The organism is Streptomyces boetiae (genome assembly GCF_031845405.1).
In the GTDB taxonomy this organism is placed as follows: domain Bacteria; phylum Actinomycetota; class Actinomycetes; order Streptomycetales; family Streptomycetaceae; genus Streptomyces; species Streptomyces boetiae.
Genome location: NZ_JAVREN010000016.1, coordinates 55311 through 112981 on the forward strand (window position 1 = coordinate 55311; position 57671 = coordinate 112981).

45 protein-coding genes and 2 pseudogenes (2 of these 47 cut by a window edge) are annotated in these 57671 nt (G+C 73.4%); 17 read left to right on the top strand and 30 right to left on the bottom strand.

Annotation, left to right across the window (positions count from 1 at the left end):
* Positions 1 to 1004, bottom strand: the 5' portion of a protein-coding gene (locus RM780_RS13260) for a carboxylesterase/lipase family protein (protein WP_311630878.1). 502 nt of this gene lie to the left of the window's left edge; 1004 of the gene's 1506 nt are visible here — the first part of the coding sequence; it begins with the start codon at positions 1002 to 1004; its stop codon lies beyond the left edge, outside the window.
* Positions 1005 to 1142: 138 nt separating this feature from the next.
* On the opposite strand from RM780_RS13260, the gene RM780_RS13265 reads away from it, so the two are divergent.
* A complete protein-coding gene (locus RM780_RS13265; RefSeq protein ID WP_311630879.1) occupies positions 1143 to 2222 on the top strand; it encodes a hypothetical protein in 1080 nt (359 codons plus the stop codon).
* Positions 2223 to 2273: 51 nt separating this feature from the next.
* Here the strand turns inward: RM780_RS13265 and RM780_RS13270 are convergent, their stop codons facing one another.
* Positions 2274 to 3488 carry a PucR family transcriptional regulator gene (locus tag RM780_RS13270; protein ID WP_311630880.1) on the bottom strand — a complete coding sequence of 405 codons (1215 nt, stop codon included), beginning with the start codon at positions 3486 to 3488 and terminating at the stop codon, positions 2274 to 2276.
* A 246-nt stretch (positions 3489 to 3734) separates the two neighbouring features.
* Between RM780_RS13270 and RM780_RS13275 the strand changes: the two genes are divergently transcribed.
* The 3 genes from RM780_RS13275 to pssA all read left to right on the top strand — a co-directional run bounded on the left by RM780_RS13275 (position 3735) and on the right by pssA (position 6987).
* Entirely contained in the window at positions 3735 to 5330 is a 1596-nt protein-coding gene (locus RM780_RS13275) for a long-chain-fatty-acid--CoA ligase (protein WP_311630881.1), read from the top strand.
* Between the two features lie 111 nt (positions 5331 to 5441).
* Positions 5442 to 6095 carry a phosphatidylserine decarboxylase gene (locus RM780_RS13280; RefSeq protein ID WP_311630882.1) on the top strand — a complete coding sequence of 218 codons (654 nt, stop codon included), beginning with the start codon at positions 5442 to 5444 and terminating at the stop codon, positions 6093 to 6095.
* Between the two features lie 121 nt (positions 6096 to 6216).
* Complete coding sequence (gene pssA, locus RM780_RS13285) at positions 6217 to 6987, top strand: CDP-diacylglycerol--serine O-phosphatidyltransferase (RefSeq protein ID WP_311630924.1); 771 nt, start codon at positions 6217 to 6219, stop codon at positions 6985 to 6987.
* A 67-nt stretch (positions 6988 to 7054) separates the two neighbouring features.
* On the opposite strand, the gene RM780_RS13290 is transcribed toward pssA, so the two are convergent.
* From RM780_RS13290 to RM780_RS13310, 5 genes and pseudogenes are all read right to left on the bottom strand, one after another.
* Complete coding sequence (locus tag RM780_RS13290) at positions 7055 to 8341, bottom strand: ABC transporter substrate-binding protein (RefSeq protein ID WP_311630883.1); 1287 nt, start codon at positions 8339 to 8341, stop codon at positions 7055 to 7057.
* A gap of 17 nt (positions 8342 to 8358) precedes the next feature.
* Entirely contained in the window at positions 8359 to 9498 is a 1140-nt protein-coding gene (locus tag RM780_RS13295; RefSeq protein ID WP_311630884.1) for a branched-chain amino acid ABC transporter permease, read from the bottom strand.
* On the bottom strand, positions 9491 to 10381 hold the full coding sequence (locus tag RM780_RS13300) for a branched-chain amino acid ABC transporter permease (RefSeq protein ID WP_311630885.1): 891 nt from the start codon (positions 10379 to 10381) through the stop codon (positions 9491 to 9493). Before RM780_RS13300 ends, RM780_RS13295 begins: the two co-directional genes overlap by 8 nt.
* Positions 10378 to 11208, bottom strand: a complete 831-nt coding sequence (locus RM780_RS13305) for an ABC transporter ATP-binding protein (protein WP_311630886.1) — start codon at positions 11206 to 11208, stop codon at positions 10378 to 10380. Before RM780_RS13305 ends, RM780_RS13300 begins: the two co-directional genes overlap by 4 nt.
* Positions 11209 to 11390: 182 nt before the next feature.
* A pseudogene (locus RM780_RS13310) lies at positions 11391 to 12173 on the bottom strand (ABC transporter ATP-binding protein); the annotation flags it as partial.
* A gap of 217 nt (positions 12174 to 12390) precedes the next feature.
* Between RM780_RS13310 and RM780_RS13315 the strand changes: the two are divergent.
* The 3 genes from RM780_RS13315 (at position 12391) to RM780_RS13325 (ending at position 14357) form a co-directional block, all read left to right on the top strand.
* Positions 12391 to 13035 (top strand): MBL fold metallo-hydrolase, encoded by a 645-nt coding sequence (locus RM780_RS13315; protein ID WP_311630888.1) that lies wholly within the window; start codon positions 12391 to 12393, stop codon positions 13033 to 13035.
* 20 nt (positions 13036 to 13055) lie between these two features.
* A complete protein-coding gene (locus tag RM780_RS13320) occupies positions 13056 to 13838 on the top strand; it encodes an exodeoxyribonuclease III (protein ID WP_311630889.1) in 783 nt (260 codons plus the stop codon).
* Positions 13839 to 13931: 93 nt separating this feature from the next.
* Positions 13932 to 14357 (top strand): DUF6278 family protein, encoded by a 426-nt coding sequence (locus RM780_RS13325; RefSeq protein ID WP_311630890.1) that lies wholly within the window; start codon positions 13932 to 13934, stop codon positions 14355 to 14357.
* A gap of 39 nt (positions 14358 to 14396) precedes the next feature.
* Here RM780_RS13325 and RM780_RS13330 read toward each other — a convergent pair whose 3' ends face one another.
* The 16 genes from RM780_RS13330 to RM780_RS13405 form a co-directional block, all read right to left on the bottom strand.
* The gene (locus tag RM780_RS13330; protein ID WP_311630891.1) at positions 14397 to 15155 is read right to left on the bottom strand and encodes a GntR family transcriptional regulator; all 759 of its coding nucleotides are present in this window, start codon (positions 15153 to 15155) and stop codon (positions 14397 to 14399) included.
* Positions 15156 to 15228: 73 nt separating this feature from the next.
* A complete protein-coding gene (locus RM780_RS13335; RefSeq protein WP_311630892.1) occupies positions 15229 to 15969 on the bottom strand; it encodes a hypothetical protein in 741 nt (246 codons plus the stop codon).
* 83 nt (positions 15970 to 16052) lie between these two features.
* The gene (locus RM780_RS13340) at positions 16053 to 16850 is read right to left on the bottom strand and encodes a hypothetical protein (protein ID WP_311630893.1); all 798 of its coding nucleotides are present in this window, start codon (positions 16848 to 16850) and stop codon (positions 16053 to 16055) included.
* Between the two features lie 37 nt (positions 16851 to 16887).
* Entirely contained in the window at positions 16888 to 17415 is a 528-nt protein-coding gene (locus RM780_RS13345) for a hypothetical protein (RefSeq protein ID WP_311630894.1), read from the bottom strand.
* A 15-nt stretch (positions 17416 to 17430) separates the two neighbouring features.
* Positions 17431 to 18126, bottom strand: a complete 696-nt coding sequence (locus RM780_RS13350) for a hypothetical protein (protein WP_311630895.1) — start codon at positions 18124 to 18126, stop codon at positions 17431 to 17433.
* A complete protein-coding gene (locus tag RM780_RS13355; RefSeq protein WP_311630896.1) occupies positions 18123 to 18818 on the bottom strand; it encodes a hypothetical protein in 696 nt (231 codons plus the stop codon). Before RM780_RS13355 ends, RM780_RS13350 begins: the two co-directional genes overlap by 4 nt.
* A gap of 69 nt (positions 18819 to 18887) precedes the next feature.
* Complete coding sequence (locus RM780_RS13360; protein WP_311630897.1) at positions 18888 to 20123, bottom strand: MlaD family protein; 1236 nt, start codon at positions 20121 to 20123, stop codon at positions 18888 to 18890.
* Positions 20123 to 21235 (bottom strand): MCE family protein, encoded by a 1113-nt coding sequence (locus tag RM780_RS13365; protein WP_311630898.1) that lies wholly within the window; start codon positions 21233 to 21235, stop codon positions 20123 to 20125. Before RM780_RS13365 ends, RM780_RS13360 begins: the two co-directional genes overlap by 1 nt.
* Positions 21232 to 22290, bottom strand: a complete 1059-nt coding sequence (locus tag RM780_RS13370; RefSeq protein WP_311630899.1) for an MCE family protein — start codon at positions 22288 to 22290, stop codon at positions 21232 to 21234. Before RM780_RS13370 ends, RM780_RS13365 begins: the two co-directional genes overlap by 4 nt.
* Positions 22290 to 23339, bottom strand: coding sequence for an MCE family protein (locus RM780_RS13375; RefSeq protein WP_311630900.1), 1050 nt, complete (start codon positions 23337 to 23339; stop codon positions 22290 to 22292). The genes RM780_RS13370 and RM780_RS13375 overlap by 1 nt, the downstream gene beginning before the upstream one ends.
* Positions 23336 to 24367, bottom strand: a complete 1032-nt coding sequence (locus tag RM780_RS13380) for an MCE family protein (protein WP_311630901.1) — start codon at positions 24365 to 24367, stop codon at positions 23336 to 23338. Before RM780_RS13380 ends, RM780_RS13375 begins: the two co-directional genes overlap by 4 nt.
* Positions 24364 to 25671: an MCE family protein gene (locus RM780_RS13385; protein ID WP_311630902.1), complete on the bottom strand. Its 1308-nt coding sequence runs from the start codon at positions 25669 to 25671 to the stop codon at positions 24364 to 24366. Before RM780_RS13385 ends, RM780_RS13380 begins: the two co-directional genes overlap by 4 nt.
* Positions 25668 to 26462, bottom strand: a complete 795-nt coding sequence (locus RM780_RS13390) for an MlaE family ABC transporter permease (protein ID WP_311630925.1) — start codon at positions 26460 to 26462, stop codon at positions 25668 to 25670. Before RM780_RS13390 ends, RM780_RS13385 begins: the two co-directional genes overlap by 4 nt.
* A 95-nt stretch (positions 26463 to 26557) precedes the next feature.
* A complete protein-coding gene (locus RM780_RS13395; protein ID WP_394812956.1) occupies positions 26558 to 27391 on the bottom strand; it encodes an MlaE family ABC transporter permease in 834 nt (277 codons plus the stop codon).
* On the bottom strand, positions 27388 to 28497 hold the full coding sequence (locus RM780_RS13400) for an ABC transporter ATP-binding protein (protein ID WP_311630903.1): 1110 nt from the start codon (positions 28495 to 28497) through the stop codon (positions 27388 to 27390). The genes RM780_RS13395 and RM780_RS13400 overlap by 4 nt, the downstream gene beginning before the upstream one ends.
* A 19-nt stretch (positions 28498 to 28516) precedes the next feature.
* A complete protein-coding gene (locus RM780_RS13405; protein WP_311630904.1) occupies positions 28517 to 29866 on the bottom strand; it encodes a DUF6801 domain-containing protein in 1350 nt (449 codons plus the stop codon).
* 570 nt (positions 29867 to 30436) lie between these two features.
* Here RM780_RS13405 and RM780_RS13410 point away from each other — a divergent pair.
* A complete protein-coding gene (locus tag RM780_RS13410) occupies positions 30437 to 31714 on the top strand; it encodes a helix-turn-helix domain-containing protein (RefSeq protein WP_311630905.1) in 1278 nt (425 codons plus the stop codon).
* Positions 31715 to 31851: 137 nt separating this feature from the next.
* The gene (locus tag RM780_RS13415) at positions 31852 to 32430 is read left to right on the top strand and encodes a hypothetical protein (RefSeq protein ID WP_311630906.1); all 579 of its coding nucleotides are present in this window, start codon (positions 31852 to 31854) and stop codon (positions 32428 to 32430) included.
* Positions 32431 to 32665: 235 nt separating this feature from the next.
* Here the strand turns inward: RM780_RS13415 and RM780_RS13420 are convergent, their stop codons facing one another.
* Positions 32666 to 34042, bottom strand: a complete 1377-nt coding sequence (locus tag RM780_RS13420; protein ID WP_311630907.1) for a DUF6801 domain-containing protein — start codon at positions 34040 to 34042, stop codon at positions 32666 to 32668.
* A 722-nt stretch (positions 34043 to 34764) separates the two neighbouring features.
* On the opposite strand from RM780_RS13420, the gene RM780_RS13425 reads away from it, so the two are divergent.
* On the top strand, positions 34765 to 35823 hold the full coding sequence (locus tag RM780_RS13425; RefSeq protein WP_311630908.1) for a DUF6801 domain-containing protein: 1059 nt from the start codon (positions 34765 to 34767) through the stop codon (positions 35821 to 35823).
* 267 nt (positions 35824 to 36090) lie between these two features.
* On the opposite strand, the gene RM780_RS13430 is transcribed toward RM780_RS13425, so the two are convergent.
* The 4 genes from RM780_RS13430 to RM780_RS13445 all read right to left on the bottom strand — a co-directional run bounded on the left by RM780_RS13430 (position 36091) and on the right by RM780_RS13445 (position 40123).
* Positions 36091 to 37398 carry an HTTM domain-containing protein gene (locus tag RM780_RS13430; RefSeq protein WP_311630909.1) on the bottom strand — a complete coding sequence of 436 codons (1308 nt, stop codon included), beginning with the start codon at positions 37396 to 37398 and terminating at the stop codon, positions 36091 to 36093.
* Entirely contained in the window at positions 37395 to 38084 is a 690-nt protein-coding gene (locus RM780_RS13435) for a DUF5819 family protein (RefSeq protein ID WP_311630910.1), read from the bottom strand. The genes RM780_RS13430 and RM780_RS13435 overlap by 4 nt, the downstream gene beginning before the upstream one ends.
* A 117-nt stretch (positions 38085 to 38201) precedes the next feature.
* A complete protein-coding gene (locus RM780_RS13440; RefSeq protein ID WP_311630911.1) occupies positions 38202 to 39401 on the bottom strand; it encodes an HTTM domain-containing protein in 1200 nt (399 codons plus the stop codon).
* Positions 39398 to 40123: a DUF5819 family protein gene (locus RM780_RS13445; protein WP_311630912.1), complete on the bottom strand. Its 726-nt coding sequence runs from the start codon at positions 40121 to 40123 to the stop codon at positions 39398 to 39400. Before RM780_RS13445 ends, RM780_RS13440 begins: the two co-directional genes overlap by 4 nt.
* A gap of 221 nt (positions 40124 to 40344) precedes the next feature.
* Here RM780_RS13445 and RM780_RS13450 point away from each other — a divergent pair, with 221 nt between their 5' ends.
* The 7 genes from RM780_RS13450 to RM780_RS13480 all read left to right on the top strand — a co-directional run bounded on the left by RM780_RS13450 (position 40345) and on the right by RM780_RS13480 (position 56987).
* Complete coding sequence (locus RM780_RS13450; RefSeq protein WP_311630913.1) at positions 40345 to 47229, top strand: SDR family NAD(P)-dependent oxidoreductase; 6885 nt, start codon at positions 40345 to 40347, stop codon at positions 47227 to 47229.
* Complete coding sequence (locus RM780_RS13455) at positions 47226 to 51950, top strand: polyketide synthase (protein WP_311630914.1); 4725 nt, start codon at positions 47226 to 47228, stop codon at positions 51948 to 51950. Before RM780_RS13450 ends, RM780_RS13455 begins: the two co-directional genes overlap by 4 nt.
* Positions 51947 to 52282 carry an acyl carrier protein gene (locus RM780_RS13460; RefSeq protein WP_311630915.1) on the top strand — a complete coding sequence of 112 codons (336 nt, stop codon included), beginning with the start codon at positions 51947 to 51949 and terminating at the stop codon, positions 52280 to 52282. The genes RM780_RS13455 and RM780_RS13460 overlap by 4 nt, the downstream gene beginning before the upstream one ends.
* Position 52283: 1 nt before the next feature.
* Positions 52284 to 53156, top strand: coding sequence for an alpha/beta fold hydrolase (locus tag RM780_RS13465; protein ID WP_311630916.1), 873 nt, complete (start codon positions 52284 to 52286; stop codon positions 53154 to 53156).
* Entirely contained in the window at positions 53153 to 54355 is a 1203-nt protein-coding gene (locus RM780_RS13470) for a glycosyltransferase (RefSeq protein WP_311630917.1), read from the top strand. Before RM780_RS13465 ends, RM780_RS13470 begins: the two co-directional genes overlap by 4 nt.
* A 157-nt stretch (positions 54356 to 54512) precedes the next feature.
* Positions 54513 to 55574: a methyltransferase domain-containing protein gene (locus tag RM780_RS13475; protein WP_311630918.1), complete on the top strand. Its 1062-nt coding sequence runs from the start codon at positions 54513 to 54515 to the stop codon at positions 55572 to 55574.
* A gap of 153 nt (positions 55575 to 55727) precedes the next feature.
* Positions 55728 to 56987 carry a lipase family protein gene (locus RM780_RS13480; RefSeq protein WP_311630919.1) on the top strand — a complete coding sequence of 420 codons (1260 nt, stop codon included), beginning with the start codon at positions 55728 to 55730 and terminating at the stop codon, positions 56985 to 56987.
* On the opposite strand, the gene RM780_RS13485 is transcribed toward RM780_RS13480, so the two are convergent.
* On the bottom strand, positions 56944 to 57471 hold the full coding sequence (locus tag RM780_RS13485; RefSeq protein WP_311630920.1) for an RNA polymerase sigma factor: 528 nt from the start codon (positions 57469 to 57471) through the stop codon (positions 56944 to 56946). The genes RM780_RS13480 and RM780_RS13485 overlap by 44 nt on opposite strands.
* Before the next feature lie 59 nt (positions 57472 to 57530).
* Positions 57531 to 57671 (bottom strand): annotated as a pseudogene (locus RM780_RS13490) (hypothetical protein) (its annotated part continues 207 nt past the right edge of the window); the annotation flags it as partial.

Here is a 57671-nt window from a genome sequence, read left to right on the forward strand (position 1 = left end):
GTGTCGGTGGCGAAGAGCGTGAACTCGTCGCGGTTGAAGCCGAAGATCACCTCCACGTCCCGGGCCGCGCCCGTGGCGAGCGCGCGCCAGGGCACCGCGTCGAGGAGGACGCCGTCCCGGACGGGCCCGTAGGGGACGAGGGTGGGGGTCTCCCAGGAGCCGGGGTCGGTGAGCATCGAGACGACCGGGGCGGACTCGGCGCGGTGGAAGCGCTCGGGCGGCACGGCGGCCAGGGCGTCGGCCGTGGGCGGGACGCCGAGTTCGGCGGTGGTCAGGGCGGCGATGCGCCGGGCCTGCTCCTCGCCCGGGTAGAACTCGGGCATGCTCTGGACCACCGCCCGCCGGAACAGGTCCCGCGCGGGCGGCGCGACGAGCAGCGTCGCCAGGCAGCCGGCGCCCGCCGACTCGGCGAAGACGGTGACGTCGCGCGGATTGCCGCCGAAGCCCGCGATGTTGTCCTGGACCCAGCGCAGCGCGGCGATCTGGTCGAGGATGCCGCGGTTGGCCGGGGCGTCGTCCACCCAGCCGAACCCCTCATAGCCGAGGCGGTAGTTGAGGGAGACCACGACGACACCCTCGCGAGCGAGGCGGGTGCCGTCGTAGAGGGGGACGCGGGAGCTGCCCCTGCGGTACGCGCCGCCGTGGATCCAGACCATGACGGGCAGGCCGGCGCGGGCCGCGACGGGCGGCTCGGGGGTCCAGACGTTGACCGACAGGTAGTCGGAGCCGTCGCCGGGCGACCAGGCGCGCGGCACGCGCCAGCCCGGGTACGTCGGCTGCGGGGCGACCGGGGAGAACGCCAGGGCGTCCCGGACCCCGTCCCAGCGCGCGGCCGGCCGGGGCGCGCGGAAGCGCAACGGCCCCTCAGGCGGCGCCGCGTAAGGGATGCCGCGGAAGACGGCGGGGCCGTTGCCCACGCGCTCGCCGCGCACGGCTCCCCGGTCGGTGTTGACGATCACCGCGGTCCCCTCTCGCCACGTGAAAGCGATGATCAGACTACTCATCCTGTTCCCTGGGTCCAGAGGGCGCTGTCCCCACCGACCGGGCCCCCGGCGATCAGACGTGAAGGACAAACGGGCAGAATGCGGAGGGAAAGCGAACGGCCGCGGCCCGATCACGGGCAACGGGAGGGAGGCGGCGCGATGACGGACGGGACCCCACCGGGACCCCGCACGCGAACGGCCGCCGCCCCCGCGGCCGTCGGCGCGTTCCTCCTCCTGCTGTGCGGCGTGCTCCTGCTCGCCGTCGTCCCGGCCCAGCTCGCGCAGGCGCGGGAGTACGCCCGCGCGCCCGCCTGCCCGGCCGCGGACGCACCCTCCGGGGACTGCGCCCGAACGACCCCCGCGACCGTGCGCGGCATGGACGAGCAGCCCCGCGGCAGGAGCGTCCGGTACTGGCTCACGCTCGCCGAGGACGGGACGGAGGCCACCCGCCGCGTGCGCCTGGACGACGAGGAGCCGGTGTACGCGCTGCTGAGCGTCGGGGACCGGGTGACGGTGACGCACTGGCGCGGCGAGATCCGCACCGTGGCCTTCGGCGGCGCCACGCAGGAGACCCACGCCTCCCCCGCCGACGACTGGCGGCTGCCGGCCTCCCTGGCCCTGCTGGTGCTCCCCCTGGCGCCCTGCGTGCTGTGGATGGCCTGGTGGATCCGCTGCCGATGGCCCACCGCCGAGCGGGTCGCCGCCCCGCTGATGACCGGGCTGCTGGTGACGGCGATCGTCGCGGGCCTCGCCGGCTTCGTCGCCGCCATGGCCGGGCCGGGCCTGGCCGTGGCGTTCCTGGCCATGGCCGCGGGCGTGCCCGTGGGGGCGCTGCTGGGCCTGTTGAGCGCGTGGCTGGTGCTCCGGCGGCTGAGGGCGGCGGCCGACACCGGCGACGTGCGCGCGGTCACCCCCACGGAACGGCGCTGCCTCCCCGCGACCGTCAGCGGGGACGTTCCCTACAGCGTGGCGGGCTGGGGCCACCTGGTGGTGGGCGAGGGACGCCCGTCGGCCACGCCCGACCCCACGGGCCACTTCTCCCGCAGGGACATCCCGGAGACCCTGACCGTCCGGCGGGTGCGGGCGTTCGGGCCCAGGGACCCGGACGGCTGGGCGAGCGCGTACCGCTACGACGGGGTGGTCATCGAGTGCGAGGACGGCGAGCGGGCCGTGCTGATCGCCGCACGGCGGCGCGACGCCCCGCTGATCCTGGGCGCCCTGGCGGCCCAGGGGGCGTGAAGGCGCGGCAGGACGGGCCGAGCGGGCGCTCGGCACGCCGGCCAGGGGCGTTCAGGGCAGCTCGCGCGGCCCCGCCAGGAAGGACGCGGGGCCCAGGAGCCGGTACGTGTCCAGGGCCAGCGTCACCGCCACCAGGTCGCGGGGGCGGGAGAGGTCCAGGCCGGTCGTGGCCTCGAAGCGGCGCAGGCGGTTGAGGACGGTGTTGCGGTGGCAGAAGAGGCGCTGCCCGGTCCGCAGCGCCGAGCCGCCCTGGTCGATCCAGCAGCGCACCGTGTCCAGCAGCAGGTCGCGGTCGGCCGGCTCCAGCGCCAGGACCGGCCGCAGCGCGCGGGTGGCCAGCTCCGCGGAGAGGTCGGGGCGCGAGACGAGCAGGCCCTGCGGCAGCCGCGCGTCCAGACGCGCGATCTCGCCGTCCGCGCGGCAGGTGCGCAGCGCCAGCTCCGCCAGGTCGCGGCCGTGGGCGAGGCCGGCCAGGCCCTGAACGACCGGGCTGATGCCGACGCGGACGCCGCGGTCCGGGGAGAGCCCGGCCACGAGCGCGTCGATGGAGCGGTCGCCGAGGACGGCGATGTAGATGTCCTGGCCGCCGCGCGCGTGGTGCAGCAGCGGGATGCCGGGGATCTGCGGGTGCCAGCCCGGGTGGCCGCTCGGGCGGCCGGTGACGGCCAGAACCACGGCGTAACGGCCCTCCGCCGGCAGGTCGAGCAGCGCGGCGCAGTCGCGGGCGAAGACCGGGGAGACGTCCGGTTCGAGGAGCGCGGCGACGATCACGCGCAGGCGTTCGGCGCTGCGGGTCGCGCCGTCCGCGGCGATCTGCCGGTAGGCGTCCACGATCATGCCGGAGTCGCGGTCCACGGACTTCCACACCCAGTCCGCGACGTGCACCAGGTCGTGGACGTCGCCGAGCCGCTCGCGTTCCACCGTGCGCACGATCCCGCGCCAGAACGCGGAGGCCGCCGCCCGGTAGGCGGCCAGCACCTCGTCCACGCTGCGGTTGCGCTCGGCGATGCGCAGGCCCAGCTCGCGGGTGAACAGCTCCACGTCCGTGATCCGCGCCGGGTCGATGTGCGTCTCCAGGCCCAGCGTGGAGCCGCGGTGCACCAGCCGGTCCAGGTCAGGCGGGGCCAGCAGCGGGTCGCCGTAGTAGGGGACCTCGGCGCGGATCGCCTGGGTCACGGAGTCGGTGAACTCGTTGCCGCGCCGCAGCAGCCGGCCGCAGGCGCGGACGAACAGGTCCGCGGACTGCGCGGGGGCCTCCGCCGCCATGGCTGCCTCCTCGGGCTCCTCGGGTCCAGGGCCGCCCATGCTAAGCCGGGAGGCGCCCGAGGGGGAGAGCGCGGACCGGACACGGCCCGTGAGCGCCGCGGCGACTGGGCGCGGGCACAACGCCGGGCCCGGCGCGATGGGAATCCGCACCGGCCGCGTTCCGCCCGGTCGCCGGGCCGGGGCCGCGCGTGATCCGGTAAGGCGAACGGTCAATCCCAGCCGACCCCAAGCCGACGGAGTGCGTCCATGGTGCTGTCCCTGGCCTGTGTGCTGGCCGAATCCGCCCGGCGTCACCCCGACGCGGTGGCCGTGGTCGAGGAGGGGGGACGGATCACCTACGGCCGGCTGTGGCGGGAGGCGCTGGCCTACGCCGGGGCCCTGCGGGAGCTGGGCGTGGCCCCGGGCGACCGGGTCGCGCTGATGGCGCCGAACACGGCCTCCTTTCCGCGCCTCTACTACGCGATCCTGGCGACCGGGGCCGTGGTGGTGCCCGTGCACCTGCTGCTGACGCCCGGCGAGATCGCGTTCGTGCTGCGCGACTGCGGGGCGAAGGCCCTGGTGGCCACGGCCGGCCTGGCCGAGACGGCGGCGGGCGCCGCGGGGCAGGCGGGGGTGCAGCTCGCCGTGGCCGCGGACACGGGCGACGACGTGCCCGCAGGGCTGGACACCCTGGCCCGCGAGAGCCGCCCGGCCGAGGGCTGGGTCCCGCGCGAGCCGCTGGACCCGGCGGTGATCATCTACACGAGCGGAACGACCGGCCGCCCCAAGGGCGCGGTGCTCAGCCAGCTGAACCTGGTGATGAACGTCACGACCACCGCCTTCGACACGCACGGCCTGGGCCCGGACGACGTGGTGGTGGGCGCGCTCCCCCTCTTCCACGCCTACGCCCAGACCTGCGCGATGAACGCGGCGTTCCGGGTGGGCGCCCGGCTGGTGCTCCAGCGGCGCTTCGACGCGGCGGAGGCGATCCGGCTGATGGTGCGCGAGGGCGCCACGGTCTTCCTGGGCGTTCCCACCATGTACGTGGCGCTGGCCAGGGCCGCGGCGGACGCGGAGGAGCTCCCGGCGCTGCGGCGCGGGATCTCCGGCGGGGCCTCGCTGCCCGAGCCGGTCCTCGAACGCTTCCAGGAGGCGTTCGGCACCACCGTCTACGAGGGCTACGGCCTCTCGGAGACCTCGCCGACGGCGACCGTGAACCAGGCGGCGTTCGGCTCGCGGCCCGGGACCGTGGGGCACCCGGTGTGGGGCGTGGAGGCGGAGATCGCGGACCCGGCCGAGCGTGGCCGCATCCGGCTGCTCCCGGCCGGGGAGCGCGGCGAGGTCGTGGTGCGCGGGCCGAACGTCTTCCTCGGCTACCTGGGGCTTCCCGAGGAGACGGCGGAGGTGCTGGTCGACGGCTGGTTCCGCACGGGGGACCTGGGCGTGAAGGACGAGGAGGGCTTCCTGCGGATCGTGGACCGGGTCAAGGACGTGATCATCCGCGGCGGGTTCAACGTCTACCCGGCCGAGGTGGAGAACGTCCTGGCCGGGCACCCGGACATCGCCGAGGCCGCCGTGATCGGGCTGCCGGACGAGGAGCGGGGCGAGGAGATCTGCGCGGTGGTCGTGCCGCGGGTGCGCGGGGCAGGCCCGGAGGAGGCGGAGCGGCTGATCGAGTGGGCCCGGGAGCGGCTGGGGCGGCACAAGTACCCGCGGCGGGTGGAATTCGTGGACGCGCTGCCGCTTGGGCCGAGCCTGAAGGTGCTGAAACGGGAACTGCGGGTGCGTTTCGCGCCCTCCCCGGCGGCGGGGGTCCCGGGCGGGGCGGCGGCTCCCGACGCTGGCGCGGCAGCCGGGAGTTGAGGGCCGAACGGGCTGCTGCCTTGCCGAGTTGCGGCCCGCTCCCTATAGCATCGAGGCAGTCGCACCGCTCTAGGACGGGGCGGCTTCCCCCGCTCACAAAGGTAAGGTCCCATGCCCGACCGCTCAACCGCGCTACCCGGAGGTCGAGGCCGCGTGCGGCTGGCCCGTGGCGCCTCCCCGTGGCTGCTGCCGACCGTGGCGGTGGCCGCCGCCGGCCTGGTGCGAGCCCGTCGCTCAGGACGCTGGGCGGCGGCTGCGGTCCCGGCCACTGCGCTGGCGGCGGGCATGCTGTGGTTCTTCCGCGACCCGGAGCGCGAGATCGGGCGGGGCCGGGTGATCTGCCCGGCGGACGGCGTCGTTCAGTCGATCATGCCGTGGGAGGACGGGCGCACGCGGGTCGCGATCTTCATGAGCCCGCTGAACGTCCACGTGAACCGCGCGCCCGTGGCCGGCACGGTGACCTCCGTCACGCACATCCCCGGCGGCTACGTCCCGGCGTTCAACAAGGAGAGCGACCAGAACGAGCGGGTCGTGTGGCACTTCGACTCCGAGCTGGGCGACGTCGAGATGGTGCAGATCGCCGGCGCGGTGGCCCGCCGCATCGTTCCCTACGTGCCGCCAGGCGCGAAGGTCGAGCAGGGCGACCGGGTCGGGCTGATCCGCTTCGGCTCCCGCGTGGACGTCTACCTCCCCCAGGGCATTCAGCCGGCCGTGGGCGTCGGCGAGCGGACCACGGCGGGAGTGACACGCCTTGACCGTGATTGACCGGAAGTCCTCCGCCCGGGCGGCGCGGACGGCCGGGCACACCGGGCGCGCCGGCCGGAAGGGGACCGTCTCCTGGGTGGCCGAGGACGACGAGGAGGCGGACGAGGACATTCCGCTGTCGATGCGGTTGTCGATAGCCGACACGCTCACCCTCTCGAACGCCACCTGCGGCTTCCTGGCCGTCTACTTCACGACCACGGGCGTGCTGATCCCCCACCTGACCGCCCAGGGCGACGCCGGAATGGTCCGGAACAACGCCGCCACGGCCGTTCTGCTGATGCTGCTGGCCTCGGTCTTCGACCTCTTCGACGGCCTGGTGGCGCGCAAGCTGCGCAGCTCCCCCATGGGCGCCGAGCTGGACAACCTCTCGGACCTGATCAGCTTCGGGCTGGCCCCCGCCTACTTCGTGGTGGTCTGGGGGATGGTCGTGGGCGACGTCCACGAGCCGCTGTCCGCGCTGGCCGCGATCACGGTCCTGCTGGCGGTGGTGCTGCGGCTTGCCCGCTTCTCGTGCGTGACGATGCCCGACGGCGTCTTCCAGGGCATGCCCAGCCCCTTCGGGGCGCTGACGGTCGTCTCGATCGTCCTGCTGGAGCTGCCGTTCACGCCGACGCTGCTGGCGATCCTCGGCGTGGCCTGGCTGATGGTCAGCCGCGTCGAGTACCCCAAGCCGCGCGGAACGCTCGCGGTGGCGATGCTGTGCTGGATCGTGCTGAGCATGGCCCTGCTGACCGCGTGGGCCCTGGACGCCCCCAGCGGCGAACTGCTGCTCCAGACCGGCTGCTCCCTCCAGTTGGTCCTCGGCGCGGTCATCCCCCTGTTCGCCATGGCCCGCCGCGTCCACACCTTCCGCGACAACCGCCGCGAATCCCGCGCGACGGCCGAATCCTGAGGCCCACGAAGCCCACGAGGGCCCGGCACCCTGGGGGTGCCGGGCCCTCACTCGTAGCCGGTGGCGGCTACTCGCGGGTGTAGGAGTCGGTCAGGGGGGAGGTGAAGGGGTCGCCGAGGACGGTGAGGCCGCCGGGGGTGTCGGCGTCGGGGCGGAGGATGTAGCTCTCGGTGGAGGAGGGGGCGGCGGGGTCGGAGAAGTCGTGGGCGATGCCGAAGCCGTTGTCGGCCTCCGTCATCGCCAGCATCGCCTGGGCCACGCCCTCGCGCGTCAGGTCCTCCGCCTCGCAGGCCGCCTCAAGGGCCTGGCCGAGCAGGGAGATCGCGCTGTAGCCGGCGGCCACGCCGTTGTCGAGCTGGTCGTCGGGGTACGCCTCGGCGTAGGCGGCCGACAGCTCGGCCGGCGTGCCCTCCTCCGCACCGATGGGCAGGGCGGGCGAGGCGACGTAGTAGTTGGCCAGCAGAGCGGGGCCCGCGCCGGTGTCCAGGAGCTGCGGGGCGAACGCCGAGTTGTTGCCGATGATCGGGACCTCCAGGCCCGCCGCGGCGGCGACCCCGGCGACCGAGGCGGCCTGCCGCGGGCCCGCGCTGACCACGATGGCGTCCACGCCGTCCCCGGCCAGCGCCCGGACCTGCGCGGTCATGTCCTCGTCCGTGGGCGCGATGCGCTGCTCGGCCACGCTCAGGCCCAGCTCCTCGGCGGCGTGCCGGGAGCCGGCCAGGGCGTTCTCGCCGTACGCGCCCTCGAAGTAGACGTGGCCGAGGGTGTCGCCCTCGCCCAGGCCGAACTCCTCGGCGAGGAAGTCGATGGCGTTGATGGTCTCCAGGTCGTAGGTGGAGCCGACCATCTGGATGTACTCGCTGCCCAGCAGGTCGGCGGACCACGCCTGCGGGAGCACGAGGACCTGGTCCTGCCCGTCGATGCGCTCGCGGACGGTGTTGACGTAGGCCGAGCCGATGAACTGCGAGTACGCCAGGACCTGCGAGCTGGTCTCGCTGTAGGCGGAGACGGCCTGTTCGGCGTCGTAGCCGTGGTCGCGGACCACGAGTTCCACGTCCCGGCCGCAGATGCCGCCGGCGTCGTTGGTCTGATCGGCCCACAGCTGCTGGGCCTGGGTGACGCTGGCGCCGAGGGTGGCGTAGGGGCCGGTCATGTCGGTGAGGGCGCCCAGGGTGATGGTGGAGTCGCTGACGCCGATGTCGGTGGCCACGCCGTCCGCGCCGCCGCCACCGCCGCCCTCCTCCTCGGCCTTGCCGCTGCACGCGGTGGCGGCAAGGGCCACCAGGGCCACGGCGGCCAGGCTCGCGGCGGCGGGTCTGCGCCGGAGCGGTCCGGGGATGCGTCGGTCGTTCATGGGAACCTCCCTGTTCCTCAAGCGGTTTCAGGCGTGCGCCGCTGTCTGCGGGCGCGGAGGGTGGCCGGCAGGCGCGCCAGGCCACCCGGCAGGAAGAGGACGGTCACCACCACGGCGGCGCCGTACAGATAGCTGGAAGCCTCGCCGGGCGCGATGCCGCCGGTGCCGGGGGCGGAGACCAGGGGCAGCGACTCGGCGTAGCGGGTGAGGATCTGCGGGATCAGCGAGACGAACGCCGCGCCGACCAGGGCTCCGTTGACGGTGCCCAGGCCGCCGATGACGATGATGGCCAGGTACTCCAGGGACAGCACGATGCCGAAGTAGCCGGGCACCATGTGCTGGAAGATCAGCGCCAGCAGGACGCCGGCCAGCCCGGCGTACATGGAGGACAGCACGAACACCGCCGCCCGGTACCGGGCCACCGGCACCCCCATCACGCCGGCGGCGATCCGGTGGTCGCGGATGGCGTTCAACGCCCGGCCGGGCCGCCCGCGCAGCACGCCGCGGGCGAAGAAGGCGCCCAGGGCCAGGAGCAGCAGCCCGGCGTACCAGAGCTTCTCGGCGCTGCCGAAGGGCACGCCCGCCACGACGGTGGGCGTCTCGTCGAAGGAGAACCCGAAGGCGGACAGCACGGGGACGGAACGGCCGTTGAAGCCGCCGGTCAGGTCGTGGGCGTTGAGCAGCACGTGCTGGCCGATGAAGATCAGCGCCAGGGTGGCGATGCCGAGGTACGCGCCGCGCAGGCGCCCGGCGATCGGGCTGAACAGGCCGCCCGCCACCCCGGCCAGGGCCACGGCCAGGACGGCGGCGAGGACCGGCGGCAGGCCGAGGCCCACCAGGTCGCCGCCGCTGCCGTCGCCGTCGGCGGCCAGGACGCAGTAGCCGTAGGCGCCGACCGCGAGGAAGAAGGCGTGGCCCAGGGAGAGCTGGCCGGTCGCGCCGGTCAGCAGGTTGATGCCGATCGCCCCGATCCCGGCGGCCATGGCGAACAGCCCGGCCTGGAGCCAGAAGCGCTCCAGGTAGAAGGGGAGGGCCAGCAGCACCAGCGCGGCGGCGAGGGCGGGGAGGCGGCGGCGCAGCAGGGCGGGCAGCGCGCGCCGCGGCCCCGGCTCGGCGGACACGGCGGGCACGGCGGGCACGGCAGAAACGTCAGACACGCGAGGGCTCCCTCATTCCGAAGAGTCCGGAGGGCCGGGCCAGCAGCACCAGGACCATCACGACGTACGGCGCCAGCTCGCCGAACCCACTGCCCAGGAAGGCCAGTTCGTCGGCGTATCCGGTGGTCAGGGCCTCGGTGAGCCCGACGATCAGGCCGCCGGCCAGGGCGCCGGTGGTGGAGTCGAGGCCGCCGATGATGGCGGCGGGGAAGGCGGCCAGCGCGACCTGGCCGGTGTCGCGGTCCAGGCCGGAGGTGGGGAAGACGGACAGGAACAGCGCGGCGACGGCGGCCAGCGCCCCGGCCACGGCCCAGGCGGAGGCGGAGACCCGGCCGAGCCGGATGCCCATCAGGGCGGCGGTCTCCCGGTTCTCGGCCGCGGCGCGCATCGACAGGCCCCAGGGCGTCCAGCGGAACGCGGCCAGGAAGACCGCGATCAGCAGCGCGGCGGCGAGGAACGCGGCCACCCGCGTCTGCGGCACGGTCACCGAGCCCGCGGTCAGCAGGGCGTTGCCCCAGGGGTCCTCGAAGGTGAAGATGTCGGGCCCGATGCGGCGGCCCAGCTCGGTCAGCAGCACGATGTCGACGCCGATGGTGACGATCGCCAGCGGCGCGGGGTCCGCGCCCCGGTAGCGGCGGATGACCAGCGTCTCCAGCAAGGTGCCGAGCAGCGCGGCCCCGGCGACCCCGGCCAGCAGGCCGCCCCAGAAGCCGAGGGACTCCTGGGCGCGGACGGCGATGTAGCCGCCGGCCAGCAGCAGGGAGGCGTGGGCGAAGTTCACGACCTCGGTCGACTTGTAGATGATCACGAAGCCCAGCGCGATCAGCGCGTAGACCGAGCCCAGCGAGACTCCGCTGATGAGGAGTTCGAGAAATGTGGTCACGGGGTGGATTCCCTTCCCGCCGGCCGGCCCTCGGGCTCCGAATCCGGCTGCGGCTCGCCGAGGTAGGCGCGGACCACCTCGGGGTCGTTCTGCACCAGGGCGGGCGTGCCCTCGGCGATCTTGCGGCCGAAGTCGAGCACCGTGACGGTGTCGGCCAGGCGCATCACCACGGCCATGTCGTGCTCCACCAGCAGCACGGACAGGCCGAGGCTGTCGCGGACGGAGGCGATCAGCTCGGCGGTGTTCCGCCGCTCGGCCGGAGTCATCCCGGCGATGGGCTCGTCCAGCAGCAGAACCTCGGGCTCCATGCACAGCGCCCGGCCCAGCTCGACCAGCTTCTGCACGCCGTAGGGCAGCAGCCCGGCGGGCGCGCCCAGGTGGCGTTCGAGGCCGAGGAACGCGGCGACCTCCCGCACCCGGGCCCAGTGCCGGGCGTGCTCGCGCCCGGCGGAGGGCAGGCGCAGGCCGGTGGACAGGAACCCGGCGCGGGTCAGCCGGTGGCGGCCGAGCATGAGGGTGTCGGCCACGCTGGCGTGCGCGGAGAGCGCGATGTTCTGGAACGTCCGGGCCACGCCGAGGGAGGCGATCGCGTGCGGGGTGGCGCGGGTCAGCTCCCGCTCGCCCAGGCGCACGCTGCCGGAGGTGGCGCGGTAGACGCCGGAGAGGACGTTGAAGCAGGTGCTCTTGCCGGCGCCGTTGGGGCCGATCACGGCGTGGATGGTGCCGGGCTCGACGGTGAAGCCGACGCCGTCCAGGGCGGTGAGGCCGGCGAAGCGGACGGTCAGGTCGCGAACGGCCAGGGCGGGCGGGGCGCTCACGCGGACCACCTCGCCAGCGCGGGGCGGGCGGCGGGCGCGGGGGCCTTGTCCCCGGCCTGGCCCGCGGCCTGGCCCGCGGCCTGGCCCGCGGCCTGGCCCGCGGCCTGGCCCGCGGCCTTGTCCACGGCCCTGTCCACGGCCTGGCCCGCGTCGTTGTCCGGGGCCTCGCCCGGGTCCCCGCCCGCGTCCTCGGCCGGGTCCTCGGCCGGGTCCTCGGCCGGGTCCTCCTCGGCGATGCCCAGGTAGCGGCGGCGTACCTCGTCGCTCGCCGCCAGCTCGGCCGCGTCCCCGGCCAGCACGACCTGGCCGTTCTCCAGCACGCAAGCCGTGGAGGCCAGGCGCAGCGCCAGCGCGGCGTTCTGCTCGACCAGCAGCACGGCCGTTCCATCCGCGTTGATCTCGCGGATGGTCTCGGCGATGCGGGCCGTCATCAGCGGGGACAGGCCCAGGGACGGCTCGTCCAGCAGCAGCAGCCGGGGCCTGGCCATCAGCGCGCGGCCCATGGCCAGCATCTGCTGCTCGCCGCCCGACAGCAGCCCGGCGCGCTGCCCCGCGCGCTCCTTCAGCACGGGGAACAGCTCGAAGATCCGCTCCAGCACCTCGCGGCCCGCCTGGCGCCCGGCCCGCCGGCCGCGTTCGCCCAGGGCGCCGGCTCGCAGGTTGTCGGCCACGCTCATCCGGGAGAAGACCTGGCGGCCCTCCGGCACCTGCACGACGCCGGCGGCGACCACCCGGTCCGCCCGGCGGCCGGTGAGCACCTCCTCGCCCAGGCGGATCTCCCCGCCGCGCACGGCGCCGCCGTGGAACGGCAGGGTGCCCGAGATGGCGCGCAGCAGCGTCGACTTGCCCGCGCCGTTCCCGCCCAGCACGGTGGTCACGGCCCCCTCGGGCACCTCGAGGGATACGCCGCTGAGCGCGCGCACCGGGCCGTACGCGGCGCTCAGCTCGCGCACGTTCACAACGGCAGCCCCCATGGGCCGGCTCCTTCCTGGCAGGACGTGGAGGCCAATCCAGCACCGGCCGGGCAGGAGGGTCCATGCACGGATCGCGAATCGCTGCGGCTGACCAACGCCCCGGGCGGGCCGCTGTGCGCGTGCACAACGCGGGGGGCGCCGCCGCGAGGACCCGCGCACCGGCCGGCCCGGGCGTCCCCCGGGGGCGTTGTCGGAGGGGCGTAGCAGAATGGGCCGCATGAAGCTCACCAAGAAGGGGCACGCCTGCGTCCGCCTGGAGCGGGAGGGGCGCACGCTGGTCATCGACCCGGGCGCGTTCAGCGAGGCGGACGCGGCGGCCGGGGCGGACGCGCTGCTCGTCACCCACGAGCACCCCGACCACTTCGACGAGGGCCGCCTGCGCGCCGCGCTGGACGCCGCCCCCGGCGTGGAGCTGTGGGCGCCGGGCAGCGTGGCCGGCGCCCTGTCGGCGGCCTACCCGGGGCGGGTGCACGCGGTCGGCGACGGGGACACCTTCACCGCCGCCGGCTTCGCGGTCGAGGCGCACGGCGAGCTGCACGCCGTGATCCACCCCGACCTGCCCCGGATCGCCAACGTCGGCTTCGTCGTGGACGGCTCCGTCTTCCACCCCGGGGACGCGCTGACCGTGCCCGGCCGCCCCGTGGAGACGCTGCTGCTGCCGGTGCACGCGCCGTGGAGCAAGTTCTCCGAGGTCGTGGACTACATCCGCGCGGTCGCCCCCGAGCGGGCCTTCGCCGTGCACGACGGGCTGCTCTCCGACACGGGCCTGCTGGTCTACGGCCGCAACCTCGGCCCCCAGGGGCCCGGCATCGGCTCCGCCGCCTACGCCCGGCTCAGCCCCGGCGAATCCGTCTCCCTCTGATCGCCCCCGGGAGGGCCGTCATGCGCATCGCCACCTGGAACGTCAACTCCGTCACCGTCCGCACCGAGCGGCTGCTCGCCTGGCTGGAGCGCACCGGCACCGACGTGCTCTGCCTGCAGGAGCTGAAGTGCGAGCCCGCCGCGTTCCCCGCCGAGCCGCTGCGCGCGCTGGGTTACGAGGCCGCCGTCGTCGCCGACGGGCGGTGGAACGGCGTGGCCGTCGTCTCCCGGACCGGCCTGGAGGACGTGACGCGCGGCCTGGTGGGCGGGCCCGAGTTCGACGGCAAGGACGAGCCGCGGGCGGTGGCCGCCACCTGCGGCGGCGTGCGCGTGTGGTCGGTGTACGTGCCCAACGGCCGCGAGGTGGGCCACCCGCACTTCGCGTACAAGCTGCGCTGGCTGGCCGCGCTGCGCGAGACGGTCGCCCAGGACGCGGCCGGGGAGCGGCCGTTCGCCGTCCTGGGCGACTTCAACGTCGCGCCCGCGGACGAGGACGTGTGGGACCGCGCCGCGTTCGAGGACTCCACGCACGTCACCGACGTGGAGCGGGAGGCGCTGGCGGCGCTGCGCTCCACGGGCCTGTCGGATGTGGTGCCGCGGCCCCTGAAGTACGAGCACCCCTTCACGTACTGGGACTACCGCCGGCTGTGCTTCCCGAAGAACCGCGGCATGCGCATCGACCTCGTCTACGGGAACGCGCCCTTCGCCGGCGCGGTCAAGGACGCCTACGTGGACCGGGAGGAGCGCAAGGGCAAGGGCGCCTCCGACCACGCCCCGGTCGTCGTTGACCTGGCCCTCGGCTGATGAACGCTCCCGAACGCCCGTGAACGTGCGTGCACATCCCGCCTGGCGCGTGCCCTGTGGTGTGCTTCCCCGGCGGGATGCGACCCTGGAACGATGAACATCCCTTTCCTGGACAACTGGCGCAAGCGGCCGGCTCCCGCGTCGAGCGGCGCCTGGTCGGACTCGGAAGGGGTGACCCAGCTCCTGTCCGAGTGCGAGCTGCTGCGGGTGCGCGCCCAGCGGGCGGGCCTCGTCCTCGGCGACACCCCCGCCTCGCTCGCCGCCCTCGACCAGCTCCTGCCGCGCTGGCGCGACGACCCCGAGGAGCTCCCCTGGCTGGCCAACGACGCCGGCCTCTACCTGGGCACGGTCATCGTCCGCACCCTCCCCGGCGCCCATTGGATCCCCGCCCCCGACGGCACCCCCCGGATCCTCCTCCCCTCCGGCCGCGAACTCGACGTCGCCGCCCTGGGCCAGTCCTGGGCCGACACCGGCTCCCCCGAGCTGGCCCAGATCTACGCGGAGGCGGCGGGCGGCTGAGCCGCGGCGCGCGCCGGCCCCGGCGGGCACCGGGCGCATTCACCCCCCGAAGTCGATGGCGTACTCCAGGCGCCAGCGGTCGCCCAGGATGATCGTGTCGGAGGTTTCTACGGGGCGGGCGTCGGCGTCGTAGTGGGTGCGTTCGACGGCCGTGACGCACTGGCCGGGGGCGCAGCCCAGGGCGTCGGCCTCGGGGCTGGTGGCCGGGCGGGAGCCGACGATCTCCTTGGCCTGGACGATCCGGATGCCGATCGCCGCGAAGCGGCCCCGGACGCCGCGACGCGCGTAGGGGCCGCGCTCGGGGAAGACCACGTCCGTGCCCTCGGTCAGGGCCAGCGGCTCCCAGCTCGTCGCGAGCTGGAGCGGGCGCCGGTCGGCCAGGTACTCGTACCGCGTGCGCATCACCCGCTCCCCCGCCGGGACCCCCAGGCGCCTGGCGATCTCCTCGGGCGCCTCCGTCGCCGCGGAGACCGCCTCCCAGGCCAGCGCCGGCCCCCCGGGCTCCCCGGGGACGCTGATCCGGGCCGCGAGCGGCGAGTCCACCGCATCGGTGGTGCGGACCAGCGCGCCGATCGGGGCGCGGTCGCTGACGAACACCCCCCGGCCGAACTGTCCCGTGGCGTAACCGGCGGCCTTGAGCACGCGCACCGCCCGGTCCACCGTCTGGTCGCTCGCGCGGTACTTCCGCTTCAGCTCGGAGCGGGACGGGATGCGGGCCCCCACCCCGAACACCCCCTCGTCGATCTGGCGGCGCAAGTCGTCGGCGATCCACTGGTACACCGGTCGGCGCTCACCCATCCCCGGCCTCTCCCTTCGCAGGCGCGTGCGTGCCGTACGTACCCCTTCTGGCACCAGGCTACGTCACACCGCGTCAGAGATCCTTACTGCTGGTGAGCTTGGGTGGCACGGTGGCCGACTTGGTGACATCTTTGACCAGTTCGACGACATCCGCGCCGTAGGCCTGGGAGTTGACCACCCGCAGCAGCAGGCAGAAGTCGCCGCCCGAGCCGTGCTTGCGGGCCAGCCGCGCGTGGTGCCGCGCGAGGTAGCGGGCGGCGGCCTGGCTGGTGACCGAGCGCTGCCCGCAGATGAGGAACAACGGCCGTCCCCGCTGCCCGGCGGTCAGCCGCGCCAGCAGCACGTGCTCCACGGAGCCGTTCTCCAGCCGGTAGCGGTCCGAGCCGATGAGGAACGCCCCCCGGTCCGCGCCCGGTTCGCCCTCGGTGTTCACCGAGACGCCCGGCAGCAGGCCGGCCAGGTGGGCGGCGGTACGCCGGTTGCTCACCGGCCCGCCTATGCAGAACTCGGTCAGCTCCCCGAAGCCCTGCCGTGCGTTCTCGCCGGAGACGAGCTGGGCGTGCGCCCCGCAGTTCTTGACGACGGCGGCCAGCTCCAGCAGCGCCGAGACGTCGTTGCGGGCCACCGCCCCGTCCGTGCCGGCGTCCCGGCCGACCACGAGCAGGCATTCGGAGTTGTCGGGAAGGCCGAAGAAGGTCTGGAGGCGGCGGGTGGCCCGTTCCTCGCGGTAGCTGCGAAGGAACCACCCGAGCAGGACGGCGGCGACGGCGGTGGCCGCGACAGCGATCAGGAGCGAGCGGACGTCGTCATTCATGGCCGGGAATCTACCCGCGCCGCGCCCCGCCCGGGACCGGTCCGGTCAACGAGAGGGGCGCGGGGGCGCCGGAACCGCGCGGCTCAGGCGAAGGTGTCGAAGGCGGCGATCTTCCACTCGCCGTCCTGGTTGACCACGTCGACCGCGAGGACGGCCGCGCTGTAGTTGGTGTCGCCCTCCTCGCCGAGCCGGGTGTTGCTCTGGTCCGCGTAGAACAGGACCCGGGCCCGGTCGCCGTCGATCAGCTCGACGCCGGCGTGGGTGACCGTGGTGGTCAGCACGAGCGCGTTCTCCTCGCCGGCCGCGATCACAGGCGCCAGGAGCTGGGCGTGCTGGTCGACCGCGTCGCCCGTCAGGTGCTCGCGGGCGGACTCCTCCAGCGCCGCGGGGTTCTCCGAGTCGTAGGAGAAGAGGTCGTTGACCGCCTCCGAGACGCTGCCGATGATCTCGGAGGTCCGGGCGGTGTCGACCAGGGCCGTGTTCTCGGCGGCGGCCGAGTCGCCCTCGCTTCCGGCCCGGGAGTTGGCGTACACGGCGAAGACGCCGAAGATCACGGTGACGGCAGCCAGGACGCCGATCAGGACCCTGCGGGAACGGCCGGGGCCGGCGTCGGAGGGCTCCTGCGCGCGCGGGGGCACGGGCCGTTCGGCCTTACGACGCTCCCGATCGGCCGCCTTGGCCGGGCGCTCCCCGGCCTCCTCGGCGTCCTTCCCGGCGTCGGGCTTCTCGCGGGTGTCCACGAGGGTGGCGACGGGCTGCCCGCCGCCCTCCCGCTCGGCCTCCTCGGCCTCGGGGCGCTCCTCGGGCTCGCGTCCGGGCTCGGGGCGCTGGCCGGGTCGGTTGGCCAGACGCCGCTGCCGGTTCACAAGGTGTCGGCTCATCGACATGGCTGGTTCCTCTCGGCCGTCCTGCTGCGCGTCATTCCGCCGTGCGGTTCCCGATCGCCTGCCCCGCGGCGTTCGGCTTCCATCCGTCCTCGGTCCTGGTCATCTCGGCCACGATCCGCTGGGCCGAGGTCACCGGGTCGCCGTCGGCCGGGTCGCGGGTCAGGGCGATGACCACCATCACGCCCGCCCGGCCGGCCCGCTCGTCCAGCTCCGTGACGGCGGAGGAGAGCACCTCCGCCGTGGTGACCGTCTGCCCCTCGTTCACGGCCTCCTCCAGCGTGGCCCGGCCGTTGACGAACTCCTCGTGGAGGTCCCCGGTGGAGGACTGGAGCCACAGGTCGAACCCCGAGTCGAAGTCACGGTAGTCCAGAGTGTTCAGATTCTGAACCGCCTGCTCCGCGTCCGCCAGGACCTCGTCGCGGGTCTCGGCGTAGCTGGAGTCCTCCTCGTTGGCCGCGTCGTACCAGGCGTACGAGGCGCCGGCGGCGGCCAGGACGGCCGCGAGGGCCAGGAGCAGGGCGGTGGCCAGCAGGGCGTTCCGCCGCAGGGTGGTCAGCATGGTGGTCCTCCTGGCCTAGCGCGAGGTGATGCCGACGATACGCCACCGCTCGCCGATCAGTTCCGCGGTGACCGTGAGCTGGGCGGCGACGGTGGTCGGTTCCTGGCCCGCGCGCTCGGAGACCTGGTCGAGGAAGACCAGCAGGCGGGCGGTGTCCTCGGTGAGCTCGCGGACGCCGGCCCGCAGGACGGCGGTGTCCATGGACAGCTGCTGCTCGGCGGCCAGGGTCTCCACCTCGCGCATCAGCGTCTCGTACTCCTCGGCCGCCGGGCCGCTCAGCCACTCGCCGGCCCGCTCCTGGGTGTCGGCCAGGGTGCCGGGGGTGTAGGAGAAGACGGTGGCCAGGGCGTTGCTCACGTCGTTGATGACGCGGCTGGTGGCGTCGTAGTCGGTGAGCGCGAGGTTGTCGGTCCGGCCCTCGTCGCGGAGCTGGCCGGCACGGACGGTGAGGGCCGTGCCGGCGACGAGCGCGGCGGCGAGGACAAGGATGCCGGCCACGCGCAGCAGGCCGCGGCGGCGGCCGGGCTCGCGGGGCTCCTTGCGGTCCTCGTCCTTGCGGAGCTTGACCTTGCGGAGCCTGGCGTTGCGCTGCTTGCGCTCCTTGCGGCGGCGGTGGCCGGGGGCCTTGGCGCTCTCCTCCTGCCCGGGGGCGGCGGGGTCCGTGGCCTCGGGCGACTCGGCGGAGCCGACGGGTGCGGTACTGCTGGTCACTGCTGTCCCTCCGGCTGGTCGTCCTCGGACTGCCCGGCTCCGGCGGCGTCGCCTGCGCCCGCGCCGCCGTCCTCGCCCTCCCCGGCCGCGTCGCCCTCCTCGGCGTCCTCCTGCGGCTGGTCGATGACCAGGGAGGTGAGCGAGGTCACGCGCCAGCCCTCGTCGGTGTGGGAGAGCCCGGCCTCCAGGCGCCTGCGGTCGGTGGAGGGGTCGCCGTCGCGGGGCGTGGTCTCCACCTCCAGGGTGGCGATCAGGCGCGCGGTGCCGGCGCGCTGGTCGAGCTGGGTGACGGCGGCGTCGGTGACGGTGCCGGTGGTGCTGGAGCCGTCGGCGACCAGGACCTCGGTGCTCTCCTCGCGGGTGCGCTCCAGCTCGTCGTGGAGGGGGCCGGTGGTGACCTCCAGCCACTCGTCCAGTTCTGCGCCGATCGCGTCGGCGTCGCCGCCGCGCAGGGTGTTGAGCCGGGCCAGGTGGTCCTCGCCCGCCTCCAGCACCTCGTCGCGGGTGGCGGCGAAGTCGAGGTCCTCGTCGTTGCTGGCCTGCCAGTAGGAGCGGGCCCCGAAGGCGCAGAAGCCCAGGATGGCGACCGCGGCCACCCAGATCGCCACGGTGCGGAGGCGCCGGCCGCGGCCCGGCCGGGGTGAGGGCTCGGCCCCGTCCTCGCCGGGCGTCTTCCCCTTGGCTCTCGCCATGTCCGCTCTCCTCCGTCCCTGATGTCGATGCGCCCGCCGGGTGCCGGCGCCCGCTGGTCCCGGCGCCCGTCAGTCCAGGCCGAGCAGGCCGCCGAGGCCGCCTCCGCCGGAGCCCGAGCCGTTCGAGCCGCCGCCCGTGCCGGGCAGGCCCAGCGCGCCGGGCAGCTGCACGGACCCGGCCCTGGCCGCGTCGGGAACGCCCCCGGAGGGCGCGTTCTGCGAGCCGCGGACGTTGACGCCGCTGCCGGGCGAGGCGGTGCACCGGGCCTCAGTGTTCAGCGGAGCGTCCCGTGTGTCCAGCCCGTTGCGGTAGGTGGTCCCGCCGTAACCGGCGGTGCACGGCATCGGCTGGAAGAACGTGAGCGCCAGGCCGCCGTTGATGCCGTTGGGCGTCACCGCGGTGGAGCCCGCGGCGATGACCTGCGGCGCCCTGACCATCAGCTCCTCGATGCCGCCCTGGCGGGTGATCATCAGGTCGGAGGTGGTGAGCAGGTTGGCGATCAGGACGCTCAGGCCGGGGTTGGTGTCCCGCAGCAGGGCGTCGATCTCGCCGGCGGCGCCGGGGGCGGCGTCGATCACGTCGCGGATGTCCTGGTCGGAGTCGACCAGCTGCTGGGAGAGCAGGGCGGCGCCCTCCGCGAACTCGGTCAGCGCGTCGCCCATCTCGGCCTGGGTGGCCAGGACCGTCTGGGAGTCCACGATCAGCCGGGTGGTGTCCGGCAGGACCTCCTGGGCGGCGGCGACGATGTCGTTGCCCGCCTCGATGATGCCGCCGAGGCGGTCGCCCTGGCCCTCGAGTCCGGTGCCCAGCTCGGTCATCACCGTCTCCAGCGAGTCCAGCGGCACGGAGCCGACCAGGTCGTTGAGGCTGGCGAGCATGTCGGTGACGGGCGGCGGGGTGGTGGTGTTGTTCTGCGTGATGCGGGCGCCGTCCCCGAGGAAGGGCCCGGAGTCGGTGCGCGGGCGCAGGTCGAGGAACTGCTCGCCGATGGCGGAGAGGGACTCCACCGCGGCGTCGGTGTCCTGCGGGATGTCGGGCGCCGAGTTCTCGATGCGGATCGTGGCCTCGATGCCCTGGTCCGTCAGCTCGATGGGTCCGACCCGGCCCACGGACACGCCGCGGTAGGTGACGTCGGCGTGCTCGTACAGGCCGCCGGTCTCCGCGAGTTCGACGGTGACCTCGTAGTAGTTGGTCACGCCGACGTACCGGCCGAGGTCGGCGTAGTTGACGCCGAGGTAGCCGATGGCGATGGCGCCGATGATGAGGAAGGCGATGTTCTTCAGCCTGGTGGCGAGGGTCAGCATCAGGAACCGCCTCCCGCGGCCGGCAGCGGGAGCGGGGCGCTCCGGGTGTCGGAGTCGGACGCGGCGCCCGAGCGGTTCTCCCCGAGGCTCAGCGGCGGGATGACCTGGGTCCCGCGGGGGGCCGCGATGTTGATGTAGGCGTTCAGGTAGTCGCCCCGGATGCCGTTCATGACCTCGTCGGTGAAGGGGTAGGTGGCCAGCACCTCCAGGGAGTTGGGCAGGCTCTCCCCGGCGTCGGCCAGGTTGCTCACGATCGGGGCCAGCGCCTCCAGGTCGGCCACGATGTCGTCCGTGGTGCGGTTGATGGTGTCGATGGCCACGTCGCCCAGGTCGTCGATGGAGTTGAGCATGGCCATCAGCGAGGCGCGCTGGTCCTCCAGCGTGGCCAGGCCGGGCTCCATCTCCTCCAGCGTGGTGGCGATGACCTCGTCCCGCTCGGCGAGGGTGGAGGAGAGGCGGTCCATGCCCTGGAGGACCCCGACGATCTCCTCGCGCTGGCCGTCCAGGTCGGCGACCAGGACCTCCAGTTGCTCCAGTACGCCGCGCGCCTCCAGCTCGTTGCCGCCCAGGGCGTTGTTCAGCTCCTCGCTGATGGTGCGGATCTGGTCGATGCCGCCGCCGTTGAGGACCAGCGACATCGCGCCGAAGACCTCCTCGACCTCCACGTTGCGGTTGGTCCGCTGCGCGGGGATGACGTCGCCGTTGGCGAGCTGGCCGCGGGCCTCGTCGTCCTCGGGGGCGAGGAGCTGGATGTACTTCTCGCCCAGCAGGGAGGACTGCTCGACGGCGGCGTAGGCGTTCTCGGGCAGCCGCACGTCGCCGTTGATGCGCATGGTGACGCGGGCGTGCCAGCCGTCGGCGGCCAGGTCGATGTCGGTGACCTGGCCGACGTCGACGTCGTTGACCTTGACCGAGGAGTGCGGGACGAGGCTGAGCACGTCCTCGAACTCGGCGGTCACGGTGTAGGGGTTGTCGCCCAGCTCGGCGCCGCCGGGCAGCGGCAGTTCCTCGAAGGTGGGCAGGGCGTTCAGCACGCTGGGCAACGAGAACGCCACGGCGAGGGCGAGGCCGGCGCAGCCGACGGTGACGGCGGCCTTGGTGGAGGTCTTCACTCCGCGCCACCCTCTTCCAGGCGGTAGCCGTTGCCCCCGGAGAGCGGCAGCAGCATGGTGGACTCGGAGGTGGTCAGCGGGACCATGCTCACCTCGTTGAGGTTGCCGCGGGTGTCGAAGGCGCGAGTGCGCGGGTTGTAGGCGTTCAGGACGTTGCCGACGGCGTTGGGCGCCGCGTCCAGGGCCTCGGCCAGCGAGGCCCGCTGGTCGACCAGGCTCTGGGTGAGGTCCGCGAGCTGGTTGACGTTGGCGGTCAGGGCCTGGCGGTTGTCCCCGATGAACGACTCCACCTGGCCCAGCGCCGTCGACAACTGGTCGAGGGCGGCGGCCAGTTCGTCACGGTCCTCCGCGAGGAAGGAGGCCACGTCGGCCAGTTGCTCCTCCGCCTGCCGGACCCCGTCGTCGTTCTCCTCCAGCATGGAGGTGAACTCGGCCAGGCTCTCGATGGTGGCGAAGAGGTTGTCGCTGCTGTCGCCGATGGTGCCGGCGGCGCCGGAGAACTGGTCGATCATGTTGGCCATCTCGCGGCCACGGCCGTCGAGGTTCTCGGCGCCGACGTTCAGCAGGTCGGTCAGGGCGCCGTCGGCGTTGGCGCCCTCGGGGCCGAGGGCGTCGCTGATCTCGGTGAGGCTCTCGTAGAGGTCGTCGACCTCCAGGGGTATCGCGGTGCGCTCCAGCGGCACGACGGCACCGTCCTCCATCACCTCGCCGCCGGTGTAGGCAGGGGTGAACTGGATGTACCGGTCGGCCACGATGCTGGGGTAGATGACCGCGACCTGGGCCTCGGCGGGTATCTCGACGTCCTCGTCCACCGAGACGGACACCCGGACCTGGGTGCCCTCGGGGGTGACCGAGTTGACCTCCCCGACCCGCACGCCCAGGATGCGCACGTCCGAGCCGGGGCGAACGCCCACGGTGCGGTCGAAGTACGCGATGTACTCCTTGGTGCCGGAGCCGAAGAGGTTGATGACGCCGACGAGGTTGGCCAGCAGGACCAGCACGACCACGCCGGCCAGGGCCAGCAGCAGGCGGGTGCGGGTGAACAGCCTTCGCATCACTGGCCTCCTCGGGGGGACACGCAGCCCTCGTCGGGCACGGCCTGCGGCACGTACGCCTCGGGGACCAGCCCGCAGATGTAGGTGTCGAGCCAGCGGCCCGAGCCGACGGCGTTGCCCAGCAGGCGATAGTAGGGGCCGGCCGTGGCCAGGACCTCGTCGAGCTGCTCCTGGTTCTCCAGGAAGACGTCCGCGACCTGGTCGAGGCTGTTGAGAGTGGGCTGGATCTGCTCCTGGTTGTCCTGCACCAGGCCCGTCAACTGCTCGCTGAGGGTGACGGTGGAGCGGAAGAGGGCGTTGATCGCCTCGCGGCGGGCCCGCACCTCCTCCAGCAGCAGGTTGCCGTCGTTGATCAGCCGCTCGAACTCGTCGCTCTGGTCGGCCAGCACGGCGGAGATGTCGTCGGCGCTCTCCAGTAGCTGCGACAGCTCGGCGTCGCGCTGGTTGATGACCTCCGAGAGGTCCGCGACGCCGTTGAGGACCGCGTCGACCTCGGGCGAGGTCTCGCGGAAGGCGTCGGAGATGGCCTCGAAGCTCTCCCCGATGGCCTCGGTGTCCAGTTCGCCGACGGTCTCGCCCAGCTGCTGGAACGCCTGGGTGACGTCCAGCGGGGTGGTCGTGCGGTCCAGCGGGATGCGCTCGCCCGGGTCCTGCTCCTCGGGGCCCTGCGGGTCGAGCGCCAGGTACTTGGCGCCCAGCAGGGTGCGGATGCCGATGGCCACTTCGCTGGAGTTGCCCACCCAGGCGTTCTCGACCTCGAAGTCGACCGCGACCCGGTCCCCGTCGAGGTTGACGGCGGTGACCTGGCCGACCCGGACGCCCGCGATGCGGACGTCGTCCCCGACCCGCAGCCCGGCCGAGTCGGAGAACTCGGCCGTGTAGCCGGTGCCGCCGCCGAGGAACGGCAGGGCGTCCGCGCGGTAGGCGCCCAGCGCGATCAGGGCGGTGATCAGCAGGCCGACGACGCCGACGACCAGGTTGTTGCGCTCGTTGAGCGGCTTGCGCAGAAACCGCACCAGCCCCGTGGGCTTCTTGCGTTCCCGGCTCATGAGGTGCACCGCTCTTCCGTGATGGGGAGCCCGGTGGGGGGCTCGCCGCCACCGTAGGAGGACACGCCGCTCACGTTCGCCTCGCAGAGGTACATGTTGAACCAGGAGCCGTAGGACGCCAGGCGGCCGATGGACCGCATCTTGTCCGGGGTCCGCTGGAGGAAGTTCTCGATCTGCGGGGTGGAGTCCACCAGCAGGTTGTTCAGCCGGCCCAGCTCCGCGATGTCCCGGCGCAGCGGCTCGCGGCCCTGCTCGACCAGCCCGGCGGTGGAGACGGCCAGGTCGGACATCGCCTGGACCGAGGCGCCCAGCGCCTCGCGGTCCTCGGAGAAGCCCGAGACCAGCTCCTGGGTGGTGGAGACCAGCTCGGTGAAGTCCTCCTGGCGGTCGCCGATGGTGGTCAGCACCGTGTTGAGGTTGTCGATCACGTCGTCGATGACCTCGTCCTCGCCGGCCAGCGTCGTGGTCAGCGAGCCGATGCTGCGCAGCAGGCTGGTGATCGTGCCGCCCTCGCCCTGGAGGACCTGCACGATCTCACCGGCCAGCTGGTTCGTCTCCTGCGGGTCCAGGCCCCGGAAGAGCGGCTGGAAGCCGTTGAAGAGCTGGGTGAGGTCCAGCGCGGGCGAGGTGCGCTCCAGCGGGATGGTGGAGCCGGGCTCCAGCGCGTTGCCGACCTCGCCGGCGCCGCGCTCCAGCGAGACGTAGCGCTGGCCGACCATGTTGAGGTACTTGATCGAGGCGGTCGCCGCGGTGGGCAGCTCCCGGTCGTCCTCGACGGTGAACGTCACCTCCGCGTACCGGCGTTCGACCACCTCGATCGAGGTGACCTCCCCGACCACCACGCCCGCGATGCGGACGGTGTCGCCGGCGACCAGGCCGGTGGCGTCGGTGAAACGCGCGTGGTAGCGGTCGGCGTCCTGGACGCTGGAGGCGCCCACGCTGACCGCCAGGATCAGCGTGGACAGGGTGGTGACCAGCACGAAGATCAGGGACTTGATCAGCGGTCCCGCGATTCCGGAGCGCTTCATCGCAGCTCCACCTCCGCCCCGCGGAAGGCGGGCCCGGCCAGCAGGCTGGACCACTCGGGCAGGTCGCCGGTCCCGGTGCTGCCGTCGGCCGCGAGCAGCTCGCGCACCAGGGCGTTCTCCTGCGCGGAGTTCGGCAGGCCCAGGCCCTCGCCGCCGGTGTAGGAGGCCGGGCTGTTGCCGCCGCTCCCGCCGTAGGGCACGCCGTAGCACTGCGGGCCGCCGCCCCCGCCGTAGCCGGGGGTGTCACCGGGGCCGTAGGAGCCGCGGGGCTGGACCACCTGGACGTTGATGTGCACGCCCGGCTCGTCGGTGCCGGCGCCCAGCGCCCGGTCCATGACGGGCACGAAGTCCGCCAGGGTCCGGAAGGTGCAGGGGAAGGCGGGCGAGTACCGCGCGATCAGCTCCATCGTCGGGCGGCTGGTCTCGGCCAGCCGGATGATGTTGCTCTGGTTCTGCGTCAGGAACGCGTCCAGGTCCCGCGAGACGGTGGTGACCGAGGCGTAGAGGGTGCCCAGGTTGTCGCGCAGGTCGGCGACGGTGGCGCTGGTGGTGGTGAAGTCCTCCAGCGCGTCCAGCAGATCGGGGTCGACGTCCGCGTAGAGGTTGGTGACCTCCACCAGCCGGCTGATGTCCTCGTTGAGGGCCGGAAGCGTCGGGTTGATCTCCTCCAGCTGCTGGTCGAGCCGGACGATGGTCTCGCCCAGGTCGGTGCCGCGGCCGTCCAGCGCCTGCGACATCGCAGTCAGGATGGCCGAGAGCCGCTGCGGCTGAAGGGCGTTGAGCATCGGAAGCATGTTGTCCAGGGTCTCGTTGACCTCGACGGCGTTGGAGCTGCGGTCCTCGGTGATGACGTCGCCCTCGGCCAGCCGCTCGCCGGCCGTGCTGTCCCCGGGGGGCACGAGCGCGACGTAGCGCTCGCCGAAGAGGGTGGTCGGCAGGAGCTGGGCGGCGACGTCCGCGGGGATGCGGTCGACCTCGTCCGGCTGGAGGGCGAGGGTCAGGCGCGCGCCCTCCCCGTTGGCCTCCACCTCGCGGACCTCGCCGATGATCACGCCGCGCATCTTCACGTCCGCGGTCGGGCGCATCTCGTTCCCCGCCGTGCCGGTCTCCACCACCACGGTCACCGACTCGGTGAACGTGTTGTTGTAGATGGCGATCGAGAGCCACACCAGCAGGATCGGGATGGCGAGGAAGAGGACGCCCGCGAGCCGCTGGCGCACCTTGCTCTGCTTGCGCACCGGGGGCGGGCCCGCGGGGGTGCCGGCCGGCGGCTGGGCCGCGGGGCGCTTGGCTGTCGTTGTCATCCGGCCACTCGCACGGTCGTTGTCGTGCCCCAGATGGCGAGGCTGAGGAAGAAGTCGGTGACGCCGATCAGCACGATCGAGGTCCGCACCGAGCGCCCGACGGCCACGCCCACGCCCGCGGGGCCGCCGGAGGCCCGGTAGCCGTAGTAGCAGTGCGTGAGGATGACCAGGACGCTGAAGAAGATCACCTTGACGAAGGAGAGCACCACGTCGGTCGGCGACAGGAAGAGGTTGAAGTAGTGGTCGTAGGTGCCCGTGGACTGGCCGGCGGAGACGATCGTCATCGTCCGGGACGCGATGTAGGAGCTGAGCAGGCCGATCGCGTACAGCGGGATGATGGCGAAGGTGCCCGCGACCACGCGGGTGGAGACCAGGTAGGGCATGGACCGCACGCCCATGCTCTCCAGGGCGTCGACCTCTTCGTTGATGCGCATGGCACCGAGCTGGGCGGTGAAGCCCGCGCCGATCGTCGCCGACAGACACAGGCCGGCGACCAGGGGCGTGATCTCACGCGTGTTGAGGTACGCGGAGACGAAGCCCGTCAGGGCCTCGGTGCCGATCTGGCTCAGCGCCGCGTAGCCCTGGAGGCCGACCACCATGCCGGTGGCCAGCGTCAGGGCGACCATCACGCCGATGGTGCCGCCGATGACGCTCAGGCCGCCGGTGCCGAAGGCGACTTCGGCCAGCAGGCGCTGGATCTCCTTGAAGTACCGGCGCGTGGCCCGCGGGATCCACACCAGCGCCTGGACGTAGAACGACAGCTGGTCCCCGGGCCCGTCGAGCCAGGACAGGAACCGGTCGGCCGGTCGCCGTCGCGGCGGGCGCGCGGGGGCCGCGGGCGGCTTGGGCTGCCCGGCGGCCTGGTCGTTTTCCAGCAGGGTCACGCTCAGCCCACCCTCGGCGGCACGATCTGGAGGTAGATCGCGCTCAGGATCAGGTTCAGGAAGAAGAGCAGGGTGAACGCGATGACCACGGCCTGGTTCACGACCTCGCCCACGCCCTTGGGGCCGCCGCGCGGGTTGAGCCCGCGGTGCGCCGCGACGATGCCGGCGACGAACCCGAAGATGACGGCCTTGATCTCGCTGATGTAGAGGTCCGTGATCTGGGCGAGCGAGGAGAAGCTGGAGACGTAGGCACCGGGCGTTCCGCCCTGCATGACGACGTTGAAGAAGTAACCGCCGGCCGTGCCGACCACCGACACCAGGCCGTTGAGCAGCACCGCGACGCAGATGGTGGCCAGCACCCGCGGGACGACCAGGCGGTGCACGGGCGAGATGCCCATGACCTCCATGGCGTCCAGCTCCTCGCGGATCTTGCGGGCGCCGAGGTCGGCGCAGATGGCCGACCCGGCGACGCCGGCCGCCAGCAGCGCCACGATCAGCGGGCTGGCCTGCTGGAGCACGGCCAGCACGCTGGCGCCACCGGTGAAGGACTGCGCGCCGAACTGCTCGGTGAGCGACCCGATCTGCAGGGAGATGACCGCGCCGAACGGGATCGCCACCAGGCAGGCCGGGAAGATCGTCACGCTGGCGATGAACCAGAACTGCTCGACGAACTCCCGGACCTGGAACGGCCGTTTGAACATCAACCGGAACACCTGCATGCCCAGCAGGAACATGTCGCCGGTCTGGCGCAGGAGGCCGAGGCCCGGCAGTGGCTGCCGGGCCGGCTTCACCTCCTGAACCTGTGGTGCTGCTGCCGGTGGCGGGGGCGCCGTCACGTCCACTGTCCTCCGGGGTTTCCTCCCTGTCCGGGGTGGCCCGGGTGACCGTGGTGAGCGGCGGGCGCGGCCGGGGCCGGGCCGTGGGCCGGAACGCCCGGAAGCTGCTGCGTCGGCGCGCCGGGCGGGTAGCCGGCCTCGCTGGGCGTCAGGGTGGCTTCGATGGCCTGGCGCGCGGCGGGCGGCAGCGTGTGCAGCATGCCCGAGACGCGCTTCTTGCGGCGCAGGACCGCCATCCGCGGCGGCATGCCCGGGGTGGGGTCGAGCTGCGGAACGAGCGGGCGCGGCTTGTTCGTGTGCGCGGAGAGGCCGTTGCGGGTCTCCATCGCGATGGTCGCCGCGTCCTTCTCCTCCGCCATGCCGATGGGGCCGGCGCGGCTGCCGCTGAGGAACTGGGCGACGGCCGGGTCCGCGCTGGTGAGCAGCAGCTCGCGCGGGCCGAAGGTGACGAGCCTGCGGCGGTAGAGCATGCCCATGTTGTCGGGCACGGTGCTGATGATCTCCAGGTTGTGCGTGACGATCAGCATCGTGGCGTCGATCTGGGCGTTCAGGTCGATCATCAGCTGCGAGATGTAGCTGGTGCGGACCGGGTCCAGACCGGAGTCCGGCTCGTCGACGAGGATGATCTCCGGGTCGAGCACGAGCGCGCGGGCCAGGCCGGCGCGCTTGCGCATGCCGCCGGATATCTCGCCGGGGAGCTTCCCCTCGGAGCCGAGGAGACCGACGATCTCCATCCGCTCCATGACGATGTCGCGGATCTCCGACTCCTTCTTCTTCGTGTGCTCGCGCAGGGGGAACGCGATGTTGTCGAAGAGGTTCATGGAGCCGAACAGGGCGCCGTCCTGGAACATCAGGCCGAACTTCTTGCGGGCCTCGAAGATGTCCTTGGTCGGGCTGTTGACCATGTCCACGCCATCGACGAGGACACGGCCGCGCTCGGGCTTGAGCAGGCCGACGAGCGACTTGAGGAAGACGGTCTTGCCCGTGCCGGAGGGGCCGAGCATCACGCTGACCTCTCCCGCCGGCAGTGTGAGCGTCAGGTCCTCCCAGATGTTCTGTCGACCGAAGGACTTGGTCAGGCCTTCGATGGTGACTTCGACTCCCATCACACCTCCCGGGGACAGGTCAGAGTTCGGGCAGTTCAGGTATGGGCAAGCGGTCGGAGCCGGGGGTGCACTCCGCAGCGGGGGCGCACAGCGGGCTCTGCCGGAACCGGACGGGGTTGCCCGGTCCGGAGATGGTGGCGGTCAGGAGCCGGTCCAGGTCCTCCGCGACGCCGCAGCCGCTGAAGGGGGGAATCTCCACCTCGCCGCTGATGACGCCGCCATTGAGGACCTGGTAGTCGCCCTCGCTCTCGAGCATCACCTGCATCGGCCGGGCCGAGCGGCAGTTCGAGCCAACATCGAGCGGCACCCCATTGACCCGGACATCCGAGGCGCGGAGCGTCTGCTCGAAGGCGACATAAGTGACGGGGTTCTCCCCAGGCTGCTGCACGGTGAGCAGGCTGGCCGGCCCCGTTTCGAACTGGATCGTGGCCGTGACCGGTACGAACCCAAAATTCAGGAAGGTGGAGCGAGCCGGTGGCAGCGACAGTTCCACGACCGTCCACTGCTCGAAGTACTGGTCCGGCGTGCTGCCGAACCGGAACGTGGCCAGCACGTTGGCCGTCTGGGGCGCTCCGCCGGATGGGTCGTTGACGATGGTGGACCCCTGGAGCTTACGGACCCCGGCAAAGCCGGCGGCAATCGCGCATCCGTGATTGTCGGGGCGGACCGAGGGTTCCGTCAGGGTGAGTCCGCTGGGTGCCGCGGGGAACAGCGAGCGGTCGAAGTCATCCGGCGACGGCGGCGTCTGCACACAGCTCGTCGACAGCGGCCTGACATCATCCTGCGGCGCCGCCTGCTGCCCGTCGGCCGGCGCCTGGCGCTGGGCCTCCGCGGCGGACGGCGCGTCCTGCTCCTGCGACTGGCCGCCGTCCTCCCCTTCCGGGCTCTCGACGGCGACCGTCGCCAGCTCGGTGGCGGGGACGTCCTGGCCGTCCGCCACGGTACATTCCACGGCGATCGGCTCGGCGTCCCCGGCCTCCAGGCTCAGGGACAGCGGCCCGGCGTAGAACGCGAAGTCCCCCGAGCCCGTGGGCCGGACCTCGGGGCCGGGGGCGGCGAGGGTCAGCTCGGTGGCGCCCTCCGCGGCCAGCTCCGCCGGCTCGGCGGTGAGGCCGGGCCACGCGACGGGCGCGCTGGCGTCGTTCTGCATGACCGGGGTGATCAGCGTTCCGCTTCCGCCCACCGTCGTCGCCTCCGCGGCGAGAGCGTCGCCGAGGGAGGTGCGGTCGAGGGGAACGGTCACGCTGAGTTCGCCCGGGGTGAAGGGCTGGTCGGCTTCGCCGGCGGTGGGGAAGGTACCGGCGAAGCCGACGTCGACCGTCGCCTCACCCGCGGGGAAGCCGCAGGCGTAGGCGACGGTCGTGGCCACGTCCTGATCCTGGGTGGCAGAGCCCGAGGCCTGGATGAGGGCGAACACGAGAGCACCACCGACCCCGACGGCGGCTATGCGCGCCCCCCGCCGCCGGTTCAAAGTACCCCGCTTCATCGCGCTCCTCGGCCTGGATCAACACGGACGGGCAATGTGCTCGCGAGCAGTCCGACCGGGGCTTTCGCCTCCGTCGGCGTCTCGCGGATGGTGACGTTACGTACGGGTAACCTCAAACGCAATGGTCGTCCCCAAGAATCCACGGAAGACTTTCGGGCCCGTGACCGCCCTTGCGCCGGGGCGCAGCGGCCAGGGTGCCTCGTTGTCAGCCGGTGAGCAAGTTCTGACCCGCAGGTTGACACTACCGGTCAGTAGTTGAATTGAGATGACCTTGTTCTGAGTACTGCGCAATGGGCCCAACGTGTTCTATGTTGCTGCGAGCTACGACGCTTGGGACGCGTCGCGTCGTTGCGCAACCGGCCGCGATCAAGGACGATCCGCGGATGCCGAGGTCGGATCGTCCCGTGTCAGCCGGCCACCGGCGTCCGCACTGGGCGGAGTGAGGGGCACAGAATGACCACCACCGTGTCGAAGCACCAGGCGCTCGAGCCACTGGGGCCCATCCCCAAGGAGCTCGCCGCCATCATGCGCGCCGAGTTGCCGACCCTGATCCGCGAGATAGGCGAAGAGATCCGGCGGAGCAACCCCGAGCACACGAAGTTCTTGAACGGTCCCTACGGACGTGCGATCCAGGCGTGTGTCGAGCAGATCCTGAGCACGTTCGTCGACCAGGTCGCGGACCCCACCACCTCCACCGCGCGCCGTGACGAGATGTGCCGGCGGCTCGGGCGCTGCGAGGCCCTGTCCGGGCACTCGCTCGACACGCTGCGCGCCTCGTTCCAGATCGGCGCCCGCGTCGCTCTCCGGGCCGGGAAGCGGGTGGGCAAGCGTTACAGCCTCTCCCCCGCGCTGATGCTGGCCTTCGCGGACGCCCTCTTCGCCTACATCGACGAGCTGATCGAGGTCGCGCGCGAGGGATACGTGGCCGTCAAGGCCCAGACCGAGCTGATCCAGCAACTGGAGAGCGAGCGCCGCCGGCTGCTGCGCCTGATCCTGGCCGGCCCGGCCGCGCCGCGGGCGAAGGTGACCGAGCTCGCCGAGCGGACCGGCTGGCCGCTGCCCGACGAGGTCACCATGGTGGCCCTCGCGCCCGACCCGCAGCTCATGCGCGACGAGCTGGACGCCGACGCGCTGGTCGACCTCTCCGACCCGCAGCCGCACCTCCTCATCCCGGGCACGCTGGACGAGCTGCGCCGGGCCTCGCTGGAGACGGCGCTCTCCAGCACCCGCGCGGTCATCGGGCTCACCGTGCCGCTGGAGGACGCGGCGGACTCGCTGCGCTGGGCCCGGCAGGCGCTCCAGCTCGCGGAGACCGGCATCATCGAGGACGACGGCCCCCTGATCATGTGCGACGACCACCTCGTCACGCTGTGGCTGCTGGCCGACCCCTCGCTGACCGAGCAGCTCGCGCGCCGGCAGCTCGCGCCCCTGGCGGAGCTGACCGAGACGCAGCGCGAGCGGCTGATCGAGACGCTGCGGGCCTGGCACACCACGCGCGGCAACGCGGTGGAGATGGCGGACCTGCTGCACCTGCACCCGCAGACGGTGCGGTACCGGATGCGCAACCTGGAGCGGATCTTCGGTTCGCGCCGCCTGAGCGACCCGGACCAGCGCTTCGCCACCGAATCGGTGCTGCGCGCCCTGCTCCTGCGGGAGAAGGCCACGGTGCTTCCCCTCGCCCGGCAGCTGGCCGCCGGGCAGAAGCCCTCGCTCAGCCGCTCGCTCGGCTGACAACCCACGAGGCCGATTGTTGTCATCCGATGACAATCGGCCTTCTTGCGCCAGCATTCAAGGGACGGACGCTTGTCCTCTAATTCACTGGCCAGTAGCGTCTTCCAGCGCTTACCCATTCATGAAAGGGGACTGTGGTGCGTCGTCTGATATCCAGCATTGCGCTGGTATCCGCGGTCGGTATCTCCCTCGCCGCGTGCGGCTCCGACAGCGATTCGAATAACGGCAACGAGGAGCCGGAGGAGCCTCAGATCACGGCGAGCGCCGAGGCCATCGACTGGGCGGACGCCTTCTGCGGCAACATGCAGGATCTCCAGGGGACGCTCGACACCCCGACCGCGGATCCCTCTCAGGACCCGGCGCAGAGCCAGGAGGAATACGTCAACTTCTTCCAAAGCATGGGTGCCGGCCTGGAGAGCTTCGGCACGAGCCTTGAGGAGCAGGGCGCGCCCCCGGTCGAGGACGGCCAGGCCGCTTACGACGAGGCGCTTCAGGCGATCACGCAGGCCCGGGAGTCCCTGGACGCGGCGAGCGCCGACCTGGCCGATGCCCAGGTGGAGAACGACCCGGAGGCCCTGAACGAGGCGCTGGCCCAGTTCGAGACCAGCCTGGAGGAGCAGCAGAGCCTGGACGTGATGGCTCCCTTCCAGGAGAACGAGGAATTGGGCGCGGCTTTCGCCGAGGCCGAGAATTGCACGGCCATGGACCAGCAGTAAAAGGTTCGTCCGCTACCGGACAAGGGACGAGGCCCCCGCCGTGGGATACGGCGGGGGCCTCGAACTGTGTGCGGGGGATTCTCCACCCGCCGGAGCTGCGGCCGGCCGGTCGGCATGAGCGGAGCGAGCCCTTCCCCGGAAAGGGAATTGGCCCCCGCCGCACGGGGCGGCGAGGGCCAATTCTTTTGCTGTTACCTCATGACCTCACTGGGCCGAGATCCTGTCGCTCAGAGCTTCAGGAGGTCGGGTCCAGGTTGATGGTGAGGGTGTTGTTCGAGCCCTGCGCGAAGATGCTGATGATGGGGTTGAGGAACCCGCAGTCCACCAGCGGCGCGATCTCGTAGGTGCCGGCCATCTCGCCGCCGTCCAGCGGGTTGAAGAACTCGCCGGTCGAGGTCAGCTCGATCTGCGAGGTCTCGCTGGAACGGCAGTCCTCGCCGCCACCGATCGGCAGGACGCCGAAGACCCGGAAGCTGGGCAGGTAGATGTCCACCGGGGCCGTGGCCTCGAGAACACCGCCGATCAGCGTACCGGTCGTGGGGCCGGCCTGGCCGAACTCCACGGAGGCGGTGACGGGCAGGAAGCCCAGGATGTTCATCCGGCCCGAGGTCGGGTCCAGACGGAGGTCGGCCTCGTAGGAGTTGTCCGCCAGGTTGAACTGGGCGTCCAGGCTACCCGTCAGCGGCACGTCGCCGTTGGCGGCACCGATGTGCGAGGTGCCGGTCAGGTTGAAGCCGTAGTCGATGACGCCGCCACCCGGGCCACCCGGGTCCTCACCGGCGGGGTCCTCACCGGCGGGGTCCTCACCGGCGGGGTCCTCACCGGCGGGGTCCTCACCAGCGGGGTCCTCACCGGCAGGGTCCTCACCGGCAGGGTCCTCACCAGCGGGGTCCTCACCAGCGGGGTCCTCACCAGCGGGGTCCTCACCAGCGGGGTCCTCACCGGCAGGGTCCTCACCGGCAGGGTCCTCACCGGCAGGGTCCTCACCGGCAGGGTCCTCACCGGCAGGGTCCTCACCGGCAGGGTCCTCACCAGCGGGGTCCTCACCAGCGGGGTCCTCACCAGCCGGGTCGCCGCCACCTCCGTCGGTGATCTCGAACTCGTGGATCTGCACGGGCTCATTCGGGACCGGGGTGCAGTCCGGGGTGAAGGTGCCCAGACCGGTGGGCTCGCCGGACGCGGTCAGCGGGGTGATCTCCATGCGGAGGTCGTCCACCGTGATCACACCGGTACCGGCCTCGGCGAAGGTGAGGGCCGGAGCCGAACCCGCGAAGGGGATCTCGAACCCGTTGTACGGGGCCGGCGGGATCGGGGTGTCCTCCAGCGCGATCGGCAGCTGGATGGGCAGCCGGATGCCGGGAACGTCGACGGTGATGGCCGACGTCGCGGAACCGGTCAGCGTCGCGGACTGGACGAGGCCGAGGCCGTTGTGCGCGGCGGGACCGACCGCAGCCGTACCAGTCACGTCGATGGGCGGGGTCTGCTCACCGACAGCGATCGTGTCGGGGATGTCCGTCTCGATGTGGACCTCGATGGGCTGGTTGCCAACGAGGGGGAACGGACAGCTGTAGGACAGGTCCGCCGCGATCGGCACGGCCGACGCGGAGGTCACACCGGCGATGGCAACGAGGCCGCCGCCGACAAGGGCAGTGGCGGAGACCGCCACCGTCGCCTTGAATTTTCTCGATTTTTTATGAGCTCCCATGAGCTACCTCTCGTGATGCGAGAGAGAGACACGAGCTCGTGCCGCTCACTGCGCTGAGAACGGATCACCTCATGCTTGAACGCAATCGGTTCCGGCATTCCGAAACCGACTTCGTTTCGCGCCGGTAAACTACTGGCCGGTATTTGGGGCGGTCAAGGTGTTTCACGGCAGTCTCCACCAGACCAGGGGTACTTGGGTTATTTCTTGTGCCCTGGTGAGCAACGGGACGGTGGCCTTCATCACAGGCAGCCAACCATGGCGGGTGGAGGCGGGGCCGGCGGGTGCGGTCCCGGGGCATCCGGGGCGGCGCCGGGCGAGCGGCGCGGACTCTGCGTCACGTGACAAGTGCCGAACCCTCACCACTCACTTGCTTGACAAAAAAGCGGGGAGGCGTCCCAAGTCTTGACCCCTGAGGATACCGCTGAGTAGTTTACCCCTCCGAAACGCAAGTGACTGAGTGGCGTCCGTCATATCGAGAATTCCGGGGGAGACGGATCCGCGGCTTGTGTCAATCTAGCGAAGACGAAGGGCGCTACATGGCAACGCACAAGAAGACGAGGGGGGCGCGGGCGACTTCGGTCCTGGCAGCGACCACCATCGCTGCCGGCGGCTTCATGGTGTTCGCCGGTATGAACACCGCCTCTGCCGAGCCGATCGAGGCGGACCTGTCCTACAGCTGTCCGTTCCCGCTGGTGGGCAACCAGCCGATCGAGGTCCACATCGAGACGGACATCCCGTCGCAGATCGGCGTGGGCGAGACCACTCCGCCCATCTCCGTCACGGGTACGGCCTCGGTCGGCGCCGCGGCGCACAACGGCCTCGGCCTGGTGCAGGCCGCGACGCTCACCGGCACCTCCGAGTCCTCGATCGTCGTGGACGTCCCGGAGGGCAACCTGCCCATCGCGCTCCCCGTCGAGCTGGAAGACACCGAGATCCCGCCGTCTCCGTACAACGGGTTCGAGGTTGCCTTCTCCGGTGAGGCTCCGGCGCTGACGTTCTCCCAGGAGGGCACCGGCCGGATCATCGTCAACGGCCTCTCGATGTCGCTGACTCCGCTCCTGGCCAACGGGGAGCCGACTCAGCTGGGCACCTTCAACCCGGAGTGCACCCAGGACCCGGCCGAGGTGACGATCCACGAGTTCCAGATCGGCGAGGGTGGCGGCGATCCTGCCGGTGAGGACCCCGCGGGCGAAGACCCCGCCGGTGAGGACCCCGCCGGTGAGGACCCCGCGGGCGAAGACCCCGCCGGTGAGGACCCCGCGGGCGAAGACCCCGCCGGTGAGGACCCCGCTGGTGAGGACCCCGCCGGTGAGGACCCTGCCGGTGAGGACCCCGCCGGTGAGGACCCCGCGGGCGAAGACCCCGCCGGTGAGGACCCCGCGGGCGAAGACCCCGCCGGTGAGGACCCCGCGGGCGAAGACCCCGCCGGTGAGGACCCCGCGGGCGAAGACCCCGCCGGTGACTCGGCTCCTGCACCTCAGACCACCGGCGGCAGTGGCGGGACCACCAGCACGGGTGGCACCAGCTTCGGCTCCTCCGGTGGCACCAGCGGCGGCGGCCTGGCCCAGACCGGCTCCGGCGACAACACCGGTCTGATGATCATCGGCGCCGCGACGATGCTCGCGGGTGGCGCGGCCCTCACCGTGCTGCCCCGCGCGATGCGTCGCCGGTCCGAGCTGTCCGCCTGACACGCTCATAGCACAGCCCTCATCGCACAACCCTCAGGCCGCCGGGCCCGGAGCGTTCGCTCCGGGCCCGGCGGACGTTTGTCCGCCGGGCACAGGACGTGGCGGCAGGGGCCGTCTCGGCCCGGACGCCAGGAGTCCCGCGTACCGTGCGGGACCGGTCAGCACGGCAGGCGTTCGGAGCGGCCTTCGGGTGAGGAGACGCAGACGCCCTTGCCGGCGGCCCTTCGGCCGCCGGCAAGGGCGTCTGCGGTTCGGAGCGACTCGACGTCAGGAGGCTTGGGGCTGGGGCTTGCGTGCGCCGCCGTCCGGCTTCCCCGGCTTGGTCGCGCGCTTTCCTTGCGGGGCCTTCGATGTTTTCCCTGAGCCTCTCCCGGCGGGCACGGTCGCTTCCTGCCGCCCGCTCCGGGGGAACCAACGTTTGAGGAGGCGCTTGACGCGGTCATCGAGGAGCAGGAGGAAGGCCGTGGGCAGGAAGATGATGTCCGCCGCGATCATCGCCATGGAGAAGAACGGCAGGGCCATCAGCACACCGATCGCCACGTGCTCCGCGATCAGACAGACCAGCAGCACGTTCTTGACCCGGCGATTGAGCAGGGTGAAGGGGAAGGCCACCTGGACGAAGACGGTGCCGTAGGTCATCAGCAGCACCAGAGCCCAGTTGCCGGACAGCAGGTTCGAGATCTCCGGCCAGGGCGCGTAGTCATCCACGTTCATCGGGTAGTAGACGGCCGTCCCGTCCTGCCAGCGCGATCCCTGGATCTTGTACCAGCCGGAGGTGGCGTAGATCAGGCAGACCTCGAACATCATGATGAGCAGGACGATGTTGTGGAACAGGTTGCGGAGCGCCGTGATGGCGTTCCGGAACTCTCCGGCGGCCCAGCGCCCCGCCGCCCACCAGACGGCCTGTGCGACCCACAGGGCCCACAGGGCGACGACCCAGCGTGGCCTGTCCAGGTCACCCGTCGTCGTGGCCACGGTCAGGCCGGCTCCGAGGAGAGCCCAGAGCACGATGCCGGTGATGTCCACGCCGCCCGAGCGGCCTCGTTCCTCGGCCCTGGCTCTCCGGCGGGCATCCAGTGACCACACCTGTGCGCAGCCGACGAAGGCCAGGTAGATGGTCATCAGCTTGAGGACCATGTCTCCGCCGTCGCCGACATAGGGGCTGCGCTGCTGGAGCGAGAAGACGTGGACCATGACCAGTACCGACATGGCGCGCGTCCGCCAGCCGATCAGCATGGCCGCGGAGGCGGCGATGCCCAGGAAATAGACGACCTCGAACCACAGATCGGAGCTCGACCACATGAGGACCGTGAAGCCGTCGTAACCGGACAGAGCCCGCTCGGCAAGTTCCATGCTCCACGGGCTGTCCGGGCCGTAGAGCGTGTGCCGATGAGGAATTTCCCGGATCAGCACACAGAGCCAGGTGAGGGAGATGCCGATACGGACGACCGCCGTCTGGTAGGGCGCCAGGGACCGGCCGGTCACGGTATCGAGCCAGCGGACCGGCAACGACCGTTCCTCGTCGCGGTTCGGTGCGGCTCCGCTCCGGGCCGCGTTCCTCGTCGATGCGCTCATGAGGTGGCCTCCTCGATACGGGCGCCGCTGTCAGGGGCCCACCACTCCAGCACCTGGTACGTCGGCGTGTCGTTGCCCTGCCTGTCGGTCCACGGCGGCGGGTCCGGCCTGGTGGTCTGAAGCCTGAGCTGGATGCGTTCGATGGAGTCGCTGCCGAAATCCTCCCCGAGCCGCTCAAGGGCGATCCGGTGGAGATAGATCTCCGCAACCGGTGCGCCGGCGGTCTCCGGGTTGCCCTCTTCGTCGTGGGATCCCTGGTAGAAGGACCACGCACGCCGGAGCTGGGTGTTCATGGTCTTGCTCGGCAGCAGATTGTGCCGCATCTCGTCGTGGTTCCGGGCGCTGAGGTCGATCCAGCCGGTGGTCTCGACGCCGTTGTCCGCGCGTACGCGTGCGCGCGCCTGCAGGTGCACGTTGACCTGCGTGGGGTCCGGCGCGAAGAGCTGCCAGTTGCGGGTGAACTCCGGGGTCACGTACTCCCGGATCTCCTCGCCGTACTGGTCCATCACGGTGTTCTCGGACGGGGCGACGTAGAAGATGGCGACCGCCATGTGAACGACGGCCGCGAGCGCCATCGTCGCGGCGACGACGGCGATGATGGCCTGGGTCGGCGGTGAGAGGGCGCTGAAGCGGGGTTCACCGGTCTGCGCCGACGCCGCCTGCCCCCGGGCCTCGGGCGGTTTCATAGTTTGCAGATCTCCCCATGTCCGTCGAAGTTCCGGCACTTTACGTCCGAGTAGCCTCTACCAGTTCCGGGCCTCCGCACCATTGTTCGCAAGTGATAAATTCCGGCTTCTCCCTGCTCAGCCAGCAGGTGGAGCCCCGCCGACGAGCTGCGGCCGCCGCGCAGGCCCCTCTCCCGCCGGGCTGGGCGCGCCCCTGCGCCGGACGACGCGATCGCGCAGGCGCCCGACCCGGTCGCCGACGGCGATGAGGAAGGGCGTGGGCAGGAAGACGATGTCCACGGCGATCATCGCCATGGAGAAGAACGGCAGGGCCATCAGCACACCGATCGCCACGTGCTCCGCGATCAGACAGACCAGCAGCACGTTCTTGACCCGGCGATTGAGTACCGTGAAGGGGAAGGCCACCTGCATGAGGACCGTGCCGTAGGTCATCAGCAGCACAAGGGTCCAGCTGCTGGACAGCAGGTCACCCACCTCCGGCCACGACCCATAGTTGTCCAGGTGCATGGTGTAGTAGACGGCGGTCCCGTCCTGCCATCGCGTGCCTTGGATCTTGTACCAACCCGCGCTGGCGTAGATCAGGCAGACCTCGAACATGACCATGAGCAGCGCGGCGTTGTGCACCAGGTGGCCGGCACACTGCAGCACGGTTCGGGGCTCGCCCGGCAGTCGGCGGCTCACCGCCCACCACAGCGCGTGCACCGCCCACAGTCCCCAGAGAACGATGAGCCAGCCGCGGCTGTCGAGGTCGCCGCCCGCGGTGGACAGGGCGAGAGCCCCGCCGGTCACCAGCCATAGACCGATGCCCTGCCGGTCGGACGGCGCGTCGGTCCGGCGGGCCGCACGGCGGGCATCCAGTGACCACACCTGTCCGCACCGCGTGAGGACCAGATAGAGCGACACCAGGCGGATCAGGTTCTCGCCCGCCCCGCCCAGGTGCTGGCTGCGGCTCTGCAGGGACACCACCATCACCATGAAGATCACGGACGCGGTGCGCGTGCGCCAGCCGAGCAGGAGCGCGGCGGACGCGGCGATCCCCAGGAAGTAGCAGAACTCGAACCAGAGGTCCGACTCGGACCACATGAAGACGCTGAAGCCTCCGGACTCGGCGAGTGCCGGGCCAGCCAGATCGAGCCCCCAGGAGGAGTCCGGCCCCCACAGGTCTTCCCGGTGCGGGAGCTCCCGGAGAAGAAAGAGCAACCAGGTGAAGGCGATGCCGATCCGCACCACGGCGCTCTGGTGGGGGCCCGCGGCGCGGGAGGCCACCCGTTCCAGAAGCCTGCCGGCCCCGGCCGACGCCCGGTCCGCGATGCTCATCGGTTCTCCCCTGCCGCGGTCCCCGCGGTTTCGCCCGGGAGGTCCTCGGGCCGCACCGTCCACCAGGGCAGTTCCCGCCGCACCGGCGCCGTCGATCGCCGGACGGACTCCCAGGGCGGGGCCGCGACGGAGGCGGAGGCGGTGCGCACCTGGACGCGGCGGACCGCGCCGAGATCGGTTCCCACGCCCGGCGCGCCTTCCAGACGCCGCAGGACCAGCCTGCGCAGTTGCGCCTCGGTGAGCGCGGCGCTCCGGGTCAACGGGGTGCCGGCCTCATCGTGTGTGTCGCGGAACACACGCCAGGCGCGCCGCAGTTGGGCCTGGTTGGAGACGCTGGGCAGCAGTTGGTGCCGGATGGCCCCGTTGTCCTGCTCCGTCAGATCGACCCACTGCGTGGTGACGAGTGCGCCGTCAGCCCGGCGGGTCTGGGCCCTGGCTTCGACGTGCACATTGACCTGTGGGGGATTGGGGGCAAAGAGCCGCCAGTTCCGCGTGAATTCGGGACGAACGTAATCATTGATGGCGTCGCCGTGCTGTTCCATTGCCACATTCGAGGAGGGCGCGACGAAGACGATCGCGGCGGCGGCGTGCGCCAGGCTCGCCAAGGAGACGGCGAGTGCGAACCCCGCCAGGATCAGACGAGATAGCGGCGATAGCGTACCGAACGTGACCGGTTCAGTACGGACTATTCCGACTTGACGCAGCTTCTCGGAAGGTTGCATGCTTTGTTGTCTCTCACTTTGAGCTCACTCCCGAGCACCGTACGCGCCAGTACCAGCCACACGTCCCACACAGCAGACTGCTTGACCACAAGTGATAAAGCAGTCGTCCGCGCCACTCAGTGCGCTGACAAGAAAACCGGCCCTCCACTTCACTTGACCCCTACTGATACCGGCGAGTAGTTTTTCCGTTTTGAAATCTCCCCGCCTGCGCTTGGAGTGCCATGTCCCCCGACACCCCAAATCCACATCTCGTTATTGGAGTCAGCCCGTTCGGGGAAGCGGACGCGCGGCTTACCGCCGCGGTCTGCCGGGCCGGTGGGCTCGGAATTCTGGACCTGGGGGCGGGGGACCGGCGGGCCAGAGAGGCGCTCGCCAGACTGCGCGCGTGGGCGCGCGGGCCGTACGGGGTGCGGGTGGCGGCGGGGTGCGCGCTGACGCCCGAGGATCTGGCGGGGTCGGGGGACCTCACCGTCGTGCTGAGCGCGGGCGCGCCGTGGCTGCCGCAGGACCTGCCGGCCGGCTGGCGCGTGCTGGCGGAGGTCACCAGCCCCGAGGAGGCCACCCGCGCGGTGGCCGCCGGGGTGCACGGGCTGATCGCCCGGGGCAGCGAGTGCGGGGGGCGGGTCGGGTCGTTGAGCACCTTCGTGCTGCTCCAGCGACTGCTGGACGGGGACGGTCCTGGCGTTCCGGTGTGGGCCTGCGGGGGGATCGGGCCGCACACGGCCGCCGCGGCGGTGGCCGGCGGCGCGGCCGGGGTGGTGCTGGACGTGCAGCTCGCGCTGCTGGAGGAGTCCTCGCTGGACGAGGACGCCGCCGCGCAGCTGCGCAGGATGGACGGCACCGAGACGGTCGTGACCGAGGCCGGGCAGCGGGTGCTGCGGCGCCTGGGCCCGGCCGGGGACGCGGCGCCGCTGCCCGTGGGGCAGGACGGCTACCTGGCGGCGCGGTTCGCCGAGCGGTACGGCAACGCCGCCCGCGCGGTGGCGGCCGTGCGCGAGGCCCTGGCGGGGGCGTTCGCCGACGACGCTCCCTCGGACGCGCTGCGGCCCGGGTCGCCGATGAGCCGCGCGCTGGGGACCTCGCTGCCCATCGCCCAGGGCCCGATGACGCGGGTGAGCGACCAGCCCCGCTTCGCCGCCGCGGTCGCGGACGGGGGCGGGCTGCCGTTCCTCGCGCTGGCCCTGGCCACCGGGGCGCAGACCCGCGCGATGCTGGCCGCGACCCGCGCCGAGCTGGGCGAGCGGCCCTGGGGCGTGGGGCTGCTGGGCTTCGCCGAGGAGGAGCTGCGGGCCGCCCAGCTGGAGGCGGTGCTGGAGCAGCGGCCCAGCCACGCGATCATCGCGGGAGGGCGGCCCTCGCAGGCCGCCGCGCTGGAGGAGGCCGGCATCCGGGCGTTCCTGCACGTGCCCACGGCGGGGCTGCTGCGGCAGTTCCTCCAGGCGGGCGCGCGGCGGTTCGTCTTCGAGGGCTCGGAGTGCGGCGGCCACGTGGGGCCGCTGAGCAGCTTCGCGCTGTGGGAGGCGCAGGCCGAGGTGCTGGCCGCGTTCCTGGAGGAGCGGGCCGGCGCGCCCGGCGAGGAGGCGCCGGTCGAGGTGCTGTTCGCCGGCGGCGTGCACGACGGGCGTTCGGCCGCGATGGTGGCGGCGCTGGCCGCGCCGCTGACCCGGCGCGGCGCCGCGGTGGGCGTGCTGATGGGAACGGCCTACCTGTTCACCGAGCAGGCGGTGGCCTGCGGGGCGATAGGGCCGGTCTTCCAGCAGCAGGTGGTCGCGGCGGCGGACACGGCGCTGCTGACGACCGCGCCGGGGCACGCGACCCGGTGCGTGAGCAGCCCGTTCACCGAGGAGTTCGAGGCGGCCCGGGAGGAGCTGCGCGACGCGGGCGTGGCCGACCGGGAGGCGTGGGCGCGGCTGGAGCAGCTGAACCTGGGCCGGCTGCGGATCGCCAGCAAGGGCCTGGAGCGCGTCGGCGAGGAGCTGGTGGAGACCGGCGAGGAACGGCAGCTCTCGGCCGGGATGTTCATGGCCGGCGAGGTCGCGGTGCTGCGCTCGGCCACCACGACCGTGGAGGAGCTGCACCGGACGGTGGCGCCGGGCGGCGCGGAGTTCCTGGACGGGCAGGCCGCGCGGCTGCGCGAGCGCCTGGGCCTGTCCCCCGCCGCCGCGGCGCCCGAGCCGGAGCCGGAGCCGCTGGACATCGCGATCGTCGGCATGGCCTGCATGTTCCCGGACGCGCCGGACATGGGGGCGTTCTGGGCGAACGTCCTGGGCGGGCACGACGCGGTCACCGAGGTCCCGGCCGAACGCTGGGACACGGAGGTGTACTTCGCGGCCAAGGGCGGGCCCCGGCCCGGCGAGGACCGGGACGTCACGCCCTCGAAGTGGGGCGGGTTCCTGCCGCGCATCCCGTTCGACCCGCTGGCCTACGGCATCCCGCCGGCCGCGCTGGGCAGCATCGAGCCGGTGCAGCTGCTGGCCCTGGAGGCGGCGCGGCGGGCCCTGGTGGACGCGGGGTACGGGGAGCGTGCCTTCGACCGCTCCCGCGCCTCGGTGATCTTCGGCGCGGAGTCGGGCAGCGACCTCTCGCAGGCCATGGCGCTGCGCACGGTGCTGCCCTCCTACCTGGAGCAGGTGCCGCAGGAGCTGGCGGGGCAGCTGCCCCGGCTGACCGAGGACTCCTTCCCGGGCGTGCTGGCGAACGTCATCGCCGGGCGCGTCGCGAACCGGCTGGACCTGGGCGGCGCCAACTACACGGTGGACGCGGCCTGCGCCTCGTCGCTGGCCGCGCTGGACGCCGCCTGCAAGGAGCTGACCACCGGCACCAGCGACCTGGTGCTGTGCGGCGGCGCCGACCTGCACAACAGCATCAACGACTTCCTGCTGTTCGCCTCCGTGGGCGCCCTCTCCCCCACCGGCCGTTCCCGCACCTTCGACGCGGAGGCCGACGGGATCGCGCTGGGCGAGGGCGTGGCCTGCCTGACGCTGAAGCGGCTGGCCGACGCCGAGCGCGACGGCGACCGGGTGTACGCGGTGATCAAGGGCGTGGGCTCCTCCAGCGACGGCCGGGCCCGCGGGCTGACCGCGCCGCGCCCCGAGGGGCAGCGCGCGGCGCTGGAGCGGGCCTACCGCAACGCGGGGGTCTCCCCCGCCCGGGTGGGCCTGCTGGAGGCGCACGGCACCGGCACGGTGGTCGGCGACCGCACCGAACTGGCGGTGCTGACCGAGGTGTTCACCGAGGCGGGCGCGGCGGCCGGCGGCTGCGCGCTGGGCTCGGTGAAGTCGCAGATCGGGCACACCAAGTGCGCGGCGGGCCTGGCGGGCGTCATCAAGGCGACGCTGGCGCTGCGCACGGGCGCCCTGCCGCCCACGGGGAACCTCTCGCGACCGAACCCGGCCTGGGTGCCGGGGGAGAGCCCGTTCGTCTTCCACACCGCGCCGCGCCCCTGGACGCAGCCCGTTTCGCAGCGGGTGGCCGGGGTGAGCGCCTTCGGCTTCGGCGGCACCAACTTCCACGTGGTGCTGGGCGGTTACGACACGCCCCCGCCCGCGCACGGCCGGGACGCGTGGCCCGCGGAGCTCTTCACCTTCCGCGGCGCCGACCGGGCGACCGCGGCCCGGGAGGCCGAACGCCTGCTGGCCGCGCTGGAGTCGGAGCAGCCGGGGCCGGGCGCCAAGGGCCTGACCGAGTGGGCGCGGGAGACCGCCCGCCGCTCGGACGCCGCGCGCGGGCCGGTGCGGATCGCGCTGGTGGCCGCCGGCACCGGGGAGCTGGCCGGGCAACTGCGCAAGGCGCTGGCCGGCGGGCACGACCCGGGCGCGGGGGTGCGGCTGGCCGAGGAGGAGGCAGAGGCGCCGCGCGTGGCGTTCCTCTTCCCCGGGCAGGGCAGCCAGCGCCCCGGCATGTTCGCCGAACTCTTCCTGGCCTTCCCCGAGACGCAGCGCCACCTGCTGCCCGAGTACGCCGACGTTCTCTTTCCCCCGGCGGCCTTCGACCCGGAGACCGCCGAGCGGCAGCGGGCGGCGGTGACCGACACCCGGGTCGCACAGCCGGTGCTCGGCATGGCGGGACTGGCGGCGTTCGACCTGCTGAGCCGGGCCGGGGTGCGCCCCGACATGGCGGCGGGCCACTCCTACGGCGAGCTGGTCGCGCTGTGCGCGGCGGGCGTCTTCACGCCGGAGACGGCGCTGGCGCTCAGCGCCCGCCGCGCCGAGTCGATCCTGGGCTCGCTGGGCGAGGACCCGGGCGCGATGGCGGCGGTGCCGGCCTCGGCGGGGGAGGCCGAGCGGCTGCTCGCCGAGGCCGGGCTGGCCGGGCGGGTCGTGGTGGCCAACCACAACGCGCCGCAGCAGAGCGTCATCTCGGGCTCCTCGGCGGACATCGAGGAGGCGGTGGAACGGCTGCGGGAGGCCGGGGTGCGCTCCAAGCGGCTGCCGGTGGCCTGCGCCTTCCACAGCCCGCTGGTGGCCGGGGCCGGGTCGCTGTTCGCGGCCGAGCTGGCCGCCGCGCCTGCCCCGCGGGCGCCGGAGTTCCCGGTGTGGGCCAACCGCACCGCCGAGGTGTACCCGGGCACGCCCGAGGGGATCGGCGCGGAGCTGACCGCCCAACTGGGCGCGCCCGTGCGGTTCGTGGAGCAGATCGAGGCCATGTACGCCGCCGGGGCGCGGGTGTTCGTCGAGGCGGGGCCCGGCTCCGTCCTGACGGGCCTGGTGCGCAAGATCCTCAAGGGGCGCCCGCACCGGACGGTGGCCCTGGAGGCGCGGCCCGACGCGGGCCTGCGCGGGCTGCTGGAGGCCCTGGCCGAGCTGGCGGTGGCGGGCGTGGACGTGCGCACCGGCTGGCTGTTCCAGGGCCGGGGCGGGGAGCCGGCGCCGGCCCGCAGGCCGGGCTGGACCGTCGACGGGCACCTGGTGCGCACGGCCGACGGCGCGCCGCTGGCCGGCGGGCTCCACCCGGCGCGGCGAATCGCGCCGCCCGCGCCCGCGGCCCCGCAGCAGGCCGCCGCGGCGGCCCCGGCCCCCGGGCAGCCCGAACGGGACGCGCTGGTCGCACAGTTCCTGGCCACGAGCCGGGAGCTGGTGGCCGCGCAGCGGGACGTGCTGCTGTCCTACTTCGGCGGCTCGCCGCCGCCCGGGCCGCTGGCCGCGCCCGCGGGCGTTCCCGCCGCGGCTCCCCTGGTCCCGGCGCAGCAGGTCCCCGCACCGGTGGTGGCGGAGGTGCCGCAGGCGCCCGCCGCGGAGCCGGTGCCCGCGGCCCCCGAGGCGGCCAAGCCGGCCGGCAGCGTGCTGGACACCGTCCTGGACGTGATCAGCGAACGCACGGGCTACCCCGTGGACATGCTCGAACCGGGCCTCGACCTGGAGGCCGACCTGTCCATCGACTCCATCAAGCGGACCGAGATCGCCGGCGAGCTGGCCGCGCGCCTGGGCGGCTCGGCCGACCTGACGCTGACGGACGACGAGGTGGAGGAGCTGTCCACGGCGCGGACCGCCGCCGCCATCGCCGACTGGCTCTCCGCCCGCGGCCCCGCCGCCCCGAGTGCCCCGGCAGGGGCCGGGGAAGCGATCCCGGCCTCCGGCGGGGAACCCGCACCGGCTTCCGAGGTGCCCGCGCCCCGTCCGGCCGCTCCCGCGCAGCCGGCCGCTCAGCCGGTCCCGGCGGGCACCGCCCCGCAGCGGCTGGTGGCGCGGCCCGTGCCGCTGCCGATGGACACCCCCCACCTGGACCTGGCCGGGCGCCGCTTCGCGCTGCTGGGCCAGGGCCCGGTGGCCGACGCCCTGACCTCCGCGCTGGCCGCGCGGGGCGCCGAGACCCTGCCCCGCGCGGCCGGCCACCTGCTCAGCGGCCAGGACGGCCCGGTGGACGGCGTGCTGCTGCTCGGCCCGCTGGAGGGCGGGCCGGGGGCCGGTCCGGCGCTGCCGGGGGCGTTCCCCGTCGTGCAGGCGGCGCTGCGGCACGGGCCGGGCTGGCTGCTGTGCGCGCGGCCCGTCGCGGGCGAGTCGGGCACGGGCCTGGACGGCCTCTTCCGCACGGTGGCCCGCGAGTACCCGGACGTGGTCGCCCGGGTGGTGGCGCTGGACGCCGCCGCCCCGCCCGGACAGCTCGCCGGCGCGCTGCTGGAGGAGCTGGCCGCGCCCGACCGTTCGCCCGTGGTGCAGCGCACCGCGACCGGGAGGCAGGGCTCCGCCCCGGCCCCCGCCGACCTGGCCGCGCCCGCCGGGCTGTCCGTGCCCGACGCGGCGGCGCTGGGCCTGGACCGGAACGCCGTGGTGCTTCTGGCGGGCGGCGCCCGCGGCATCACCGCGCACATCGCCACCGCCCTGGCCGCCGCCACCGGCTGCCGGGTCGAACTGCTGGGCCGCACCCCGCAGGCCGCCGGCCCCGAGGCGGCGGACACGGCCGCCGCGGCGGACCGCATGGCCCTGCGGGCGGCGCTGGCCGCGCGCGGCGGCGCGACCCCGGCCGAGATCGAGCGCGGCGCCGGGCTGATCCTGGCGCAGCGGGAGATCGAGGCGACCCTGGCGGAGCTGAAGTCCCTGGGCAGCGCCGCGCGGTACCACGCGGTGGACCTGCGCGACGAGGAGGCCGTGCGGCAGGCGGTCAAGGAGATCCGCACCCGCAACGGCCGCCTGGACGGCGTCGTGTGCGCGGCCGGGGTCATCGAGGACCGGCTGATCGCGCAGAAGACGCCGGAGTCCTTCGAGCGGGTGTACTCCACGAAGGTGGACGGCGCCAGGACCCTGCTGGACGCGGTGGCGGACGGGGCGCAGGCGCCGCGGTTCGCGGTGCTGTTCGGCAGCATCTCGGCGGTGCTGGGCAACCGCGGGCAGAGCGACTACGCGGCGGCCAACGACGCGCTCGAGTCGGTCGCCGCCCAGTGGGCCGCGCGCACCGGGCAGCGGGCCCTGACCGTGCACTGGGGGCCGTGGGCCCCCTCGGCCGCCCACCCGGGCATGGTCTCGCCGGAGCTGGGCCGCGACTACGCGCGGCGCGGCGTCGGCCTGATCGACCCGGACGAGGGCGCGCGGGCGCTGCTGCGCGAGCTGGCCTGGGGCGACCCGGCCACCCCGGCCGTGGTGTACACGTCGGCGGACGGGTGGGGCCAGTGAGTGGCGGCCCGGCCGCCGCAGGGGACAACGGCGCCGCCGGAGGCGTCGCCATCGTCGGGATGGCGGCGATGCTGCCGGGGGCCGGGGACCTGGACGCCTACTGGCGCAACCTGGTCGAGGGCGTGGACGCCATCTCCGAGGTGCCGCAGGGGCGTTGGGACCCCTCGTACTACCCGGAGCCGGTGTACTGCCGGCGCGGCGGCTTCGTGGACGAGTTCGCCGAGGTGGAGGTCACCCGGTTCGGGATCATGCCGAACTCGGTGCCGGGCACCGAGCCGGACCAGCTCATCGCGCTCGCGGTGGCGGCCGACGCCCTCGCGGACGCGGGCGGCGAGGAGCGGCTGCCGGACCGCGACCGGATCGGCGTGGTGCTGGGCCGCGGCGGATACCTCTCCCCCGGCCTGGCCCGGCTCGACCAGCGGCTGCGCACTGCGCACCAGCTCACCCGCACCCTGGGCGAGCTGCTGCCCGAGCTGGGCGCGGACCAACTCGCCCGCGTGCGGGAGGCGTTCACTGAGCGCCTGGGCCCGGACGCGCCGGAGCACGCCATCGGCCTGGTGCCGAACCTGGCGGCCTCCCGGGTGGCCAACCGGCTCGATCTGCGCGGCCCCGCCTACACGGTGGACGCGGCCTGCGCCTCCTCGCTGATCGCGGTCGACCAGGCGGTGGCCCAACTCGCCTCCGGCGCCTGCGACCTGATGCTGGCCGGCGGGGTGCACCACTGCCACGACATCACGCTGTGGAGCGTCTTCGCGCAGTTGAAGGCGCTCTCCCCCAGCCAGCGCAGCCGGCCGTTCCACGCCGGGGCGGACGGCATCCTCATCGGCGAGGGCACCGGCGTCGTGGTGCTCAAGCGGCTGGCCGACGCCCAGCGCGACGGAGACCGGATCTACGCCGTCATACGCGGCACCGGCGTGGCCGGGGACGGGCGGGCCGGCGGGCTGGTCAACCCCGACCCCGGCGGCCAGACGCGGGCGGTGCGGCAGGCGTGGCGGGCCGCGGGCCTGGACCCGCGCGACCCGGGCGCGCTGGGGCTGCTGGAGGCGCACGGCACCGGGACCCCGGCCGGGGACGCGGCCGAACTCGCCACGCTGGCCGAGGTGTTCGGCCCGCAGGCGGCGGGCGGCGGCCCGGCTCCGGCCATCGGCTCGGTGAAGTCGATGATCGGGCACACGATGCCTGCGGCCGGCGCCGCGGGGTTGATCAAGGCCGCGCTGGCGGTGCACCGGGCGACGCTGCTGCCCACCCTGCACGTGGACGAGCCGCACCCGGCGCTGGCCGCCACCCGCTTCCGGCCGCTGTCCGGCGCCGAGCCGTGGGAGGCGGAGGTGCGGCGCGCCGCGGTCAACGCCTTCGGCTTCGGCGGGATCAACGCGCACGTGGTGCTGGAGCAGGCGCCGGGGACGCGCCCCGCCGCGGGCCGCGCCTCGCGCTCCCCCTCCCCGGCCTCGGTGCGCGAGCCCGAGCGGGTCCTGCGGCTGTCCGCCGCGACCCCGGCCGCGCTGTCCGCGCTGCTGGAGGCCGAGGACGCGGCCGTCCGCGCGCTGCCCGCGAACGCCCCGGGCGAGGCCGAGGGCCCGGCGCGCCTGGGCATCGTGGACCCGACCGGCAAGCGGCTGGCGCTGGCCCGCCGGGTGGTGGCCCGGGGCCGCGCCTGGCGCGGGCGGGACGACGTGTGGTTCAGCGACCGGCAGTTGGTGGGCGGGGCGGACCCGGGGCGGCTGGCGTTCCTCTTCCCGGGCCTGGAGGCCGAGTTCGAGCCGCGCGGCCTGGACGAGGTGGCCGAGCGCTTCGGGCTGCCGATGCCCGCGCGGGCCGAGGCGGGCGCGGGCGACGCCGCCCGGCAGGGCCTGGGCGTGCTGTCCATAGGGCGGCTGCTGGACCGGGCGCTGCGCCGGATGGGCGTGGCGCCGGACGCGGTCGCCGGGCACAGCGTCGGGGAGTGGTCGGCGATGACGGCCGGGGGGCTGCATTCGGAGGAGCAGTCCGACGAGCTGCTGGCCACCTACGACCCGGACTCGCTGCGGATACCCGGGCTGGCCTTCGGGGCGCTGGGCACCTCCGCGGAGCGGGTCGCGCAGGTGCTGGCGGAGCGCCCGGACGACGGGGTCGTCCTCAGCCACGACAACTCCCCGCGCCAGTCGATGGTCTGCGGCCCGGAGGAGGCCGTCACCGAGCTGGTGCGGTGGTTCCGCTCGCAGCGGGTGCTGGGGCGGGTGCTGCCGTTCCGCTCCGGCTTCCACACGCCGATGCTCAAGCCCTATGTGGCACCGCTGGCCGAGGGCGCGGAGCGCTTCGAGGTGCACCCGGCGCTGGTGCCGGTCTGGTCCGCGACGATCGCGGCGCCTTTCCCGTCCGAGCCGGCCGCGGTGCGGGAGCTGTTCCTGCGGCACCTGCTGGAGCCGGTGCGGTTCAGGCCGCTGATCGAGAACATGTACGCGGCCGGGTTCCGGGCGTTCGTCCAGGTCGGCACCGGGCAGCTCGGCTCGCTGGTGGACGACACCCTCCAGGGCCGCGACCACCTGACGGTCTCCGCCAACTCCCCGCACCGCGGCGGCCTCGCGCAGCTTCGGCGGGTCGCGCTGGCGCTGTGGACGGAAGGGGCTCCCGCCGCGTTCGACGCGCTGGGCGGCGCGCCCCGGCGGGCGGCGCAGGGGGCGCGGGCCGGGCAGGGCGCGGCGCGTCCCCCGGCGCGGCTGCCGCTGGGCGGCGCGCTGGTGTCCCTGGACGAGGGGACGCGCGGCGAACTGGGCGCGGCGCTGCGCGCGGCCGTGAGCCCGGCCACGGGTCCGGCCGTCGCCCCGACGGCGGAGTTCGGGGCGCTGCACGGCCTGGCCGGGCGTTATCCCGTGGCCGCGGAGCTCAACGCGCTGCTGGCGGAGACCGCCTCGGCCGCCGCCTCCGTGATCGCGGCGGCGCTACCGGCTGCGCCGGGCCAGGCACCGGCCCCGCCGTCCGCCCCCGGGACGCCGGCCCCGCACGGCGGCCCACCCGCCGCCCCCGGTACGGCCCCCGCGGCGGCGCGGCCGGGCGTTCCCGCACCTCCGGCGCAGACGCCTCCGGGCCCCGCCGCGCACCCGGCGCAGCCGACGGGGAACGGCGCGGGGCCCGCCGCCAACGGCCGCGCCGCAGGCGCCACGCACGCCGACCGGATGGTCGTCTCCACGCGGACCATGCCCTACCTGCTGGACCACTGCTTCTTCCCGCAGCGCCCCGGCTGGCCCGACGACGGGGACCGGCGCCCCGTCATCCCGGCAACGACGATCATGCGCCATCTCATCGACGCCGCCGAGCGGTTCTCACCGGGGCAGCGCGTCGCCGCGCTGCACGACGTGCGCCTGGAGCAGTGGGCGGACGCCATCCCCGAGGTGGCGGTGGAGATCACCGGCGCCCCGGCCGAGGACGGGCGGCTGGCTGTGGCCTTCGGCGGCTACGCCCGGGCGCGCGCCGAGCTGGCCGCGCGCCACCCGGAGCCGCCCGCGCCCTGGCCGGCCCCCGAGCCCGCCTCGGAGCGCACGCCCGCGCACACCGCGGAACAGCTCTACACGGACCGGTGGATGTTCCACGGCCCGGCCTTCCGCGGCATCACCGACCTGACGGCGGTCGGCGAGCGGCACATCCGCGGCACGATCACCGTGCCGCCCGCGCCCGGCTCGCTGCTGGACAACGTCGGCCAGCTCCTGGGCTACTGGGTGATGTCCACTCAGGAGGTGCGCACCATCGTCTTCCCCGTGCAGCTCGCGGAGCTGCGCGCCTACGGCCCCGAGCCGGCGCCGGGCACGGAGGTGGCCTGCACCGTGCGGATCACCTCGCTCAGCGACACGGTCGTCACCGCCGACGCCCAGCTGACGGTGAACGGCCGGGTCTGGGCCGACCTGAGCGGCTGGCAGGACCGGCGGTTCAACGGCCTGGACGCGCGCAAGCCGCGCGGCTACCCCGAGCGGCTGGCCCTGGGCCGGCCGCGGGCGGGCGGCTGGTGCCTGGTGCGGGACGAGTGGACCGACCTGGCCTCCCGGGACCTGGTAATGCGCACCCAGCTCGGCACCGCCGAGCGCGCCGCCTACGCCGAACGCCCGCCCCGGGGCCGCCGCGAGTGGCTGCTGGGCCGGATCGCCGCCAAGGACGCGGTGCGGCACTGGCTGTGGCGGCGCGGGGAGGGCGAGATCTTCCCCGCCGAGCTGGAGATCGGCAACGACGCGGCCGGGCGGCCGTTCGTCACCGGGCGGCACGGGCGGGAGCTGCCGCCGCTGGCGCTGTCCCTGGCGCACCGCGGGGACGTGGCCGTGGCCCTGGTCCGGCCGGCGCCGCCGGGGGCGCCCGGCGTGGGCATCGACGTCGAGGAGGTCACCGGGGACTCCGGGCGCGCGGAGGCCGCCGCGCTGGGCGAGCGGGAGCGCGCGCTGCTGGAGTCGGTGGCCGCCGGCGGCGAGCGGGCCGCGTGGTTCACCCGGTTCTGGGCGGCCAAGGAGGCCGCGGCCAAGGCCGAGGGCACCGGGCTGCGCGGGCGGCCCCGGGACTTCGCCGTGGTCGAGGCGTCCGAGGAGGAGCTGACCGTGGCGACGGCCGCGGGCCGGCACCGGGTGCGCTGCGCCCCGGTCACGCACGGGGCGCGGCGCTACGTCGTGGCCTGGACGGCCCCGGAAGACCCATCAGAAGACCCGTTCGACCCGTTCGGAGAGGCGAACGACGTCGCGGACTACGACGAGGAGATCAGCGAGTGAGCGCCGTACAGGGGACCCAGAGCCAGGAGACCGCGGAGGAGGTCCTGGCGACGGTGGCCGGGATGATCCGGTCCATCCTCGACGAGGACGCCCTCGACGAGGGCCTCGATGACGTCGAGATCACCATGGAGACCAGCTTCGCCGACGACCTGATGCTGGAGAGCATCGACATGGTGGCCCTCTCCGAGCGGCTGGAGGAGCGATACGGCGACCGCGTCAACTTCGCGGAGTTCATCGCCGACATGGAGCTGGAGGAGATCATCTCCCTGACCGTGGGCCGCCTGGTCGACCACGTGCTCGCCGGCCTCGGCTCCGCCCGCGGGGAGGGCTGAGGTGGCCGCCGTCGAGGCCAACGGCGTCTCGCTGAACGTCATGCGCCTGCCGCCGCGCGGCACCGAGCCGCAGGACGGGCCAGCGCCCGTGGTGGTGTTCCTGCACGGGGCGTTCATCGACAGCCTCGCCAGCTTCTACTTCACGCTGGGCCCGGCGTTCGCCGCGGCGGGCTGCGACGCGGTCATGTTCGACCTGCGCGGGCACGGGCGCAGCGAGCGGCCACGCACCGGGTACACCGTGCAGGACTTCACGGCCGACCTGGACGCGCTGCTGGACCGGCTCGGCGTGGAGGACCCGGTCCACCTGGTGGGCAACTCCTTCGGCGGGACGGTGGCGCTGGACTTCGCCGTCCGCCACCCGGAGCGAACGGCCTCGGTGCTGGTCATAGAGTCGGTGCCGGCCACGGACGCCTGGGGCCGGGTGATGCGCGGCGCGCTCAGCCAGGTGCTGGGCGAGGAGGACGGCGACCCCAAGCCGCTGTCGTGGTTCGTGGACCAGTACGGGACGGCCGCGCCGCCCAGCCGTCGCGATAAGCGGCACGAGGCGCGGATCGAGCGGATGGGCCGCTCGGCGGCCCGGCTGATCCACTCCACCAGCATCATGAAGGACCTCACGGCCGGGGCGCCGCTGACCGAGGAGGACATCCGCTCGGTGCGCTGCCCGGTGCTGCTGATCAACGGCAGCGAGGGCCTGGTCGCGGAGGAGACGGCGCAGCTCGCCTCGCAGCTTCAGCGGGTGCGGGTCGCCGAGGTGGCCGGGCAGAAGCACTCGGTGCTGGTGGAGGCGCCCGACGCGGTCAGCCGCCTGGCGCTGGACTGGGTGCGCGAGCACGCGGCCCAGGGGCAAGGGCAGGGACAGGGACTGGCGTCGTGAGCAGATTCCTCTTCGTCGTCCCCCCGCTGGTCGGCCACGTCAACCCCGCCGCCGCGGTGGCGCGGGAGCTGGCGGCGCGGGGGCACGAGGTGGCGTGGGCCGGCGACCCCGGCCTGCTGGAGCGGCTGCTGGGCCCGCGGGACCCGCGGCGGGTCTTCGCCTGCGGGCGGGGGCCGGACCTGGGCGGGCGGCCCGAGGGGCTGCGGGGCGTGGCCGCGCTGAAGTTCCTGTGGGACCAGTGGTTCGCGCCGCTGGCCGAGGTGATGGCGCCCGGGGTGGAGGCCGCGGTGCGGGAGTTCCGCCCGGATGTGGTGGTGGCCGATCAGCAGACGGTCGCCGGGTCGCTGGTGGCCGAGCGCCTGGGCGTGCCGTTCGCTACTTCCTCGACGACCTCGGCCGAGCTGGCCGGGGCGGTGGGGCTGCCGAAGGTGGACGCCTGGATACGCGAGGTGCTGGCGGAGCTGCGGCAGCGCCTGGGCGCCCCGGAGGCGGCCTACGACCCGCGCTTCTCGCCGCTGCTGACGCTGGTGTTCTCCACGCCCGAGCTGGCCGGGCCCCCGCCGCCCGGCCGCGGGCCGCTGGTGTTCGTCGGCCCCGCGCTGGGCCCGCGCCCGGCCGAGCCGGGCTTCCCCCGGGACTGGCCGGAGCGGGACCCGGACCGGGCGCTGGTGCTGATCACCCTGGGCACGGCGAACACGGCGGCCGGGACGCGGTTCCTGTCGGAGTGCGTGACGGCCGTGCGCGAGCGCGCGGACCGGCTGCGGGCCGTTGTCGCGGACCCCGGCGGGGTTCTGGGCGGCCCGGCGGCGGACGAGGACGTGCTGGTGGCGCCGCGGGTGCCGCAGCTCGAGGTGCTGGCCCGGGCGGGCGCCGTCGTCTGCCACGCGGGGCACAACACGGTCGCGGAGTCGCTGTGGCACGGCGTCCCGCTGGTCGTGGCGCCCATCCGGGACGACCAGCCGGTGATCGCCGGGCAGGTGACCGAGGCCGGGGCGGGTGTGCGGATCCGCTTCGGCCGCAGCGGCCGGGAGGCCATCGGCGCGGCGCTGGACGCGGTGCTCGGGGAGCCCTCCTACGCGGCGGCAGCCCGCCGGATCGGGGACGCCTTCCGGGCGGCGGGCGGCGCCCCGGCCGCGGCCGGGCGCCTGGAGCGGGCCGCCGCGGCGGCCCGGGTGCGCTCCAGCCCCCTTCCCAGGTGAGCGCCGCGCGCGCCTTCCCCTTCCCCCGCCTCCGGCCCTACCCTCGCCGGACCCCCGCAGGACCCGCAGCACCCTGATATCACCGGCCCGCACACGACACCGTTGATACACCGAACAGTCCCGGCCCCCGCACGGGGACGGGAGGAGAGCAGGAGAGATGGCACCCAGCACGGCGGAAGTGGCGCGGGCCCGCGTCACCTACCAGGCCGAGATGGCACGCGGCCTGGGCCGGTTCTTCCTGCCGCGGGAGACGCGCTGCCCGTGGTGCGGCTCCGAGCGGCTGACGCAGCGGCTGAGGACCCGGGACTGGGTGCAGGCCAAGCCGGGCGAGTTCACCCTGGACCGCTGCCGGGACTGCGACCACACCTTCCAGAATCCGCGGCTCAACGCGGAGGGCCTCGATTTCTACTACCGGGATTTCTATGACGGCCTGGGTGCGGAAACGTCGGCCGAAATGTTCTCGCGCGGCAGCAGCGTGAAGCGTTTCCACGCCAGCGTGCACGCGGTGACCCCGCACATCGCGCCGCGCGCCTGGCTGGACGTGGGCACCGCGCTGGGGCATTTCCCGGCGGCGGCAAGGCAGCTGCTCCCGGACACCGAATTCCACGGCCTGGACATGGGCGAGAGCGTGGAGCAGGCCGCCGAGGCCGGGCGCATCAGCCGCGCCTACCGGGGCTTCCTCACCGAGCTGGCCGAGAAGGAGCTGGCGGGGCAGTACGACCTGGTCAGCATGTTCCACTACCTGGAGCACACCACCGACCCGAAGGCCGAACTGGCCGCCGCGCGCACGGCGTTGAAGCCCGGCGGGCACCTGCTGATCGAGATCCCCAACCCGCAGTCGCTCTCGGGCAAGGTGATGGGGAAGTACTGGGTGCCGTGGTTCCAGCCGCAGCACCTCCACTTCATCCCGCTCGCCAACATGCAGGAGGAGCTGAACCGCACCGGGTTCACCGTCGTGGCCGCCGAGTTCGGCAACGCCCACATCCCCGTCGACCTGATCGGCGGGCTGTGGTTCGTGCTCAACCGGGTGCTGCCGCAGGACGACTTGGCCTGGCGCCCGCGCAAGCCGGGCCGGGCGGCGCGCGCCACGCGCCTGGGCGGCCTGATCGCCGCTCTGCCGCTGATGCTCGCCGTGCACGGCCTGGACCTGGCGCTGGCCCCCATCGCGCGGCGCACACGCTTCTGCAACGCCTACCGCCTGATCGCACGGCGTAATTGAGCGATTCGTCGCCCCCGGCGTACCGATCGGCCCGGCCTACTCGCCGGGCTGACAAGTATTCCGGGGGCTTCCGGCCGCCTGTGGATTTCCGCCGTGTTTCCTGACACGCTCGCGATTCCTCACCTCGATAAGGCCGGACGAAAGGTTGGATCCGTGCTCGACACGCTGTTCCGGCGGCGACGACGGGGAATACGCCTCCTCGCACCGCTGTCGGTCGTCACGCTGCTGTTCGCCGCAGCCGGCCCGGTAGCAGCCTCAGGCCCCGCCGCGGCCCCGGCCGTGGACCAGGACGGGAACGCCAGCGAGGAGGACATCGCCTTCTACACGCCGCCCAGCCCGCTGCCCGCGGGCGAGCCCGGCGACATCATCCGCGCGCGCGAGTCCAGCGCGGGCCCGGCGTTCACCCGCAACCTCGGCACCGCCTGGCAGGTCATGTACCTGTCCACGGACGCGGTGGGCGAGCCGGTGGCGGTCACCGGCACGGTGATCATCCCCAACGACGCCGAGGACCCGGCCTCGCTGCCGATCGTCGGCATGGGCCCCGGCACGCACGGCCCGGCGTTCTGGTGCGCTCCCTCGAACCACATCGCGAACGAGTGGTTCTACGAGCAGAACGCCGTCAACGACATGCTGCAGGCCGGCTACGCGGTGGCGATCACCGACTACGAGGGCTACCACCCGGACCCCGACTCGACCTACATGGTCGGCCGTTCCATGGGCCCGGCCCTCATCAACGCCGTGCGCGCGGCGCAGCGCCTGCCCGAGGCGGGCCTGAACCCCGAGGCGCAGGTCGCCTTCCGCGGCTACTCGCAGGGCGGCGCCGCCGCCATGTGGGCGGGCCAGCTGGCTCCCGAGTACGCCCCCGAGCTGAACGTGGCGGGCGTGGTCGGCGGCGGCGTGCCGGCCGACCTGGTGCAGGTGGCCCTGCCGCTGGAGGGCCAGCGCGGCATGGGCGTGCTGCTGTACGCGCTGCTGGGCCTGGACAACGCCTACCCGGAGCTGGACCTGGACTCGTTCCTGACGGACCAGGGCCGCACGGCGTTCGCGGAGATGAACGAGAGCTCCTGCGTCGCCGACCTGCTGACGGACTACGTCGGCACGAGCGTCAGCGACTTCACCACCTCGCCGCCCTTCCTGGATGCGACCTGGCAGGAGCGGCTGGCGGAGAACCGGCTCGGCGGCGAGGCCATCTCGGTGCCGGTGCTTCAGTACCACATCGTGAACGACAACCTGGTCGGCTACCGGCAGGCCCAGACGCTGCGCACCAACCTGTGCTCGGCGGGCACGGAGCTGACCTGGGAGCCCATCGAGGCGCGCGGCGAGCACATCGACGGCGTCCTCTACGGGAACGACGAGGCGATCGACTTCCTCAACGCCCGCTTCGCGGGTGAGGCGGCGTCCTCGAACTGCTGACCTTCCTCTCCCTCTCCCCCACGGCTCCCGCATCCGCCCACCCGGCGGGTGCGGGAGCCGTCCCGTGTGCGGGGTCGTGGGCGCGCTCCCGCGCGCGGGCCACGGCGGCGGACAGCAACGACCGGACCGTGCCCGGGCGTTCCCCCAGGGCCGTGGCCACCTCGGGCACCGGGCAGCCCAGCAGGTGGTGCAGGACGAAGACGTCGTACTGGGCGGGGCTGAGGGTGGGCAGCGGCAGGGGCCGCGCGCGGGTACGGGCGGTGAGCAATGCCCAGGCGTGGGCGGCGGGGTTGGGCGTGGACAGCACGCTGTGCCAGCGGGCGAAGAGGTGCTCGAAGACGGCCGCGACGGCCTCCTCGGCGGCGGCGCCCGGCAGGTGGAGGCGGGCGTAGCCGAGGTAGTGCGCCAGGTGCAGGGCGCGGAACGCCTCGCGGTCGGGAGGCAGCGGCGGGCCGGCCTCTCCGGCGTCCTGGGGGTTCGCCATGCGGGGAGTGCCTCTCGTCTGGGGTCGGGAGGGCGGCCCGGACGCCGGTGGAGCCGGCGTCAGCCGAAGGCGTCGGCGGGCGGGCCAACGGGGTGCGGGGCGACCGGCTGCGGGGCGGCGCCGGGTGCGCGGGCGGCCTCCCACAGGGGGTGGAACGCCTCGGACCGGCCGCCGAGCGCGTGCACCAGGAGGTCCACGGC

Bases quoted from the DNA above. Each gene is read 5' to 3' on its own strand.
- RM780_RS13335 (WP_311630892.1), bottom strand. From the start codon at position 15,969: ATGAATGACGACGTCCGCTCGCTCCTGATCGCTGTCGCGGCCACCGCC.
- pssA (WP_311630924.1), top strand. From the start codon at position 6,217: ATGCGGTTGTCGATAGCCGACACGCTCACCCTCTCGAACGCCACCTGC.
- RM780_RS13265 (WP_311630879.1), top strand. From the start codon at position 1,143: ATGACGGACGGGACCCCACCGGGACCCCGCACGCGAACGGCCGCCGCC.
- RM780_RS13485 (WP_311630920.1), bottom strand. From the start codon at position 57,471: ATGGCGAACCCCCAGGACGCCGGAGAGGCCGGCCCGCCGCTGCCTCCC.
- RM780_RS13440 (WP_311630911.1), bottom strand. From the start codon at position 39,401: ATGAGCATCGCGGACCGGGCGTCGGCCGGGGCCGGCAGGCTTCTGGAA.
- RM780_RS13425 (WP_311630908.1), top strand. From the start codon at position 34,765: ATGAACACCGCCTCTGCCGAGCCGATCGAGGCGGACCTGTCCTACAGC.
- RM780_RS13445 (WP_311630912.1), bottom strand. From the start codon at position 40,123: ATGCAACCTTCCGAGAAGCTGCGTCAAGTCGGAATAGTCCGTACTGAA.
- RM780_RS13315 (WP_311630888.1), top strand. From the start codon at position 12,391: ATGAAGCTCACCAAGAAGGGGCACGCCTGCGTCCGCCTGGAGCGGGAG.
- RM780_RS13330 (WP_311630891.1), bottom strand. From the start codon at position 15,155: ATGGGTGAGCGCCGACCGGTGTACCAGTGGATCGCCGACGACTTGCGC.
- RM780_RS13355 (WP_311630896.1), bottom strand. From the start codon at position 18,818: ATGGCGAGAGCCAAGGGGAAGACGCCCGGCGAGGACGGGGCCGAGCCC.
- RM780_RS13280 (WP_311630882.1), top strand. From the start codon at position 5,442: ATGCCCGACCGCTCAACCGCGCTACCCGGAGGTCGAGGCCGCGTGCGG.
- RM780_RS13360 (WP_311630897.1), bottom strand. From the start codon at position 20,123: ATGCTGACCCTCGCCACCAGGCTGAAGAACATCGCCTTCCTCATCATC.
- RM780_RS13450 (WP_311630913.1), top strand. From the start codon at position 40,345: ATGTCCCCCGACACCCCAAATCCACATCTCGTTATTGGAGTCAGCCCG.
- RM780_RS13345 (WP_311630894.1), bottom strand. From the start codon at position 17,415: ATGCTGACCACCCTGCGGCGGAACGCCCTGCTGGCCACCGCCCTGCTC.
- RM780_RS13375 (WP_311630900.1), bottom strand. From the start codon at position 23,339: ATGAGCCGGGAACGCAAGAAGCCCACGGGGCTGGTGCGGTTTCTGCGC.
- RM780_RS13410 (WP_311630905.1), top strand. From the start codon at position 30,437: ATGACCACCACCGTGTCGAAGCACCAGGCGCTCGAGCCACTGGGGCCC.
- RM780_RS13270 (WP_311630880.1), bottom strand. From the start codon at position 3,488: ATGGCGGCGGAGGCCCCCGCGCAGTCCGCGGACCTGTTCGTCCGCGCC.
- RM780_RS13370 (WP_311630899.1), bottom strand. From the start codon at position 22,290: ATGCGAAGGCTGTTCACCCGCACCCGCCTGCTGCTGGCCCTGGCCGGC.
- RM780_RS13320 (WP_311630889.1), top strand. From the start codon at position 13,056: ATGCGCATCGCCACCTGGAACGTCAACTCCGTCACCGTCCGCACCGAG.
- RM780_RS13430 (WP_311630909.1), bottom strand. From the start codon at position 37,398: ATGAGCGCATCGACGAGGAACGCGGCCCGGAGCGGAGCCGCACCGAAC.
- RM780_RS13400 (WP_311630903.1), bottom strand. From the start codon at position 28,497: ATGGGAGTCGAAGTCACCATCGAAGGCCTGACCAAGTCCTTCGGTCGA.
- RM780_RS13380 (WP_311630901.1), bottom strand. From the start codon at position 24,367: ATGAAGCGCTCCGGAATCGCGGGACCGCTGATCAAGTCCCTGATCTTC.
- RM780_RS13340 (WP_311630893.1), bottom strand. From the start codon at position 16,850: ATGAGCCGACACCTTGTGAACCGGCAGCGGCGTCTGGCCAACCGACCC.
- RM780_RS13290 (WP_311630883.1), bottom strand. From the start codon at position 8,341: ATGAACGACCGACGCATCCCCGGACCGCTCCGGCGCAGACCCGCCGCC.
- RM780_RS13275 (WP_311630881.1), top strand. From the start codon at position 3,735: ATGGTGCTGTCCCTGGCCTGTGTGCTGGCCGAATCCGCCCGGCGTCAC.
- RM780_RS13385 (WP_311630902.1), bottom strand. From the start codon at position 25,671: ATGACAACGACAGCCAAGCGCCCCGCGGCCCAGCCGCCGGCCGGCACC.
- RM780_RS13475 (WP_311630918.1), top strand. From the start codon at position 54,513: ATGGCACCCAGCACGGCGGAAGTGGCGCGGGCCCGCGTCACCTACCAG.
- RM780_RS13325 (WP_311630890.1), top strand. From the start codon at position 13,932: ATGAACATCCCTTTCCTGGACAACTGGCGCAAGCGGCCGGCTCCCGCG.
- RM780_RS13435 (WP_311630910.1), bottom strand. From the start codon at position 38,084: ATGAAACCGCCCGAGGCCCGGGGGCAGGCGGCGTCGGCGCAGACCGGT.